The organism is Streptomyces abyssomicinicus, from assembly GCF_008974245.1.
GTDB classification, from domain to species: domain Bacteria; phylum Actinomycetota; class Actinomycetes; order Streptomycetales; family Streptomycetaceae; genus Streptomyces; species Streptomyces abyssomicinicus.
Genome location: NZ_BBZI01000005.1, coordinates 1,160,222 through 1,216,481, shown reverse-complemented (window position 1 = coordinate 1,216,481; position 56,260 = coordinate 1,160,222). Strand labels below are relative to the sequence as shown.

The window sequence follows — 56,260 nt, the reverse complement described above, 5'->3', positions numbered from 1 at the left end:
GTTCGAGGAGGGGAGGGCTCGCCGTGCGTGGCCCGACCGGGGCAGGACGGCCACGCCCGCGTGATCCGCCGCGGGCTCCGGGAGGCGGGACGGTCGCGGCGGAGCGGTGAGGGTGCTCGGCGGGTCGGCGCGGACGAGCGTGCCGTCCTGGGCGAAGGCCAGTCCGAAGGATATGAACTGCTCCACCGTCAGGACCTGCTTGTCCCCGGGGAGCAGGCGCGGGGGCGACGGCCAGGGCGGGCCCGCCTCCTCGCCGCGTCCTGCCGACGGCGCGTACGCGCCGCGAGGGCCCTCGCCGGCCCGGAGGGTGTGCTGGACGTCGGGCGGGACCTCGAGACGGCTGCGCACGCGGAACCGTCCGGCCTTCAGGTCCTCGGTCCGCTGCAACTGCACCTTCAGCGGGCCCACGAACGAATAGCGCTGCTGCTCGGCGTACTCACGCAGCTCCCGGACCAGCTCCTCGCCGAGCATCACCAGGCAAGCGCTCTGCAGTTCATGATCGGCCGGACTCAGTTCGACGATGAAGCCGTTGGGCACGATGATGCAGTCCCGCCCCCAGATCCTGGCATTGACCTCGCACTCACGTTTGAGGGCTCCGATGAATTCGATGGGCTGCACCGCGGATTTGAACACCTTGGCGAAGGCTCCGTTCATCACAGCCTCGAAACTTTGTTCGATCTTGTTCAGTGCCCCCATGTGGCCTCCGGGGTGCCGATCTGCCGTGGCGCGGTCAGATGAACTGAAGAGATTGCGGATAGTGGTGATATAGCCACACATCGTGACCACACGCGGCGTGTCGTCATAATTCACCGGATCGGTGGCTGCGACCGGCCGGGCGCCGGGGACCGGCGAGCTGTCCGGCGCCGCCCACCTCGCGGCCGCGGAGGTCAACAGGCGTTGCGCGAGGCGGTGTTGGCGGGACCCTGCCCCATACGCGGTCGACGCCGCGGGCGCCCCGGTGTCAGGATGCCGGTCGTACGAAGCCCTAGGACAGGAGACGACGTCATGCCCGCCTACGCCATCGCCCACCTGCGGGAAGCGCCCCCGCACCCGGATGTCGCCGAGTACATCGAGCGCATCCCCGGCACCTTCGCACCCTTCGGCGGCCGCTTCCTGGTGCACGCCACGCAGCACGAGGTGAAGGAGGGGAGCTGGCCGGGGCACGTGGTGGTGATCGGCTTCCCCGGGATCGCCGAGGCCCGGGCGTGGTGGGACTCCCCCGCCTACCGGGAGATCGCCCCGCTGCGCTCGCGGCACATCCCCGGCGACATCGTCCTCGTCGAGGGCGTGCCCGAGGGGTACGACCCGTCCGGCACCGCCAGGGCGATGCGGGAGGGGGCGGCAGGCGGCCCCGGGCCCGCCTGACGGGCTCGGGGCCCGGCCACGACGAAAGCGCCGGGCGAAGCGCCGGAGAATGCGCTGGAGCGCCCGCCCGGCGCCGGGTCGGGCCCGCTCCGCCCGGCGCCAGGCGGGCCGTGTCGGCCGCCGGGCGGGCCGTGTCGGCCCTCGGGCTCAGCCCTTCGCCTTGAGGCCCTTCGGGTTCAGGTGGGAGATGTTGCCGCTCTCCGTGCCGTCCGAGGGGTCGATGACACAGTCGATGAGCGCCGGCACGCCGGCCGCCAGCGCCTCACGGAGCGCGGCGGCGACCTCGTCGGGCGTGGTGGCCTGGTAGCCCTTGCCGCCGAAGGCCTCGATCATCAGGTCGTGGCGCGCCTTGAGCGAGGTGGGGGCCGGGTCGGCGGTGGCCGAGGCCTCGTCGCCGCGGTAGACGCCGCTGTTGTTCAGGACGAGGGTGACCACCGGGAGGTTGTAGCGGCAGACCGCCTCGATCTCCATGCCGCTGAACCCGAAGGCGCTGTCGCCCTCGATGGCGACCACCGGCTCGCCGGTCTCCACGGCGGCGGCGATGGCGTAGCCCATGCCGATGCCCATGACGCCCCAGGTGCCGCTGTCCAGACGGTGGCGGGGCACCCGCATCCCGATGGTGTTGCGGGCCAGGTCGAGGGCGTTGGCACCCTCGTTGACCACGTAGACGCGGGGGTTCTCCGCCAGCACGTCGCGCACGGCCTGCAGGGCGCCGAGGAACTTCATCGGATGCGCCGCCCGGGCGGCCTCCAGGCGCCGGGACATCTTCGCCACGTTCTGCGCCGAGCGGGTGGCGAGCTCCTCCCGCCAGGCCGCCGGGGCCGCGATCCGCCCGGGCTTGGCGCGTTCGGCCAGCGCCTCCATCACGGAGCCGATGTCGCCGACCAGTGGGGCGGCGATGGGCCGGTTGCTGTCCATCTCGTCGGCCGCGATGTCGACCTGGACGAAGGTGGCGTCGGGGTTCCACTGGGGCGCGTCGCCGTGGCCGAGCAGCCAGTTGAGCCGCGCGCCGACCAGCATGACGACGTCCGCCCGCTTCAGCGCCAGGGACCGGGCGGTGGCGGCCGACTGGGGGTGGTCGTCGGGCAGCAGGCCCTTCGCCATCGACATGGGGACGTAGGGGATGCCGGTGGACTCCACGAAGGCCCGGACCGACTCGTCCGCCCGCGCGTACGCGGCGCCCTTGCCGAGCACGATCAGCGGCCGCTCGGCCCGCGCCAGCAGGTCGACCGCCCGGTCCACGGCCGCCGGCTGGGGCAGCTGGCGCGGGGCGGGGTCGACCAGCCGCCACAGGGAGGCCGCGCCCTTGCCTGCGTCGACGATCTCGCCGAGGACGGCCGCGGGGATGTCCAGGTAGACGCCGCCGGGGCGGCCGGAGACCGCCGTGCGGATGGCGCGTGCGACACCGCGGCCGATGTCCTCGGCACGCGAGACCCGGAACGCCGCCTTGGCGAACTGCTTGGCGGCGGCGAGCTGGTCCATCTCCTCGTAGTCCCCGCGCTGGAGGTCGACCAGGTGCCGCTCGCTGGAGCCGGAGATCTGCACCATCGGGAAGCAGTTGGTGGTGGCGTTGGCCAGGGCCACCAGCCCGTTGAGGAAGCCCGGCGCGGAGACGGTCAGGCAGATGCCGGGCCGCTGGGTGAGGAAGCCGGCCGCCGCCGCGGCGTGCCCGGCGTCGCTCTCGTGCCGGAAGCCGATGTAGCGGATCCCCGACGCCTGGGCGAGCCTCGCCAGGTCGGTGACGGGGATGCCCACCACCCCGTAGACGGTCTCGACGCCGTTGAGCTTCAGCGCGTCGACGACCAGGTGGATCCCGTCGGTCAGGGCGTCCGGTCCGGCGCCCTCCGTCCCCGTGGCCTGCGCGACAGTGTCCGTCATGGTCCGGTTCCTCCCTGAGAGGGTCGCCGAGTTCCTCGTCCGCGTCCGAACGGACGACTGTATGCAGTATTCCGTGTGAGTGTATGCAGTATCCCGGAAGCGGCGGGACGACGCCATACCCGTGGCCGGAGCGAATCGAAATCACCGCGGCGCGCGGAGGGAGCGACGGGCGTGGGGAACGGGCGTGTCAGCCGAGCGGAACGCGCACCGTCTCCACCCAGGACGGGGGTTCCGGTGCCGCGTCGCCGACGACGGCGGCGATCAGCCGGCAGGCCGCCGGCTCCGCGGGCCAGGGGGTCAGGCCGTCGGTGAGCACGACGACGACGCCGGGACGGTCGGGCCCCGCGAGGGCGGCCTCGACGCCCACCCGCATGTCCGTGCCGCCTCCGCCGGCCAGGGTGATCTGGTCCACCGAGGTCACCCGGGACACGGCGTGCACGTCGGCGTCGCAGGCCAGCACGGCCACCCGGTTGCCGCGCACCCCGACCTCGCGCAGCACACCGGTGATCTCTCCCAGCGCGGCGGCGAGTTCGGCCTCCCCCATCGACCCTGACGTGTCGACGACCACGGCCACCCGGGGCAGCGGGCGGCGCAGGCTGGGCAGCACGACGCCGCGCAGCGCCGGGGTGCGGCGGGAGGGGCGGCGATAGGTGTAGTCGACGGCGCCGCCCGCCCAGGCCGCCGCCTCGCGGACGGCTCCCGCGAGGGCCTGCCGCCAGTCCACCGTGGGCTCCAGCACCTGCTCGGCCCAGCGCCGCCAGCCCTCCGGAAGGGTTCCCCTAGAGCGCTGGTGACTTCGCATCGCCTCGGCCGTGACCCGGCGCAGCGCCTCCGCCTCGACCGCTCCGAGCCGCGCGGGGCCGTCGTTCCCGGGCAGTTCCCAGGGCGCCGCCACGCCGTGGGCGCCCGAACCGCAGTCCGGCGCCTGCTCGACGGAGGCCGGCAGGTGAGGGAGGTACGCCTCGAAGAGGCCACCGGCGGGCAGCCCGAGGAGCCGGGGTTCCAGGCGCCCGGCGGGCAGCGGGAGACCGTCCGCGATCAGATCGTCGTTGATCTCGCAGTCCTGCGCGACGTTGAGCCGCCACGCGTCGCGCCGGTCGCCCGCGGGCAGCCGGTCGGCGCGGCCGTGGTGGTCCCGCAGCAGGTGCGCCACCTCGTGGATCCACACGGCGGCCAGCTCGGTGACCGGCGTCGCCTCGACGAAGGCGGCCGAGACGTAGCAGCGCCAGTGACGGTCGACGCCCATGGTCGGGACCCGCGGGCTCGGCACGACCGTGAGGGCGAACAGGGCCGAGGCCAGGTACGGCCGGTCCGTCGCCGCGCGGTAGCGGGCGGCGAGCAGCTTGGCCGTGTCGAGCCGGTCCCGCCCGCCCTCGCCGGGCGGGGCGGGTGCGCCGGACGGGGCGGGTGCGCGGTGCGGGCGGGCTTCACTGTGCGGGCGGGCTTCACTGTGCGGGCGGGCTTCGCGGTGCGGTGCCATGGGCGGAGTCCTCGTGGGCGGCCCGGTCAGCTGCCGCCGGGCAGCGCGCCGGACAGCCGGAGCAGGTCGAGGAAGGCGTCGATGCCGTCCGGTACGGGCCAGTCGGTGTCGCGCATCGCGGCCAGGTCGACCGCCGCGCTGGCGGCCACGTCGGGCACCCCCTGGTCGACGGCCTTGGCGAGCACCGTCCAGCCGGCCTCCCACCGTTCCCGGGTGGGTTCGCCCTGCACCGCGGCGACCACCGCGATGAGGAACGCCAGCTGCCGGTCGCCCCGTTCGGGGAGGGCGAAGGCCGCCGGGTTGGCGAGGACCCGGTCGGGATCCGGCAGGTCGAGGTGCTCCAGGTACGACAGGAACTCGATCCCGGCGCCGTCCCCGACCGCACCGGTCAGCGCGGCGGCCAGCGCCTCGCGTCCGGCTCCGGTCGCGTAGCCGGTGGCGAGCAGCTTCAGGGCCATCTCCCAGGTGCGTGGCGACGGCCAGGCGCGGCCGCGGTGCTCCGCGTCGGAGGGGAGGTGGTGGACCAGGCCGGGCCGGGCGGTGAGGAAGCCGGAGACCGCGCCCCGGGCCCGTGCGACGGCGCCCTGCGTCCTCGCCGGGTCGACGACCGGCACGGCGGACTCCGGCCAGGTGCCGGTCATGCCGCGGGCGACGGTACGCGGGTCGTGGGTCCAGCGGAGGTGGACGAAGCGGTTGGCGAGCGGCGGGCTGAGGTGCCAGCCGTCGGCCGCGCTGGAGGGCGGGTTGGCCGCGGCGACGATACGGACCGGCTCGGGCAGGACCAGGCTGCCCACCCGGCGTTCCAGGACCACCCGCAGCAGGGCGGCCTGCACGGCGGGCGGTGCGGAGGAGAGCTCGTCGAAGAAGAGCAGGCCGCGTCCGGCGCGGGCGAGCCGGACCGCCCAGTCCGGCGGGGCCATCGGCACGCCGGTGGTGGCCGGGTCGTCGCCGACGATCGGCAGACCGGCGAAGTCGGAGGGCTCGTGGACGCTGGCGACGACGGTCTCCAGCGGGCAGCCGAGCCCTGCCGCGAGCTGTTCCATGCCGGCCGACTTCCCGATGCCGGGCTCGCCCCAGAGCAGTACCGGCTGGTTGGCCGTCACGGCGAGGCCCAGTGCCTCCAGACGGGGGTCGGCCGCGGGTTCGGTGCGGTGGGCACGCAGACGGGCGTTGAGCTCGTCCGCGGCGTCCAGTGGGCTGAGGGTCACGAGTTCCGGTCCTCCGGTGGTGCGTCCATGTCCTCGTCGTCGTCCGGCGGCTCGCGCGGGTACGCGGTCCCGGCCGGCTCGCCCGGGCGCCCGTCCTCCGGCGGCTCCCCCGTGCGTCCGCGCTCGGGCAGTTCTCCCTCGTAGCCGTCCTCGGGCGGCTCCGGGCCGCCGTCGTCGGGCGGCACGTCCAGATGGTCGAAGTAGTGCTGCTCGTCCGGGCGGTCGACGTACTCGTCCCACCACTCGTCCCCGATGCCCGGGTGCTCGGCGTGGACGCGCCGGACGAGGAAGGCGAGGTCGGTCCGCCGGTAGCGCCGGACGGTCTGCGCGAGGGAGAGTTCCGTCTCGTCGTAGGCGTCGATGCGGCAGACGACGTCGATCCGGGCGCCCGCGTCGAGCAGCGCCTCGACCACCGCCGGTGAACCGCCGTCCTCGACCACCGAGTGGAGCGGGGTGCGCCCCTTCCTGTCCCTGCTCTCCAGGTCCAGTCCCGCCTCCAGCAACCGCGGCAGCAGGACCTCGTGGTCGAGCAGGTGCACCACGTGCAGCAGCCCGCGGCCCCGGGCGTCGCGGACGAGGGGATCGTGTCCGGCGTCCAGCAGGGCCACGACACCTGCCGTGTCGCCGTGTTCCACGCGCTGGAACAACTCCTGCCGCTGGGCCCGCAGGGCCTTCGGGAGCCGTCCCTCGCCCGATCTCCACGCCTGCTCGACCGCGAAGCAGCCGGAGACCGGGCCGCCGAACACCCGCATGGCCTGCTCCCGCCGCCGCTCCTCGTCGGTGTGCGGGCCCTCCAGCCGCCCGCCGCGCAGGACGACCTGGTGCCAGGCGCCGTCCTGGCACCGGACGCGGAAGGGTCGCGGCGCCTCGGGTTCCGGAGGGCCGAACGGGCCGTCGGACGGCCGGAGTGCGGGGAAGAGGGAGGCGGCGACCAGGGGGTGGAGGTGCTCGGGCAGCACTCCTCCGGTCCGCAGCAGGTCCAGGTCGGGCAGCCGCCGCCAGACCGCCCGGGCCAGGTGCGGCGCGTCCTCGGCGTCCCTCGGGCTCACGACCCGGGCCGACAGGGCGCCGCCCGGGCCGGCGCTCTGGAGGAGCAGGGAGTCCCGCCAGTCCAGGTCGATCAGGCACCGCTCACCGCCGGCGCCGGCCGTGTGGCGTCGCACCGCGGCGCCGAGCCCGGCCACGTCGAGGGGCAGCCGCCGCAGCAGCGGGACCGGCCGGCGCGTGTACCAGTCGTGCACCTGCGTGGGGGCCGCGTCCAGGCCGATGCCGGCGGCGGCGAACGCCGCCTCCACCTCGCCCTGTTCGTGGAGCAGGGTGATCCATTCGGTACGGGCCGCCACGTCGCCCGGGCCCGGGTCCGCGGAGGGCAGTTCGCCCTCGGTGAGCGGGGTGCCGTCGGGGTGGCTGAACGGGGCCCGGTCCGGACCGCCGCCGCAGTGCTCCCGCAGCTCGTGGGCGTGCCGGGCGTCCCACAGGTGGCGGGCCGCCGACCAGTCCTCCAGCACGGCCCACGTCCCACGGCGCGCCCGGACCGCGGCGCCGGAGCTGCCGAACCGGAGCGTCACCCGCTGCGGGCCCTTGGTCGTCCTGGGCATCATCAGGTACAGGTCCGCGCCGGGGGCGTAACGGGCCAGGACGACCGCCCGGTCCGTCGCCAGCGTCGTCCGTCCGCCCAGGACCCGGGGCAGGTGCCAGTGGATCAGGTCGGGCACCAGATGGCGCAGGTCGTCCAGCAGCCCGGCGGCGGTCGCGGTGCCGTGCGTCCCGGCCACGGAGTCCGGCGTGAAGGCGACGTCCACCAGGCAGGCGGCGCAGGCCGCGGCCCAGTCCCCCTCGGCGCGGTGCCGCGCCGACGCCTCGATCATCCACCGGGGCACGGCATAACGGCGGACGCGCCGCCAGGACGACTCCTCGTCCCGGCCGAAGGGCGCCGGACGCGGGCTCACCGGTAGAGGCTCCCTATCGCGCGCAGGTCGGGGTGGGCCGCGGCGGCGGGACGCAGGCACTGGGCGAAGGACCGCTTCACCCTGCGCGGCAGACCCGGCCCGAGGCCCAGGTACTCCAGTGCGGTATGCGGTCCCGCGGCCGCCAGCAGGGTCTTGGCGCCGCGTCCGGTCAGCCCGGTGTGCCGCAGCTCCAGGCGCCGCAGCGGGCTGCCGGGGAGGGCCGCGGCGAGCGCCCGGGCGCCCTCGTCGCCGGTGCTGTTGGCGGGTGCGCCCAGGCTCCGTTCGGACAGGGGGCGCCCCAGGTCGAGCGCTTCGACGCCGGCCAGGGAGTCCGCGAGGGCGCGTGCTCCGGCCGGGCCGACGCCGTTGCCGCCCAGCCCCAGCCTGACCGGACGCGCCGGGTCCCCGGCGGCCCGGGCCAGCACCGCGGCGCCCTCGTCACCGAGGTGGTTGGCGGGCAGGTACAGCTCACGGACACCCGCCTCGCGGATCAGCGCGGCGAGCAGCGGCGCGACGTCGGCGGTCAGGCCGTTGCCGCCCAGGAACAACCGCTCCAGGGGACGGGTCCGGTCCGTCAGCGCGGCCAGCACCGCGCGCAGGCCGTCGGCGCCGATCCCGGTGTTCACCAGGTCGAGGGTGCGCAGCGTGGAGTTGGCGCGGAGCATCCGGGCCAGGGCGCGGACGCCCTCGTCGCCGACCGGGTTCCGCTTGAGCCACAGGGCGTGGACCGTGTCGTCCCGCGCCAGCGCCTCGGCGAGGGCGGTGGCACCCTCGGGGCCGATCCGGTTGCAGCCGAGGTAGAGGGTGCGCAGCCCGTGTCCGGGGGTGAGCACGCCGGCGACGGTGCGGGCGCCGGCGTCGCCGATGGCGTTGGTCCCCAGCAGCAGGTGGGCGGCGTGCGGCGAGGCGGCGGCAGCGGGGAGCACCCGGGCGGCGCCGGCCGTCCCGAGTCCCTGCTTGCACAGGTCGATCCGCCCGTCCGCGCGCACCGTGCCGAGCGGGAAGACCTCGTCCGCCTCCACGGGACGCGGCGACCCGAGCCGTGCCAGCAGCCCGTCCAGCCCCGCCGGGTCGGCGAGCGGCATGTCCGGGTGCTCGACAACGGGGCAGCGCACGGGTGTCGGCTGCGTCATCACCACTCCACCGGTCCGTCCTGGCCGACGCCCGGTGCGAGGCGGACGGCGGTATCGCGAGGGTGGCAAGGCCGGTCGGATTCGAACCGACGTCCTCCAGCTCGATGCTAGGGCGCGACGACCTCTGCGCTACGGCCTTGCCACGGGTGATCATAGCGACCGTCGCAGACATGTTCGATCATGGCGGCCGGGCCCGGGAGAACGGCGACGGCCTCCGTGACCGGGCAGGTCACGAAGGCCGTCGGCGCGGGTGCGGGTTTTCCCCTGGGCGCCCCTAGGCGCTGGCCAGCGAGAGCTTGGCGGCGAAGCCGAGGAAGAGGGCGCCCGCGGCCGAGGAGGCGCCGGCCGAGAGCCGCCGGCGGCGCCGGAAGGCGGCGGCCAGCCGGGTGCCGCCGAAGATCAGGGCGCTCAGGTACAGGACGCTGCCGATCTGGGCGAAGGCCCCGAGGACCAGGAAGGACAGCGCCGGGTAGGCGTAGGCAGGGTCCACGAACTGCACGAAGAAGGAGATGAAGAAGAGGATCGCCTTGGGGTTGAGCAGGCTCACCACGAAGGCGCGCCGGAAGGGCCGCTCACCCTTCGCCTCCTTGCCGCCGGGCTCGCCGGCCGAGGCGGCGGCCTCCATCGCGCCGTCCGGCCGGTGCCGGGTGCGCCACATCTCCCAGCCGGACCGCAGCATGCCGATCGCCACCCACGCCAGGTAGGCCGCGCCCACGTACTTCACGATCCCGAACAGCATGGCGTTGGTCTGGAACAGCGAGGCCACGCCCGCCGCCGAGAGCGTCATCAGCACGGTGTCCCCGCAGAACACGCCGGCCGCGCCGGCGTATCCGGCGCGTATCCCGCGCCGGGCGGCGACGGAGAGCACGTAGAGGGAGTTGGGGCCGGGAAGCAGGACGATCAGCAGGACGCCGGCCAGGTAGGTCGGAAGATTGACGACACCGAACGACTCGAACATGGCCGGAGTGTCACACGAAATCGCGCTTCTGCCCATCATCCGACCGCTATCCGGACAGGGCCGTCCCGTGAGGGGTCACCTCACGGGACGGCCCTGTCCGCCGGCTCCAGGTCTCACGCGGTGAGCAGCGGCACCTCGAGGCGCTCGGCCAGCTCGTCCACCGTGATGCCGAAGGTCCGGGTGGCCCTCACCCCTTCCGGGGTGATGTCGAGGACGGCGAGGTCGGTGTAGACGCGGTCGACGCAGCCGAGGCCGGTGAGCGGGTAGGTGCACTCGGGCACCAGCTTGGGGGAACCGTCCTTCGCGAAGAGCGTCATCATCACGAAGACCTTCTTGGCGCCGATGGCCAGGTCCATCGCCCCGCCGACGGCCGGGATGGCGTCGGGCGCGCCGGTGTGCCAGTTGGCCAGGTCGCCGCGGCCGGACACCTGGAAGGCGCCGAGGACGCAGATGTCCAGGTGGCCGCCGCGCATCATGGCGAAGGAGTCCGCGTGGTGGAAGTAGGCGGCTCCGGGCAGCTCGGTGACCGGGACCTTGCCCGCGTTGGTGAGGTCGGGGTCGATCTCACCCTCCTTGGCGGCCGGGCCCATGTTGAGCATGCCGTTCTCGGTGTGCAGGACCACCCCGGAGCCGGCGGGCAGGTGGTCGGCGACCAGGGTCGGCTGCCCGATGCCCAGGTTGACGAACGATCCCGCGGGGATGTCCCGGGCCACCAGCGCGGCCATCTCGTGCTTGCCCAGCCTGCCCCGCGGGGCGCCGGTGCCGGTTGCTGTGTTCGTGGCGGTCATGCGCGCTGAGCCTCCTGCACCACACGGTCGACGTAGATGCTCGGGGTGACGACGGCCTCGGGGTCGAGGCTGCCGGTTTCGACGATCTCGCGGACCTGCGCGATCACCGTGGTGGCGGCCGTGGCCATCACCGGGCCGAAGTTGCGGGCGGTCCTGCGGTAGACCAGGTTGCCCATCCGGTCGGAGCGGTGGGCGCCGATCAGGGCGACGTCGCCCTTGATCGGGTACTCCAGGACGTACGTGCGGCCGTCGATCTCGCGGGTCTCCTTGCCCTCGGCGAGGAGGGTGCCGGCGCCGGTGGGGCAGAAGAAGGCGCCGATGCCGGCTCCGGCCGCCCGCATCCGCTCGGCGAGGTTGCCCTGGGGGACCACCTCGAGCTCGATCCTCCCGGACCGGTAGAGGTCGTCGAACACCCAGGAGTCGGCCTGGCGCGGGAAGGAGCAGATCACCTTGCGGACCCGGCCCTTGGCCAGCAGCGCGGCCAGTCCGGTGTCGCCGTTGCCTGCGTTGTTGGACACCACGGTGAGGTCCTTGGCGCCCTGCCGTATCAGGGCGTCGATCAGCTCGACCGGCATGCCGGCCATGCCGAAGCCTCCGACGAGCACGGTCGACCCGTCCTCGATCCCGGCCACCGCCTCGTCGGCCTGCTCGAAGAAACGGGTGCTCATCGGGTTCCTCCGGTGACGTTCTCGAGGACCACGGCGAGTGCCTGGCCCACACCGATGCAGATGGCCGCGACGCCCCAGCGTCCGCCCGACTCCTGGAGGCGGCCGGCAAGGGTGCCGAGGATGCGGCCGCCGGAGGCTCCCAGCGGGTGGCCGAGGGCGATGGCGCCGCCCTTGGCGTTGACGATCTCCGGGTCGATCCCCCAGGCGTCCACACAGGCCAGCGACTGCACGGCGAAGGCCTCGTTGAGCTCGACGGCGGCCACGTCGGACCAGCCGATGCCGGCCCGCTTCAGGGCCCGGTTCGCCGCCTCCACGGGGGCGAACCCGAACTCCTGCGGGTCCAGGGCGAAGACGCCGCGCCCGGCGACGCGGGCGAGAGGGTCGGCACCGATGCGCCCGGCCGCCTCGCCGGAGCCGAGCAGCACCGCCGAGGCGCCGTCGCTCAGCGGCGAGGCGTTGCCGGCGGTGATGGCACCGTCCGGGCGGAAGGAGGGCTTCAGTCCGGCGAGCTTCTCGGCCGTGGAGCCGGGCCGGATGCCCTCGTCACGGGTGAAGGCGGTGCCCTTGCGGTCCACCACGACCGGCACCACCTGGTCGTCGTAGAAGCCCTCGTTCCAGGCGGCGTCGGCGAGGTTGTGGGAGCGGGCGGCGAACTCGTCCTGCCGCTCGCGGGAGATGGTGAAGCGCTCGGCCAGCTGCTCGTTGGCCTCGCCCAGGGAGACGGTCCACTCCTCGGGCATGCGCTCGTTGACCAGTCGCCATCCGAGGGTGGTGGAGACCGCGGTGACGTTGCCGGCGGGGAAGGCGCGGTTCGGCTTGGGCAGCACCCAGGGCGCTCGGGTCATGGACTCGACGCCGCCGGTGAGCACGATGTCCGCGTCACCGGTCTCGATGGCGCGGGAGCCGATCATGGCGGCGTCCAGCGACGAGCCGCACAGCCGGTTGACCGTGGTGGCCGGCACCGAGGTGGGGAGGCCGGCGAGCAGGACGGCCATCCTGCCGACGTTGCGGTTGTCCTCACCGGCGCCGTTGGCGTTGCCCCAGACGACATCGCCGATCTCGGCGGGGTCGAGTCCGGAAGTCCTGGCCAGGACTCCCTTGACGGCCGTCGCGGCCAGGTCGTCGGGCCGGACGTCGGCGAGGGCCCCGGAGAACTTGCCGAAGGGCGTGCGGGCTGCTGCGTACAGATAGCTCTCGGTCACCTACTCACCGTACGAGCCGCCACTTGTTCACGTCCAAGACCTAGTAGGCATCGATTGATAAGCACCGCTTATCTATGTCGCTAGGATGGACGCCATGGAACTCCGCCAGCTCCGCCACTTCCTCACCCTGGCCGAGGAGTGCCACTTCGGGCGCGCGGCGGCCCGCCTGCACGTCGCGCAGCCCGCCCTCTCCCAGCAGGTCAAGCAGCTGGAGCGGGAGCTGGGCGTCTCCCTCTTCAACCGGTCCACCCGGCACGTCGAGCTCACCGAGGCCGGGCAGCACCTGGTCGAGCACGCGCGTGCCCTGGTGGCGGAGGAGGAACGCACCCTGGTGCACATGCGGGAGCTGGCCACCGGCCACGCCGGGCGCGTCTCGGTCGGGTTCATCGGCACCGCCACCTACGACGTGCTGCCCCGGGTCGCCCGGACGGTACGGGCGCGGCTGCCTCGGATCACCCTGGAGCTGCGGGGCGAGACCCTCACCCCGCAGCTGGCGGAGGGCCTGCGCTCCGGCGCCTTCGACCTCGCCGTCCTGCGGGGGGCCCTCGACGCTCAGGACATCCGCACGGTTCCGCTGCGCTCGGAGCCGCTGATGGCCGTGCTGCCCTCCCACCACCGGCTGGCCGGCCGGCCGAGCGTGCCTCTGGCGGATCTGGCCGGGGAGCCGTTCGTCGTCCACCCGTCGCAGGCGCGGTCCTCGATGTACGACCTGGTGCTGGCGGCATGCCGCCGGGCGGGTTTCCGCCCGGCCCAGCTGCTCGAGGTCGGGGAGACGGCCACCCTGGTGGTGCTGGTCGCCGCCGGGCACGGCGTGGCCCTGGTCCCGGCGTCGGTGCGCAGCCTGAGCGTCGAGGGCGTGACCTACATGCCGCTCGCCGAGCCGGAGTCCGTGGACCTGCTGCTGGCCCGCCGCGCCCGCCCCGAGTCCGCCGCCGTCGACCAGGTCGCCTCGGTGATCGTGGACTGCGCGGGCGGCTGACCTCGGGGTTATCGGGTGGAGGAGGGGCCCGGGGCTCTGTTACGGTCGCGCTGCCGGCCGCGGGACTCCGGTGCGACTTCCGGAACCTGCCTTTGACGCAATGATTCGCAGCTCGTGCCCCCATTCCCCGGCCGGCCTTCACGGATCGGGGGGTGGACACTCGGATGGACTCGTACGCGGACCTGGTGGCCGCCGACGACGTGCTGCTCTTCGTCAACGCGGCGATCACGTCCACCGGGCAGCGCGAGTTCCACGGCTCCGCGGGCGCGCAGACCCTGTCGCTGGACTTCCTCCACGACTACATGCTGGGCAACTACCGCGACCTGTACGCCGGAGTGCTCGCCCTCGACATCAACGACCACAACGTGGCGATCATCGCCCGGCGTCTGCTGGAGACGGCCGGCGAGGCCACCGCCGGGCAGCGCCGCGACGAGGGCCGGCTGATCGCGGCGCGGCTGGCGACGCTGCCGCCGCAGCGCGTGTACAAGCTGTTCGACGCGCTGCGGCGGGCCCGGGTGAACAATCGCCGCACCCGGGCGGTCATGCGCGACTGGCTGGCCGCCCGCCCGGACCTGGCGTTCGACGCCGTGAAGTACCGCGGCGCGCTCAAGCGGGCCCTGCGCCATGCCCATCTGCTGCCGCCGGGCACGGAGCTGGGCGACTTCCTGTTCGGGCGGCCGTCCCGCGCGCACTTCGCGACACCGCTCCTGGAGACCTGGCGCCGCGCGCACCACGAGAAGGCGGCCCTGTACGACCTGCCGTTCACGGTGGCCGAGCAGTTCGCGGCCCGGCACGGGGTTCCGCGGGCCGTCTTCCTGGAGCGCATCGCTCCGCGGATGACCCGGCTGGAGACCCTGCGGGTGCAGGCGTCGGCCCGTCGCCACGGCGCCGACGAGGTGCGGGCGGACCTGGCGCGGATGCCGCTGACCCGGCTGGCGTCCTACGTGCTGTCGCTGCCGGTGGAGGACCGCCTGCGCCGGCGTGAGGAGCTGACGGGCGCCCTGGAGTCGGCCGCCGCCCGGGTGGCCGGGCCGCTGCGGGGAAGCTGGGGCAAGGTCACCGCCGTGCTGGACGACAGTTTCTCCGCCCGCGGTTCGGACGAGAAGCGCCGGCGGCCCCTGGCCGTGGCCCTCGCCGCCCATCACCTCCTCGCGGCCCTGGCCGACGACTACACCGGGCTGTGGACCTCCGGCCGCGGTGACGCCCTGCTGGTCCGCCCCTACGGGCCGACGCCGCTCGGCCGGCGGATCCTGGACGCGCTGGAGACCGCCCCGTCGCGGCTGGTGATCGTCTCCGACGGCTGGGACAACGCGCCGCCCGGTCTGGCCGCGGAGGTGCTGCGCGTCTGGCGGACCCGGCTCGACCCGGCGCGGCGCACCGCGGTCGTCCACCTGAACCCCGTCTACGACGCGGGCGGTTACGACGTGCGCAGGCTCGCCCCGTCGGTGCCGACCGCGGGCGTCCGCGACGCGGAGGACCTGCCCGCCCTGGTGGAACTCGCCCAGTTCGCGGAGGGCCGCACCGGCCTGGCCGAGCTCACCGCCTACCTCGACGCCCGCGCGGCCGGGCTCACCGCGGGCGGACCGGCCGGAGGCCGACACGATGACCGCGCTTGACCTGACCGGCCTGCGCACCCGGCCCGCGCAGGTCTGGGGCGCCGTCCGACTGGTGCCGCTCGTACGGGACGAGCCCGTCGGGGACCTCCGTCTGAGCGCCCGGCTGTACGGCGACGCCGCCGGCCTGGTGGACCTCGGGCGGGGCAGCTCCTACTTCTCGTACGTGCCGCACGGTTTCGTGGCCACCTGGACCCGTGACGGCTCTCCGGCCGCCGCCTACGGCACCCGGCTGTCCGCCGGGCACGACTGCGCGCCCGCCGACGTGATGCCCCTGCGCGTCCACCACCGCACGGCCCGCCGGGAGGCCAAGGAGCGCCTGCGGTTCCTGCCCCTGCACCTGGCGCTGGAGGGATATCTGGCGCTGCACTTCGGCGGCCCCACCGTCGCCTGGGAGGAGTGGTCCCGGCAGGCCGTCCGCCGGGGCCTGTCGCCCCGCGTGGAGCAGGCGTACACGGGAGCGCGGGTGTCCGGACTCGCGGACGCGCTGCGCGTCTTCGAGATCCATCCCGGGCAGTGCGGCCTCCTGCTGTACGTCGCCGACACCCTGGCGGCCGCGTTCGCGGTCCCGCACCCCGACGACTACCGCGCGCTGCACCCGACGCTGGTGGAGGACCTGTACGGCGAACTCGTCCACCACTACGCCCTGTTGATGCCGCCGGTGCCCGACTTCCGGGCCCGCGTCCCGGACGCCGGGATCCACGACCTGGCCGGCCTGCGGGCGGCCGCCGCCGAACAGGAGGCGGCCTGGGCCGAGTTCCACGACGTGACGATGGCCGCCGGGCTGCTGGAGGAGACGTACACCTGGCGGACGGTCCACCGGCTGGGGCGCTTCACGCTCTCCCGTTTCCTGCCCGCGTTCCGTCCCCGGCGGGAGAACCACATCGGTGAGGCCGTCACCGACGGGGAGGGCAGGGTCGTCTACCTGAAAACGTTCCGGCTGTCGGAGAGCCAGGTCCGCCGCGGCCACCTCCTCAGCCGCCTCGCCGACCACGACTGGCACCTGGCCCGCACCGCGGCGGCCCTCGGCGTCACGGAGGCCCAGCTGGGACTGCGGCTGGAGAACGCCGGCTTCGGCCACCTGCTCCGCCAGGACGTCCTCGACCGGTACCGGCGGCAGGAACGCGTCGGGGGCGGGTGAGCGCAACCGGCCGGTTCCGGCGGTGTCCGTCGACGGCGTCGGTGCTGTCGGTTCAGCAGGTTCAGCCGGTTCAGCAGGTTCAGTCGGTTCAGTCGGTTCAGTCGAAGACGATCGCCGTCACCCACTCCGCCTCGCGCGCCCGGTAGCCGTACCTGTCCCACAGCCCGGTCACCACGGCCGGGACGTGGGCCGCCCCGTAGACCACGGCGACGCGCAGCGGCTCGTGACGCCGCTCGGTGTGGATCTCCCCGAGCGCCTCCAGCAGCAGCCGGTCCCGCCGGTCGGTCAGGGCGTGGAGCGCGGGGTCGTCGGCCAGCTCCTCGGCCCGTGCCGTCAGGGGCAGGTCGTCGACCTCCAGGTCCCGGTCGAGCAGGACGCGCGGCCCGCGCAGCGCGAACAGCAGGCCCAGGAGCGGTGCCACGGCCGTGAACGCCCAGTACGTCCACCGCGACACGGCCTTCAGGTCCGCGACCACCTCGGCCGAGGTCGCGTCGGGGCGCAGCACCGGGACGCCCTCGGGCAGCACCCGTTCGTCCGTCTGCTCGACCAGGCCGTTGCGCCGCCGCAGCGGAGCGAACCGGTAGGCGAGCGTCAGCGCGTTCAAGGAGGCCGACCCGCCACGGACCCCCTCCAGCACCACCAGGTCGCATGCGGCGAGTCTGCGGCGCACCTGTGCGTAGAAGGCCGGCGACGCCACGTGCAGCATCGGGAAGAAGACGAACGTGAGTGGTGTCTGTGCGTGCCGCATCGTGATCACGGCCGACCGTGCGGCGATGGCGGTGATTTCGACGATCTGCATGGCGCCCCCGTGAACCTGTGGCCGGTTCCTCGCCTCGAACAGGGGGACGAACAGCGGTCGTTCAGCGGTTCCCCGGATCCGCGGGAACCGCGGCTCCCTCGCCCTCCGCGGTGCGGGGGTGGTCCAGGTGACGCAGCAGCACGGCGGCCTCCTCGCGGAGCCGCTCGGCCCGCTCCGCGTGCGCGGGCGAGGTCAGCCTCGCCGCCGCCTCCAGCCGCTCGGCGGCCTCGGCCCGCACGATGTCCACCACGCCCTGCTCGCTCAGTTCACGCCTCACCGCTTCGGTGACGCCGACGCCGGCCGGTGAATCCTCGAGCGCCAGGCCGCGCAGCTCGGCCTCGCCCACGGGCACGGCCTCGGCGTTGTCCAGCGCGGCGAGCGTGGCGCGCAGGGCGCTCACCGCCACCCTGTCGCGGGCTCGCATCGCTTCGGGCAGGGCTTGGCGCAGGCGCAGGCGTACGGACATGCCCGTGACCCTAGGGCGGCGCCCCGGGACGCACAACGCGATATCCGCGCCGCGCCCCGGAGGCCGCCCGGGGTCCGTCACTCGCCGGTGGAACGCGCGAGCGGCGCCCGGCGGGCGAAGAACGTCTTGGCCCGGGCGACGGCCCGCGTGTCGTCGAGCACCTGCCCCGGTCCGGAGCCGTTGCCCAGCAGCACGCCGCCGTAGCGCATCTTCATGTACGCCGCGGTGTTCCCCAGCATGAGGTCCAGCGGCTGGGCGACCCCCTCCGCCCGGTCCCCCATCGCCGCCACGCCCCACAGGGTGCGTCCGGCCATCCGCTCGCGGAAGTCCAGCCCGGGCACGTTCAGCCACTTGGTCCAGTGGTCCAGGTACGCCTTGGTGGAGGAGGACACCGAGTACCAGTACAGCGGTGTGGCCAGCACGATGTCGGTGGCCGCGAGCGTGGCGTCGCGCAGTGCCGCCTCGTTCCCGGCCTCCGGGTCCCGAGGCTCCGGCCATGCCTCGCCGGAGTGCCGTGCGTCGACGAAGTCCGCCAGGGGCAGTCGCGCCAGGTCGAGCCAGCGCTGCTCGGCCCCGGCGGGCAGTTGCTCCGCCGCGGCCCGCGCCAGCGTCTCGGTGTTGCCGCCCTGCCGGGCGCTGCCAAGCAGGAACAGGAACGAGCGGTTCACAGGTGACTCCCAGTCGTCGGCATCAGTCCTGCGATCCCCAACTTCCTTGCACGCGCGGTTATTCCGCGCAGTGAACGACTGAGGACCGCGCGGTTGCCCAGACGTCGGCGGGCGCGGTGCGCAGGACGGTCCGCACCGCCGCGGCAACCTGACGGTCGGTGAGGTCGGCCCGTGCGGTCAGCCGCAGCCGCGAGACGCCGTCGGGGACGGACGGCGGCCGGAAGCAGCCGACCAGCAGTCCGGCCTCGCGGCAGTCCGCGGCCCAGCGCAGCGCGGCGCCGGGGGACGGCGCGCGCACCGAGACGACCGCGGCATCCGGCCGGGCGACGGCCAGACCCGCCGTGGTGAGCGCCTCGTGCAGGGCCGCCGCGATCTCCCTGGCCCGCGCGGCGCGGCCGGGCTCGCGTTCCAGGAGCCGCAGGGCGGCCAGGGCGGCACCGGCGGCGGCCGGGGCGAGACCCGTGTCGAAGATGAAGGTGCGGGCCGTGTTGACCAGGTGCTCCACCACCCGGGCCGGGCCGAGCACGGCTCCGCCCTGGCTGCCCAGCGACTTCGACAGGGTCACCGTCGCCACAGTGTCCGCCGCGCCCGCGAGCCCCGCCGCGTGCGGCGCCCCGCGGCCTCCGTCGCCGAGGACTCCCAGCCCATGGGCGTCGTCGACGAGCAGCGCGGCCCCCGCCTCACGGCACACCCTCGCGAGGGCGGTCAGCGGGGCGGCGTCGCCGTCGACCGAGAAGACGGAGTCGGTGACGACCAGGGACCGCCGGCCCGGATGCGCGGCGAGGGTCTTGCGCACCGCGCCTGGGTCGGCGTGCGGCACCACGGCCGTCTCGGCCCGGCTGAGGCGGCAGCCGTCCACGAGGGAGGCGTGGTTGGCCGCGTCCGAGACCACCAGCCCGTCCCGGTGGGCGGCCAGCGCGGTGACGGCGGCGAGGTTGGCCGCGTAGCCGGAGGAGAACACCAGGGCGGCCTCGAAGCCGCAGAAGCGGGCGAGTTCGCACTCGAGTGCGGTGTGCAGGGCGGTGGTGCCGGTGACCAGACGGGAACCGGTGGCCCCCGCTCCCCACCGGGCCGCCGCGGCGCCCGCCGCCGAGATCACCTCGGGGTGGCGGGTGAGGCCGAGGTAGTCGTTGCCCGCGAGGTCGAGCGGGGCGCCGTCGCCTCCGACGTCCGCCTCACGGGGACGCAACACCCGCACCAGCCCCGCGCGTTCGCGGCGGCGCGCCTCCTCGTCGATCCAGCCGAAGGGATCCTGGCGGGGCTGCTGCATGGCAGTTCCGGTCCTTTTCCTGGTGGTTCACGTGCAACGACCGACCCTAGCCGCAGTCGCCCGGTCACGAACTGTGGTCATCCACACACGCCGGACGGCGTCTTCTTGTCCGTTTCCTTCTTGGCCCGGCCCGGCTCGTGGGCAAGGATCAAGCCATGGACCTCCTCGACGTTCTGGTGGAGAAGGGGCTCCGACGTGAGCCGCCGACCCGTGCAGAAGCCCTCGCCGTGCTGGCGACCTCCGACGACGACCTGCTCGATGTGGTGGCCGCGGCCGGCCGCGTGCGCCGCCACTGGTTCGGCCGCCGGGTGAAGCTCAACTACCTGGTCAACCTCAAGTCCGGCCTCTGCCCCGAGGACTGCTCGTACTGTTCGCAGCGGCTGGGGTCGAAGGCCGACATCCTCAAGTACACCTGGCTCAAGCCGGAGGAGGCCGCCGAGGCGGCCGCCGCCGGGGTGGCCGGCGGCGCCAAGCGGGTCTGCCTGGTGGCGAGCGGCCGCGGGCCCACGGACCGGGACGTCGACCGGGTCTCGCGGACCATCGAGGCGGTGAAGGGCCTCAACGAGGGCGTCGAGGTCTGCGCGTGCCTCGGGCTCCTCGCCGACGGCCAGGCGGAGCGGCTGCGCGACGCGGGCGCCGACGCGTACAACCACAACCTGAACACCTCGGAGAGCACCTACGGCGAGATCACCACGACGCACACCTACGCGGACCGCGTCGACACGGTCGAGAAGGCGCACGGGGCGGGGCTCTCCGCCTGCTCCGGCCTGATCGCCGGCATGGGCGAGTCCGACGAGGACCTGGTCGACGTGGTGTTCGCCCTGCGCGCCCTGGACCCGGACTCGGTGCCGGTCAACTTCCTCATCCCGTTCGAGGGCACCCCGCTGGCCGAGGAGTGGAACCTCACCCCGCAGCGCGCCCTGCGGATCCTGGCGATGGTGCGGTTCGTCTGTCCGGACGTCGAGGTCCGCCTCGCCGGCGGCCGCGAGGTCCACCTGCGCACGCTCCAGCCGCTGGCGCTGCACCTGGCCAACTCCATCTTCCTGGGCGACTACCTGACCAGCGAGGGCCAGGCGGGCCGGGCCGACCTGGAGATGATCGCGGACGCCGGGTTCGAGGTCGAGGGGACGGACACGCCGACCCTGCCACGGCACCGCGCGGAGGCGGGCGGCGCCTGCGGTTCGGCGTGCGGCGACGACGCGCAGGGGCCGTGCGGCCACGACGCGCAGGGCCCGTGCGCCGACGGCGCGCCGGACCGCGGGCACGACCCCGCGGGTGACGGCGCACGCCTCGAGGGCTGTGGCGGTCACGCCCCGGCGGCGGGGCCGTGCGGGAGTGCCGGGGAGCCCGCGGCAACCGGGGAACCCGTGGCGGCCGGGGAGCCCGAGCCGTCCGCGGGGTCCGAGCCCGCCGCAGGGTCCGAGCCGGCCGGGGGGTCGGTGCCCGCCGCCGCGGCAGGGCCGCGGACGGACCTGGTGACGGTGCGCCGACGCGGCGCGGGGACGGATCTCGCGCCCAATGCCTGAACTCGCCCTGGACGCGTCCCCGGCCCCGGACGCGCTGCTGGCCCTGGACCGGGCGCACGTGTGGCATCCGTACGGTCCGATGCCGGGCCGGACGGACCCGCTGCTCGTCGAGTCCGCCTCCGGGGTCCGCCTCCGCCTCGCGCGGGAGGTGCACGGGCAGCGGGAGCTGGTCGACGGGATGGCGTCCTGGTGGTCGGCGGTGCACGGCTACAACCACCCGGTGCTCAACGAGGCGGCGACCGCCCAGCTGGGCCGGATGAGCCACGTGATGTTCGGCGGTCTCACCCACGAGCCGGCCGTTCGGCTGGCGGCCCGGCTGGTGGAGATCACGCCCGAGCCGCTGCGGCACGTCTTCCTCGCCGACTCCGGCTCGGTGTCGGTCGAGGTGGCGTTCAAGATGTGCCTGCAGTACTGGCGTTCACTCGGCCGCCCCGGCAAGCGCCGGCTGCTGACCTGGCGCGGCGGCTACCACGGCGACACCTGGCAGCCCATGTCGGTGTGCGACCCGGAGGGCGGGATGCACGAGCTGTGGCAGGGCGTCCTGCCCCGCCAGGTCTTCGCGGACGTGCCGCCCGAGGAGTGGGACGAGGGGTACGCGCGGCGTCTCGCCGACCTGATCGCCGCGCACGCCGAGGAGACGGCGGCCGTGGTCGTCGAGCCGGTCGTGCAGGGCGCCGGCGGCATGCGCTTCCACTCCCCCGCCTACCTGCGGGTCCTGCGCGAAGCCTGCGACGCGCACGACGTCCTGCTGGTCTTCGACGAGATCGCCACCGGGTTCGGGCGCACCGGTGAACTCTTCGCGGCCGGCCACGCCGGGGTCGCGCCGGACGTGATGTGCCTGGGCAAGGCCCTGACCGGCGGCTATCTGACGATGGCCGCGACCCTGTGCACCACCCGGATCGCGGAGGGCATCTCCCGCGGCGAGGTCCCGGTGCTGGCGCACGGCCCGACGTTCATGGGCAACCCGCTGGCCGCCGCGGTCGCCTGCGCCTCCGTGGACCTGCTGCTCGGTCAGGACTGGCGGCAGGAGGTGAAGCGCCTCGAGACCGGACTGCGGGAGGGCCTGGCGGCGGCGCACGCCCTCCCGGGTGTGGCGGACGTCCGGGTACTGGGCGCCATCGGGGTCGTGCAGCTCGACCACCCGGTCGACATGGCGGCGGCCACCGCCGCGGCGGTGCGCGAGGGGGTCTGGCTGCGTCCCTTCCGCGACCTGGTGTACGTGATGCCGCCGTACGTGACGCAGGACGACGACCTGGCCCGGATCTGTCGCGCGGTGTGCGCGGCGGCCGCGGCGGGATGAACGAGCGACTGGAACACGAGGACCGAGGACCGACATGTCAGTGATCGTCGTATCGGGTACCGGAACCGAGATCGGCAAGACCGTGGTCACCGCGGCGGTGGCCGCGCTGGCGGTGGCCGCGGGCCGCTCGGTGGCGGTGCTGAAGCCGGCCCAGACGGGTCTGGCTCCGGGTGAACCCGGTGACGCGGCGGAGGCGGCACGCCTCGCCGGGGGCGCCGGGGACCCGGGGCGGACGGGTGCGGCGCGGGCGGCCGCGGCGCGGGCGGCCGCGGGGGTCCGTGGGTCCGTCACCGCGGTCGAGCTGGCCCGCTTCCCCGAGCCGTTGGCACCGGCGACCGCCGCGCGCCGGGCCGGTGCGCCCGCGGTCCGCCCGGAGCGCGTCGCCGAGGCGGCCGAGAAGCTGGCCGCCGAGCACGACCTGGTCCTCGTCGAGGGCGCGGGCGGCCTGCTCGTCCGCCTCGACGACCGCGGCGCCACCCTGGCCGACGCCGCGGCGCTGCTGGGCGCACCCGTCCTGGTCGTCGCCCCCGCCGGCCTCGGCACCCTCAACACCACGGCGCTGACCGCCGAGGCTCTCCGGTCGCGGAAGCTCGAACAGCTCGGCGTCGTGGTCGGCAGCTGGCCCCCGGACCCGGACCTCGCCGCCCGCTGCAACCTGACCGACCTCCCCCACGTGGCGGGCGCCCCGCTGCTGGGCGCGATCCCCCAAGGCGCCGGGGTGCTGCCTCCGCGTGCCTTCCGGGAGGCCGCCGCAGATTGGCTGTCACCCCGCCTGGGCGGCCGCTGGGACGCCGCGGCGTTCACCGCCGCCCATGGCGCCGCCGCCGACGCCACGAGTCCCGGACCGGTGAACGGCCCTGAGGGGACAGGCCTGTTCGCCCACTGAACCCCGTGTCGCCGACGGCGTCCACGTGCCATCATCACGTCTCATGACGTCCGTGCCCTTCGTACGCCCCTACCGGTCCTCCGACCGCCCGGCCGTCGGCCGCATCTGTGTGCTCACCGCCCACAACGGGGGTGACGCCACCCCGCACTACGCCGACCCGACGATCCTTCCGACGATCTTCGCCTACCCCTACGTCGACCGGGAGCCCGAGCTGTCCTTCGTCATCGACGACGGGGACGGCGAGGCGGTCGGCTACATCGTCGGCACCGCCGACACCCCGGGCTTCGTCGGCTGGTTCCGCGACCATTGGCTGCCCGCCGTCGTCGACGCGTACCCGCCGCCCACGCCCGACGGCGGCGAGCCGACCCCCGACCGGTCGATGGCCGCGCTGCTGCACAATCCGGAACGCATGGTGCTGCCCCAGCTCCGCGTGTATCCGGCCCACTTGCACATCGACATCCTCCCGCCGTGGCAGGGCAAGGGTCTGGGGCGCGCCCTCATGGACACGTACCTCGCCGCCCTGCACGAGGCCGGCGTCGACGCGGTGCACCTCTGCATGGCGCAGGCCAACACCCCGGCCCGCGCCTTCTACGACCGCGTGGGCTTCCAGGACCTCGAGATCCCCGACGACGGTCCGGTCTGGTACCTCGGCCGTCCCACCGCCCACGTCTGAGCCCGGCCCCACCGCCGGCCCCACCGCCGGGGCCCGCGCCGCCGGCCCCGGCGGTCCGGACCCGGACGGCCCCGCACCCGGCGCCGTGAGCAAACCCGCCCGTCCGCCGGCACCCACCGCACCACCGCGTTGTCAGTGCCCCTCCCTAGGATGAGGACATCAGCTGGACGAACGACAGTCCACGCCGGGATGCGCGGTCCCGGTAGTCGCTGACCGGCAACTGGCCAAGCCCTCATTCAAGAAGCCGTATCCCCGCATGCCCTTTTCCGCGGTCCCGGGGAGACGAACCGAAGGGAACTGACGCGATGAGCACGACGGCAAAGGCCCGACTCAAGAAGCACCTGGTGAACCACGTCGCCCTCGTCATCGACAAGTCCGGCTCGATGCAGGGCCATTCGGAGCAGCTCATCCGCGTCGTCGACGAGTTCGTGAAGGGCCTCGCGGAGGAGTCCGACCGGCTCGGCCACGAGACCCGCATCAGTCTCTACGCCTTCGACCACCTGGTCGAGAACCTGGTCTGGGACATGGACGTCAAGCACCTCCCGTCCATGCGCGGCCTGTACACCGTCGAGAACGGCGCGACCGCGCTGATCCAGGCCTCGGTGAAGGCCCTCGACGACCTCGGCCACATCTGGGAGGAGTACGGCGAGCACAGCTTCCTCCAGGTGGTCGTCACGGACGGCGAGGAGAACGCCTCCGGCGCGGACACGACCGGCCGCCGCCACGACCACCTTCCCAACGGCCGCGCCCTGCTGGACGAGTGGCGGAGCAGGATCGCCGACAAGCTGAACAGCCTGCCGGACCACTGGACGTCGGCCATCATGGTGCCCAACTCGCTGGCCAAGCGCACCGCCCAGCAGTACGGCTTCCCCACCGGCAACATATCGATCTGGGACGCCGACTCGGCCCAGGGCGTCGAGGAGGCGATCGGCACGGTCAAGTCGGCCGCCACCAGGTTCCTCCGGGACCGCGAGCAGGGCGTCCGCGGCACCAGGAACCTCTTCTCCATGGGCCAGGACCTGAGCACGGCCGACGTGAAGACCAACCTCCAGGCCATGGACGCCGGGAAGTACGTGCTGATACCCGTCGACGAGCAGACGGCCATCCGTGACTTCGTCACCAGCGCCGGCCACCCGTACAGGACGGGCTGCGCCTTCTACGAGCTCTCCAAGCGCGAGAAGATCCAGGCGAGGAAGCAGATCGCCGTGGCGGAGAAGGACCCGGCCACGGGCCGGATGACCGGCAAGGTCTTCACCGGCCCGGCCGCCCGTCAGCTCCTCGGCCTGCCGGCGTCGGAGGTCACCGTGACGCCGGGCAGCAACGAGGCCTACACCGTCTTCGTCCAGTCCACCTCGGTCAACAGGAAGCTGATCCCGGGCACCAAGCTGCTGGTCCTGCTCTAGAGGCCGCGTTCCCCGCCACGGATCCCCTCCGCTACCGTGTCGGCCCATGACGGTACTGGTCATCGGGGGAAGCGGCTTCCTGGGCGCGGAGCTGGTCCGCCAGGCGCTCGCGGCAGGGCACGGGACGGCCGCTTCGTACTCCTCCCGGCCCGGTCGCGCCTCGGGTGCCGCCTGGTACCCGCTGGACCTTCGGGACTCCGCGGGTGTCACCCGTGTGATGGCCGAGGTGGCCCCCTCCGTGGTGATCAACGCGTCGAGCGGCGGTGCCGACTGGTCGGTCACCGCGGACGGTGCGGTCCGCGTGGCACTGGCCGCGGCCGACCTGGGCTGCCGCCTGGTCCACGTCTCGAGCGACGCGGTGTTCTCCGGCGCGAGGGACCGCTACGAGGAGACCTGCCTCCCCGATCCGGTCTACCCCTACGGCGCCGCCAAGGCCGCTGCCGAGACAGCGGTGCGGCTGCTGCTGCCGGGTGCCGTCGTGGCCCGCACCTCACTGATCATCGGGCACGGCCGGTCCGAGCACGAGCGCCTCGCGCACGCCCTGGCGGCCGGCACGCGCGAAGGGGTCCTGTTCACCGACGACATCCGCTGCCCGGTGCACGTCGAGGACCTCGCCGCCGCCCTGTGGGAGATCGCGTTCTCCGATGCGGCGGGCATCGTCCACCTGGCCGGCCCGGATGCCATGAGCCGGTTCGAGCTGGGGCTGCTCGTCGCCCGGCGTGACGGGCTCGACGGCGCTCGGCTGCCCGCCGGCCGGCGGGCCGCCTCCGTGCCCGGCCCGCTCGACGTGCGGCTCGACAGCCGGGTCTCCCAGAGCCGGTTGCACACCAGGCTCCGCGGCGCGCACGAGTTCCTCGGGGGCGTCGCCCCTCGGCACGACGGGCGCGGCGGCCGTCGTGGGCCTACCGGTGCCACTCCTGCGCGCCCTGCGGATGCTCCGCGAGGTCCCGCAGGCGCTGGAGGATGCTCTCCGTAGCCCCCTCCCCCGGTGCCGCCGCGGTCGGCGGCGGCCCCACCGGCGCCGGCCTGGTGACCGGCTGGACCGCTCCGGAGACCTGCGGCTGGGCGGCGCGTTCCAGGAAGCGGAGGAGTTCCACCGGGAAGGGCAGGACGAGGGTGGAGTTCTTCTCGGCGGCCACCGCCACCACCGTCTGCAGCAGCCGCAGTTGGAGCGCGGAGGGCGTGTCGGCCATCTGCTGCGCCGCCTCGGCCAGCTTCTTCGACGCCTGGAGTTCCGCGTCGGCGTTGATGACGCGGGCCCGCCGGTCCCGGGCCGCCTCGGCCTGCCGGGCCATGGAGCGCTTCATGCTCTCCGGCAGGGAGACGTCCTTGATCTCGACCCGGTCGATCTGCACGCCCCAGCCGACCGCGGGGCTGTCGATCATCAGCTCCAGGCCCTGGTTCAGCTTCTCCCGGTTGGACAGCAGGTCGTCGAGGTCGCTCTTGCCGATGATGGACCTGAGCGAGGTCTGCGCCATCTGCGAGACGGCGAAGCGGTAGTCCTCGACCCGGACGATCGCGTCCGCCGCGTCGACGACCTTGAAGTAGACGACCGCGTCCACCCGGACGGTCACGTTGTCGCGCGTGATCCCCTCCTGCGCGGGCACCGGCAGGGTCACGATCTGCATGTTGACCTTCCGCAGCCGGTCGACCGCCGGAACGATCAGTGTGAGGCCCGGCTCGCGTGCCGGGGCCCGAAGCCGTCCCAGGCGGAAGACGACGCCCCGCTCGTACTGCTTGACGACCCGCACCGCGGCAGTCAGGTACACCGCGCCCACGGCCGCCAGCGACCCGCCCGCCACCAGCAGTTCCTCGATCATCGTGACCCCCGGGATCCCGAAGGGAGAAAAGGAATGAAAGGAATATTTCTTCCACAGTAAACCCGTCCCGCCGCATCCCGGGCGCCGCCGTGCGACGGCTTGAACCTGACGCTGCGGGAGGTCCTAGCGTTGCCCTCGTGATCGGAGAAGACACCCCCCTCGGCGAAGACCCTGGGCGCCGGTGGAGCATCGGCGAGCTGGCCCAGGCCACCGGCGTGACGGTGCGCGCGTTGCACCACTACGACGAGATCGGCCTGCTGCGGGCCGGCGAGCGGACGGCTTCGGGACACCGCCGCTACACCGCGGCCGACCTGCGGCGGCTGTACCGGGTACGGACGCTGCGCAGCCTCGGCATGCCCTTGGAGGAGATCAAGCGCATGCTCGGCGCGCCCGAGGACCTGGCCGGCACGCGCGCCCTGCTGGCCGCGCAGCTGGAGCAGCTGACCGCGCAGGCCGAGCGGCTCCAGCAGCTCGTCCGGCAGGTCGGCGGTCTGCTGCGGCAGCTGGACACGGGGGCGTTGCCCGATCCGGACCAGTTCATGACGACGTTGGAGATGATCTCGATGCTGGACAGCTATTTCACGGACGAGCAGCGCGAGGAGCTGGCGCGCCGTCGCGACGCGCTCGGCCCCGACGCCGTCGAGGAGGCCCGGAGCCGCTTCGCCGGACTGGTCGAGCAGTTGCTGGGCCACGTGCGGGACGACACCCCGGTGGACGACCCCGGGGTGCAGGACCTTCTGCGGCGTTGGGAGGAACTCGGCTCCGCCTTCCACGCCGAGGGCGCGGGCGGCGAGCGGACCAAGGCCGCGGCCCGGCGGATGTGGCAGGACCAGGGGGCCGGGCTCAGCCGGAATCTGCCCTGGCCGGCCGAGAGCATGGTCGCCCTGACGGCCTACCTTGAGCGGGCCCGGGCCGCCCGGCCCGGCGACTGACGCCGGGGGCGGGCGCGCACGGTCGCCTCACCCCCGGCGCGAGGTCCCGCGACGCACGCGGGCGAGGCCGAACCACCCGGCGCCCAGCGCGATCAGCGCCAGCGGCAGGGCACCGGGTTCGCCCTCGACGACGATCATGAACGCCATCAGCGCGAGCCCGGTCACGGTGATCGTCACCGGTACGGCCGTCCTCATGCGCAACGCCTCCGTGGTCGACGGCGGCCGCGGCCCGATCACGGAACCACGACCTGTGGGAGTCAATCGAATATCGATCGATACCTATTGATTGTCAAGAGGCTGACGGCGTCCATGAGCACTGAAGTCCACCATCGACAGTGCCCTCAGGCGACCTCGTCCAGGAGCTGTGGCCCGTTGCTGCGGGTGCTGTTCACGGCCGTGGAGACCGGGCGGGCGCCGAGGTTCCCGTCGGCGGGCCGGGTGAGCAGGTCCCGCAGGTGGCCGGCGTCGTCGTGGTGGGGGTCGAGCCACGCCTCGTAGTGGTCGGGGGTGAGGGCGAGCGGCATGCGGGGGTGGACGCGGCCGGCCGCGTCGGTGGCCTCGGTGGTGATGATGGTGCAGGTCAGCAGCCAGGCGGCGGGGTCCTCGCGGTCCTCGACCGCCGGGTCGCGCCAGAACTCGTACAGGCCGGCGAGGGCCATCACCTCTCCGTCGGCGGGGTGGATGAAGTACGGCTGCTTGCGGACCTTGCCCGTGGCCTCGTCCTTCACCTGCTGCCACTCGTAGAAGCCGTCCGCCGGGAGCAGGCAGCGGCGTCGTGCGAAGGCCCGGCGGTAGGCCGACTTCTCGTGCACGGTCTCCACCCGGGCGTTGATCATCCGCGAGCCGATCTTCGGATCCTTCGCCCAGGACGGGACCAGGCCCCAGCGCGGTGTCCGCAGCTCCCTGCGCACCGGCGCGTCCTCGGCGGCCCCTCGGCCGGCGCGCTCCAGGACGGCGTAGACCTCGTCGGTGGGGGCGACGTTCCAGCTCTGCTCGAGTGTCTCCTCGGGGTGCCATTCGACCACGTCGAAGATCCGGGTGAGTTCCTGGGGGCTGCGGGTGGAGACGTAACGGCCGCACATGCCTCCACTGTGGCACGGTCCGCGCCGAGGACGGGGGCGGCGTCCCGCCGTGTGCCCGGATGCATGGAGCGCGGTGCGGCGGGAGAATGGAACAGCGCGAGGGATCGTCTGCCCCGCGCCGACATCCGAGCGCGAACGGCCGTCGCGCCACGAGCCCGCTTTCCGTCCAGCCGGTCATCGCGTGCACCTCCGTCCGTCCGCTGCTCAAGGACTCTCGACCGAGGTGTTGCATCATGGGCACGACCGACACCGGCTCCGCCGCCGGCGCCATGGGCGCGGTGGACCGAGCCGTGCTGGACAAGCTGCGCGAGACGATGCGGGGTGAGGTGGTCACCCCGGAGGACGCCGGATACGACGAGGCGCGCAGCGTCTACAACGCGATGATCGACAAGCGCCCCGCCGCGGTCGCACGGTGTGTGGACGTGGGCGATGTGCGAGAGGTGCTTTCACTGGCCCGGAACACCGGAGCGGAACTCACCGTGCGCGGCGGCGGCCACAGCGGGCCGGGCCTGGGGGTGGCCGACGACGCCATCGCGCTCGACCTGTCGCCGATGCGCTGGGTGAGGGTGGACCCGAAGGCGCGCACGGCGCAGGTGGGCGGGGGCAGCCAGCTCGGCGACCTCGACCACGCCGCCCACACCTTCGGCCTCGGCCTGCCGTCAGGGATCAACTCGACCACCGGGGTCAGCGGCCTGACCCTGGGCGGCGGTCACGGCCACCTCACCCGCAAGTTCGGGCTCACGATCGACAGTCTGCTCTCCGCCGACGTGGTGCTGGCCGACGGTTCCTTCGTCACCGCCTCGGAGGACGAACACCCGGATCTCTTCTGGGCGTTGCGGGGCGGCGGCGGCAACTTCGGGGTGGTCACCGAGTTCACCTTCCGGCTGCACCCCGTGGACACGGTGACGGTCGGCCTGACGGCGTGGCCCGTGGACCGCGCCTCGGACGTGCTGCGCTGGTACCGCGAGTTCCTGCCCGCCGCGCCGGAGGAACTCAGCGGCTTCTACGCCGCCATGGTGGTGCCGCCCGGCCCGCCGTTCCCCGAGGAGATGTACGGGCAGACCGTCTCCGCCGTGGTGTGGTGCTGGGCCGGGGAGCAGGAGGGCGGCCGTCTGGACCAGTTGCTCGCCTCTGTGAGCCAACCGGCGCCTCCCGCCTTCCACTTCACCGCGCCCATGCCGCTGCCCGCTCTGCAGAGCATGTTCGACGCCCTGCTCCCCAAGGGCCTTCAGTGGTACTGGAGAGGTGACTTCTTCGACAGCATCCCGGACGACGCCGTGGAGATCCACCAGAGGTTCGGGGAGGACCTGCCCTCGGGCCTGTCCACGATGCACCTGTACCCGATCGACGGCGCGGCCCACCGGGTGGGCGCCGACGACACGGCCTGGGCCTACCGGGACGCCGTCTGGTCCGGCGTGTTCGCCGGCATCGACCCCGACCCGGCCAACGCGGGGGCGCTGCGGCAGTGGTGCACCGACTACTGGGAGGCACTGCACCCGTACTCGATGGGTGGCGGCTACGTGAACTTCATCGGCGAGCACGAGGGGACGGAGCGGGTCCAGGCGACCTACCGGAGCCACTACGACCGGTTGGCCGCGGTGAAGCGCGCCTACGACCCGGAGAACCTCTTCCACCGGAACCAGAACGTCGCGCCCGCGGCGGCGTAGGCAGCGGCCGACGGCCGGCACCGGCACCGGCACCGGCACCGGGAGGGCCGTACCCGCAACGCCCGCGCCGCTCAGCTCGCCTGAAGACGGCGGGCCTCGGTGACCAGGTCCGCGGGAAGGCCCGGTCCGGCGCAGGCGTGGTCGATCAGGAGGTTCCGGTAGCCGGATCCGTCGATGTCCGCTGCCAGGACGATGAGTTCGCGCAAGGCGTCCGGCGAGCCGCCCGACCGGGCGCGGTAGGCCGCGTGGGCGGCGCGCAGAGCGGGCTCGGTGGGCTCGTGTTCCAGGCCGTCGGCCGCATGGGCGACGGCTGCGCCGAAGTCGCCCTGCTCGGCGCGGAGATCGGCCAGGTCGAGGTGGAGCGACCAGTTGGCGGGGTCGAGGGTGAGGGCCCGCTCGAAGGCGGCGGCCGTCCGGTCGAGGTCCCCCAGACGGCGCCAGGTGCCGGCGCGGACCACCTCCGTCAGCATGACCGGCTCGACGAGGTCGGCCTGGTCGCACAGCGCGAGCGAGGCGTCGGTGAGGCCGCAGGCGCGCAGGAAGATCGCCATCCTGGCCATCGCCTCCGGCTGCGGTCGGCGCGCGGTGACGGTGTCGATGGCCCGGAACCAGTTCCGGAGCCCCGTGCGGACGGCCTCGGTGTCGAGGGACCGGCCGTAGTCCGTCGTGCGCATGACGGCTTCGGCGAGGGCGTCGGGGCTCACGGAGTCCAGGAGACGGTCCTCGCCGAACCAGGGGGCCTCGGCCCAGGGGACGTCGGGGCGAGCGCCGGTGACGGAGCCGAGTGCCATGACGGCGCTGTCCATGTCGCCGTCGAGGAAGGCCGCGTACGACTGGGCGAGCACGGCGCTCAGGGAGGTGCCGTCGGTGACGGCGTCGGCGAACTCCGCGGGGTGGTCGCGGCGCAGTTCGGCGAGGGCGGCGTAGGGCTCGGGGGCGGCCGGGTCGGAGGCGACGGCACGCGTCAGCTGCTGGACGGCCGCGGCGGGACTGCCGCCGCAGTGGGCCAGGACCTGGGCGAGGGCTAGGGCGGCGACGGCCGTTCGATCGGACATGCGACGAGATTAGCGAGGGCCCCCGGACCGCTGGTCGGCCGGCCGGTCACTCGGCCAGCGGCTGGATGGCCAGCTTGAACTCGGCGAAGGTGAGGCTCACGGCTGCCCCGGCGTTGTGGGCGACCCGGACGGCGAGGGGGACGCCCGGGTCGCAGACGATGCCCCAGACCTTCGTCCAGTACTCGCCGCCGATGGTGGGGGCGCGGTGCTCGGTCGCCGTGGTGTCCACGGGGCCGAACAGTTCCAGCGGATCGCGGGCGAACTGGTCCCGGTACTCCGTGGCGTCGGTGGGATCGGCGGGGGCGGCGGGGGCGGCGGGGCCAACGGGGTCGGCCCACTGGAGCATGGCGTAGAGGTGGCCCCACCCCCGCACGGCCGGCCAGATCAGACCTGACCGGTCGTCGCCCGCCCAGTCGGTCACGGTGTGGCCGTCGGGCTGCACGGCCTGGTGCATGCGGTGCGGGTCGGTGGATTCGGCCGGGCCGAACGGGAACCTGACGACCTGATAGGTGGGGCCGGGCTGGACGAGCTGCGGAACGGCCACCTTCAGCGAGCACAGGTGGACGCCGGGACTGGGCTGGGCACTGGTGGTCAAGGCTGGCTCCCGTTCTCTGGACGACGGCTCGGTCCGAAGCTTCACCAGGTCAACTGCCGGGCCCCACGGACGTTATGGGCCACCGTCCCCCCGATCCCGGTGCGGTCAGAAGGCGGCGCCGGACCGGAGGAGGACAGGGCCCACGGTGGTGAACCCGGGCGGGGCGGACGGGTGCCCCTGGACCAAGGGGCCGCCGGCCGCCGTCGCCGTCCGCCACGCCTCAGGGCTGTCCCAGTGCGCGACGCCGACCGCCTGGAAGCGGGTGTCCGGGGCGACCGCGCGGTGCAGCCGGGCGTCCTGGAAACCGGGGGCCTCGCTCGTCAGCTCGACGCGGTCCGACCACCACGGAAGGAAGCCGTCGAGCCGCTCCGGGGGCAGCTCGAACGCCTCGACCACGGTGATGCCCGAGCCGTCCCCCTGGGCGCCGAACGCGGCTGCCACGCGGTACCAGCCGCCGCGCACGGTGGCGTAACCGGTCGTGGTGGCCGCCGACGCGGTGAAGCCGGGGCGGGCGAGTGCCTTGTCCCGCGCCTCGACGCTGTCCCAGTGCGCGATGTTGACCAGGCCGAAACGGGCTGCCTCGGGGTCCAGCCCGCGGTGCAGGCAGGCATCCCGGAACCCCGGAGCGGTGTGGATGAGCGCGACCCGCTCCTTCCAGCGGGCGATCGCTTCGTCGATGCGTTCCTCGGGCAGTTCCCAGAGGTCGATGAGGGTGATGCCGTCGTCGGTGGTGAATCGTGCGTCAGTCACCGCGCCATCGTGGAACCTCGAGCACGGTTCAGGTCAAGACCACCGGCTGAGGCATGCCCGGCCGCGCGCCACGGGGCGCCACTCGCACGCCATTCCCCCGGATACTGCCCGATATCGGGCAGGAAGGTGGATGTCCGTCCATCGTCGACCTAGGGTGAGCACTTGTGATCGCCATGGACGCCCTGTGGGCCTTTACTCTGATGGTGGGGCTGCTGACCCTCACCCCTGGGCTGGACACCGCACTCGTCCTGCGCACGGCAGCGGTCGGGCACCGCCGTCGGGCCTTGGGTGTGATCTTCGGGATCCAGACCGGCACGCTGGTCTGGGGCGTGCTCACCTCGCTCGGTGTGACCGCGCTGCTGACCGCGTCCCACCTCACCTACGACGTGCTGCGATGGGCCGGGGCCGCGTACCTGGTGTGGATGGGCTGCCGCATGCTCTGGTCCGCCCGGCGCCGTCCCGGCGGAACGGAAGGCGAGGAGGCCGGGACGGAGGCCGGGACCGGTGCGGGGGCAGGGGAAGCGGCAGCGGCAGGGGCAGGGGCAGGGACGGACGCGGGCGACACGCTGCTCGGCGGCTGGCGCCAAGGACTGGCGACCAATCTGCTCAACCCCAAGGTGGGCGCCTTCTACGTCGCGCTGCTCCCCCAGTTCATCCCACCCGACGCCCCGCACCTCGCGGCGGGCGTCCTGCTCAGCGGGATACACGTCCTCCTGGGCAGTGCCTGGGCCTGCGTGCTGATCGCCCTCGCGCAGATGCTCCGGCACCGGCTGCAGCGGCCTTCGGTGCGCCGCCGCCTCGACCGTGTCACCGGAACGGTGATCGCCGGGTTCGGCGTCCGACTCGCGCTCGAGAAGTAGCGCCGCCGCCGGATGAGTGCCCGTCAGGCGCCCTCGCACCTGGCGCGCAGGAGTTCCACGCCCTCGCCCCGGAGATCGCCGCAGTACACCGCCCGTCCGGTCATCGCCATGGTCAGGGCCAGCGTCGGGCCGGACACCACGGGCCCGGTACCCGCGCTGAACGGGCCGTCGTCGGCGGCCAGCCGTAGCCCTGCGATGCGCCCCTTGGCCAGGACCACGAGGTCGGAGCCGGAGTAGTACTCGGCCACCCTGGTGAGCGTCTCGATCGGATGGTCGTGCCGGACACCCAGCGGGCGCCGGATGTCCTCGCCGTGCACGACGGTTTCGCCCAGCATGGCCACGGCGGGGAGGGGCGGCTTGGTGGTGCTCCGGACGGTCCGCCGGAACCGGTCGAGGGTCGCGGCAGGGGTGGCGCCCATCTGCTCGGCCAGCCGCACGGACACCTGCCGATCGAAGTCGAACCGGCAGCGGACGACTCCCGCCAGCCAGCGCACGGCGTTGAGGCTCGCGCCCGCGGTGAGGTGCGCGAGGACCTCGCGCACCGTCAGCCCGGCGCAGAGCGAAGGGGTGGCCCACCGCTCCTCGGTCAGGTCCGCGAGGTCGGCCGCCAGAGCCGCCCGCTCGGCGTGGATCGCGGGCCATGTGCCGCTGCCGCGGGCGGGGTTCGGCGCGAATTGCGGATCGGTCATGGGACGGGCTCCTGTCACGGTCGTGTTCCACAAGGCCCCCTGCCGGCGCCGCGGCGAGGCGGCCCCGGCAGGGAGTGAATGTCGATCGTGAAGGAGACTCCGGACCCGGGCAAAATGATCGCCCGGGGCGGCCCGCTCAGGAGGGGTACGGCAGGAGACCGGAGTTCGTGGCCTCCCAGGCGGCCTTCAACTCCGCGAGCAGTTCGGGGCGTTGTGCCGCGAGGTCCGCCTGCTCGCGCTGGTCGGCGGCCAGGTTGTACAGGTGGTCCTTGCCGGCCGAGTCGCGGTAGTACTTCCAGTCACCGCGCCGCAGTGCCCGGTTGCCCCGGACGCGCCAGAACAGGTCGTGCCGGGGCGCCCGTTCGCCCCGCAGCAAGTAGCCGGCGAAGCTGTGGCCGTCGAGAGGGTAGGCCGGGTCGGGCCGGGCGCCGCCCAGTTCGAGCAGTGTCGCCGTCCAGTCGGGGGAGTACACCGGCTCGCGGCTGACCTGACGGGCACGGATCCGGTCCGGCCAGCGGAGGATGGTCGGCACCCTGATGCCGCCCTCGAGGAGCTGGGCCTTGGCGCCGCTGAGCGGCCACTGGTAGGAGAAGCGCTCTCCGCCGTTGTCGCTGGCGAAGATGACGATCGTGTTGTCCTCCTGACCGGATCGCCGCAGCGCCTCGAGCACCTTCCCGACGGAGGCGTCGAGGTCCTCCACCATCTCCTTGTACTTCTCCACCGATCCGCCGTCGTCGTGCTTGAGTCCGCCCAGGACGTCGCCGGAACGGATCCGGTCGGCGATGTCGGCGGCGGCCTCCTCGTCGTTCTCTCCGATCCAGGGCCAGTGCGGGGTGGTGAAGTTGAGGTTCAGGAGCCAGGGCCGGTCGTGCTTGCGTCCGACGTAGTCGACCGCGCGTTCGGTGAGGACGGTGGTGTAGTAGCGGAGGTCCTTGTAGGTGGCGTCGCCTTCGTAGAGGTCGTAGTCGCCGAGCTGACCCAGCTTGGAGAAGTACTCGAGCGCGCCGCCGAAGTTGCCGAAGAACTCGTCCCATCCCGACTTGGTGGGGCTGTAGTCCGGCAGCCAGCCGCAGTGCCACTTGCCGATCAGGGCGGTGGCGTAGCCGGCCTTCTTCAGCAGGGAGGCCAGGGTCGGGTGGTTCGGGTCCAGGCCCTGCGTCCGGTTGCCGATGGGCTCGGCGAGGCCGCCCTGCGTGCGGCCGGGGAAGCGGCCGGTGTAGAGGCTGAAGCGCGTCGGGGAGCAGGTGGCCGAACCGGAGTAGGCGTCGGTGAACCGCACTCCCTGGGCGGCCAGGCGGTCCAGGTTGGGCGTTCTGATGTGCGGGGCTCCGTACGAGGACAGGTCGGCCCAGCCGAGGTCGTCACCCAGGATGAACAGGACGTTGGGCCGCTTCCCGGAGCCGGAGCCGTGACGGGCCTGGAACGGCCGCTCGCCGGGGGAACCCGCTGCTGCGGGGGCGGTGGCGGCGGTGCCTGCGACGGCGCCGGCGGCACCCGCACCGACCAGGCCGGCGAAGGCACGACGGGATATCTCGGACATGCGGAATCCTCCGTACGGGTGCCCACGTTGGTGAGCACGTCAGGGTTGACCGGGGTGAAGTTGGCCGGGTGAAGTCGGCCGGCCGGGGTGAAACCGGGATGAAGGGGATGCCCGGGTGCGGCGGCGCGCGCCACGCCGGTGCCGGCTGCCACCGCGCCGTGACGCGACCGCAGCCGCGACCACGACCACGACCACGACCACGACCACGACCACGACCACGGAACGACGCACGCCTCGGGCCTGGTGCGGAACCGCCTCAGCTACGCGCGCTCCGGACACACGGACGGCGGTGCGGCGGCCGGACGCCCGTGAACGCGGCGCGCGGCACTACGGCGGGAAAACGGGAGAGGGACCCGGAAGTCAGCGACAGATGGCGCTGGACTGGCGGCACAGGTCGACGTGCCGCCGCGCGACGAGCGCGACGAGCGCCTGCGGATGATCAGCGACGGGCCTCATGAGCAGGGACGATGCCAGGGGGTGGACGACCGGGTCAACCGGGTGTCCAACCGCTGGGACACACGGGCGACTTCAACCGCGATCAGCGCCGGGCCCGCGCTGCGACTGCGTTGCCGCCCGCACCGGTCGTGAAACCGGGCAGCAGCGCCGACCCGCCGACCCGCCGACAGCGAGTCTGCGTCTGCGTCTGCGTGCGAGGATGAGGGCGTTCTCCGGACACCGGCCGTACCGGACAGGGGTGTTCGTCGGCGACAGGAGTGAACGGTGTCCACAGAGCACGGAGGGCCCTCGTCGGCGGGAGGGCGCGAGCGGCCTTCCGTGACCGGTGGACGAGGGCGCCCGCGCCGGACGGACCGGCGGCGGGGCGCCACCGGCGGCGAGGGCCGCGCCGTGCCGCAGGGCGGGCAGGGACGGCAGACCGGACAACCTCGGCCGGACACCGCCGCGCGCGGGGAGCACGGGACACGCACGAAACGCGGGGCGCGCCCGGAAGGCGCCGGCGGCGAGCCCCGCGAGGAGCTCCGGGCGGACTGCTCGAGCTGCTTCGGCCTCTGCTGCGTGGCGCTCCCCTTCGCCCGGTCCACCGACTTCGCCGCCGACAAGCCTGCCGGGCAGCCGTGCTCCAACCTCCGGCAGGACTTCCGCTGCGGCATCCACGTCCGGCTGCGGGACGAGGGTTACCAGGGCTGCACCGTCTTCGACTGCTTCGGCGCCGGGCAGAAGGTCTCGCAGGTCACCTTCGGCGGCACCGACTGGCGTGCGTCGCCGAGCACGGCGCGCGCCATGTTCGCGGTCTTCCCGGTCATGCGGCAGCTGCACGAACTGCTCCGGTACGTCACCGAGGCGCTCGCCCTGCCCTCCGCCCGCCCCGTCCACAAGGAGTTGCGGCGGGCACGGGCGCACATCGACGACCTGTCCCGCGGCACACCCGAGTCGATCACCGCTCTGGACGTCGACGCGCTGCGCGGGGAGGTCAACGCGTCGCTGCTGCGGGCGAGCGAACTGGCGCGCGCCCACGTCCCGGGCAGGCGGAGGAACCACCGGTCCGCCGACCTGATGGGCGCCCGGCTGGCCGGCGCCGACCTGCGGGGCGCGAGTCTCCGCGGCGCCCTCCTGGTCGCCGCCGACCTCGGCGGGGCCGACCTGCGGGAGGCGGACCTGATCGGAGCGGACCTGCGCGACGCCGACCTGAGCGGTGCCGACCTGACCGGCGCCCTGTTCCTCACCCAGTCGCAGCTCGACGCCGCCCGGGGCGACGCGGCCACCAAGGTGCCTGCGGCGCTGCGTCGGCCCGCCCACTGGTAGGAGCCGCCCACGCCCGGCGTACGTGCGCGACCACCGCCTCCGCGTCGCGCCGGGTGGACGCGTCGACGACCGACAGCCGGCTTCCGCCCGGACCGGCGCGGTCACACCGCGGGACCCCCGCGGCAGGGCGCGGGCGTGAGGTGACCTGCCCGACGGACGCCCTCGCGCCCATCGAGGTCAGGTGGCGACCGCCGCCCGGCGCCGCGCGAGCAGGACGGCGAGCCCGAGCGCGGGCAGGAGCAGGGCGGCGCCCGCCAGGTTGACCCCGCGGAAGCCGCCCACGGCGAGGACCGGGCCGGCGAGCGCGGCGACGGCGGCCCCCGCGTAGTTCATGCCGGCGTCGGCGGCACCCTGCAGGGGCACCCGCACCCGGTCGTCGTCGACGGCTGCCAGCAGCGTGGAGGCGGCGAGTGTCGACAGGGACCAGCCGAGACCCAGCACCGCGAGGGCCGCCGCGGTGAGCGCCTCCCCGCCGCCCGAGGCGGCCGCGTAGCCGAGCGTGACGGCGGCCCACAGAACGGCGATGCCGAGGAAGGCGGTGCGCAGCGGGCCCCAGCGGTCGGCCAGGCGGCCGAAGACCGGGCTGAGTCCGTACATGGCGGCGATGTGCACGCTGATGACCACGCCGACGATCCGCAGGGACATGCCGTGGTGCTGCATGTGCAGCGGCGTCATCACCATGACCATGATCATGGTCGCGTGCGCGGTGGCCAGGAGGACGACGGCGAACAGGGCGGAGGGGTGACCCGCCGTCCAGCGGAGGGCGGCCAGCGCCCCCATGGCGGCCGGTCCGGCCCCCGCGGCCTTGCCGGGCGGACCGGGCTTCTCCTGCCTGCCGCGGTAGAGCGCCACGACCAGCGCGCACGCCCCCGCGAACGCCGCACCGGAGAGCAGGTAGGGCCCCGCCAGTCCGAGGACCCCGGCGGACTCGCCGACCGCCTGGCCGAAGGCGGTGAGGTTGGGCCCGGCGACGGAGCCGACGGTCGTCGCCCACACCACCACGGCCATGGTGCGGGCCCTCACCTCGGGCGCGACGCCGTCCGCGGCGGCGTACCGGGTCTGCAGGTTGCACGCCTGGGCCACGCCGAAGAGGCACAGGCCCGCCATGACGAGGGCCAGTTGTCCGGCCGTCGCGGCGGCGACGATCAGCGAGGCGCCCAGCACCGCGATCGCGTAGCCGACGCCCAGCGACCACCGGCGCCCGCGCCGGGCCGCCAGCCGGGCAAGCGGCACCGCCGCCACCGCGGCGCCCAGCACCCCGACCGCCTGACCGAGCCCGGCCAGTTCGGTGGCTCCGAGCCGTTCCACGAGCAGGGTGGTCATGGTGATGCCGGAGGCCACGCCGACGCCGCCGAGGAGGTTCCCCAGCACCAGGACCCCGATGCGCCGCCGCTCCCCCGTGCCGCCACCGGCCGTCCGCCCGGTCGTCGTCATGACATCGCCCCTCCCTCGGCCGCCCCCGGCCGGGACGTCGCTGCGGGCAGGATGCCACGCGTGGCCGCCGACCGGATCACCTGGTGAGGGACGAGCCACGGTGCTCGCGCAGCCGGCCGGCGCATCGACGCGATCAGCTAAACCGGTTACCGAACAGCGCCGAACGCTCTCCACTCCGCGATCACCCCACGACGGTGACAGCATGCTCCAGCATGCCTATACCGGTTTACATAAATCGTGGCTACGGTACCGACCGTGGATCTACTGCGACCAATCATCAAGCCCTATGCCTGGGGCTCCCGGCACGCGCTGGCCAGGCTCCAGGGACGGGAAGAGCCCTCGGACGGGCCCGAGGCGGAGCTGTGGATGGGGGCCCATCCGGCAGGTCCGGCCGGGCTCACCCGCGACGGGCGCACGACCACGCTCCAGCGGGTGGTCGCCGACGCCCCGGAACGGGAGCTCGGGGCGGCGTGCGCCGGCCGGTTCGGTGGCCGGCTGCCCTTCCTGCTGAAGGTGCTGGCCGCCGAACAGCCGCTGTCCATCCAGGTGCACCCGGACCGGGAGCAGGCACGCGCGGGGTTCGGCGCCCGGCGGAGAGGCGGGGCGGACCACGGGCCGTACGCCGACGACTGGCCCAAACCCGAACTGCTCTACGCGCTCACCTCCTTCGAGGTGCTCGCCGGTTTCCGCTCCCGCGACGAGGCGGTGGCCGTGCTGGAGGGCCTCGGCATCACGCGTCTGCGCCGGGTCACGCACATCCTGCGTGACAACGGCAGCGGCAGCAACGGCGACGGCGCCGCGCTCAGCGACGCCCTGCGGACCGTGCTCGAGTGGCCGCGCGACGACCGTGCGGCGCTGGTGCACGCCGTCGTGGAGGCGAGCCGGCGGCTGGCGGCGCTCCCCGGGCCCCACGCGGCGGCCTACGACGCGGTGGCGCGCATGGCGGAGCATCACCCGGGGGATCTCGGTCTGGTCGCCTCCCTGCTGCTGCGGCACCAGGTCCTGGAGCCGGGCACCGCGTTGTTCGTGCCGGCCGGAGGACTGCACTCCTACATCCGCGGAGTGGGCGTGGAGCTGATGGCCGGCTCCGACAACGTGCTGCGCGCGGGCCTCACCACCAAGGAGGTGGACATACCGGAGCTGCTGCGGATCACCGACCCCGCGGTGCCGGTCCCCGTGGTGCGGCCCGAGGGCGTCGCGGGGTCGGAGCGTACGCGGGTGTACCGGTGCCCGGTGGAGGAGTTCGCGCTGTACCGGGTCCGGCTCGGCGGAGGGCCGGAGCCCGTGACCCCGCCGCGAGGGCCCAGGATCGCCCTCTGCGCGGAGGGCACCGCGCTGCTGCGCGGGCCCGGCGGCCAGAAGTTGCCGCTGGGGCCGGGCGGCTCGTGCTTCCTCCCCGACTCGGACCGGGACATCACGGCGGAGGGTGACGGAACGTTGTTCGTCGCGGCCACGGGCCTCTCCCCCGGACACCGGTAGCGAAGGAGAGAGGCGGCGACCGACCTCGTGGCGCGCGCTACGGCCGAGGGGGCGCGGTGGACCCTCGCGGCACCAGTGAGGGCGTCGCCACCGGCCGCGACGGAACGTCCTGGCCCGCGAGCAGGTCGAACAGCACCCGTGCGACCTCGGCGCCGAAGCCGTGAACGTCGTGGCTCATCGCCGACAGGGTCGGATGGGTCAGGCGGCACAGCTGCGAGTCGTCCCACGCGAGCAGGGACAGGTCGTCCGGCACGGCGACGCCCATCTCGGCGGCCACACCCAGCCCCGCGACGGCCATGATGTCGTTGTCGTAGACGATCGCCGTGGGGCGGTCGGAGGCCAGGAGCAGCATCCGGGTCGCCCGGGCGCCCTCCTCCCCCGAGAAGCCCGTCTCGACGTGGCGGCCGCCGTCCAGGCCTAGTGCCTCCATGGTCCGCTCGAACGCCTGGGCGCGGATGGCGCTGTGGCCCAGGCCGGCCGGACCGCCCACGCGGGCGATCCGCCGGTGACCGAGCGCCGCCAGGTAGCGCACGGCCTCGGCGACGGCGGTGGCGTCGTCGGTCCACACCGACGGGAAGCCGCCGGTGAGGTCCGGGTGGCCCACGCCCACCGCGGGCAGGCCGAGTTCCCGCAGGGGTGCGATCCGCGGATCGTCCTGGTGGAAGTCGACCAGGATAGAGCCGTCCACCTGCCGCTCCCGCCACCAGCGCTCCTGCAGCTGGACCTCCTCCTCCAGGGAGCCGACCAGGCGCAGCAGCAAGGAGCAGTCGTGTTCGGCGAGCACGCTCTCGATGCCGGAGATGAACTCCATGTAGAAGGGTTCCAGCCCCAGCAGCCGCGCGGGCCGGCACAGGGCCAGCCCGACGGTGTCGACGGACTGCCGCGAGAGGCTGCGCGCGGCGGAGTTCGGCGCCCAGCCGAGTTGCCGGGCCGCCGCGAAGATGCGCTCCCGGGTGGCCCCGGACACCCCCGGCTTGTTGTTGAAGGCGAGCGACACGGCGCCCTTGGAGACGCCGGCGGCCGCGGCGACGTCCTTGATGGTGACGCGGCCCGGCGGTGCGCTCACGCGGGTTCCACGCAGAACAGGGCCCCGCGCACGGCGTCGCTGCCGGTCTCCGCGGCGTTGCCGACCCGGAGGCGGACGCGCTCGCCGGGGAGCAGGGTCCGCAGACCGGAGTCGCAGACCGCGTCCGGTCCCAGCCGGTCGGCCTGCAGGAGAAGGTCTCGTACCAGAGTGTGTGCAGTCACCACGACCTCGACATTACCCCCGCCGTCACCGTCTCCCTCACCGGTCGGGACCACCTCGACGTCGTAGCGCGGGGTGGGGTAGGCGAAGTCCTTGTCGGCGACCGGGAAGTGCAGGGCGCGCAGGCCGTCCGCCCCGTCCTCCGCGTCGGCGACCAGGAACTCCTCGGCCGAGGCGGCGTCCGGGGCCAGGTGCCGGGGCACGGTCTGGCGGTGGACCTGGCGCGCGCCCACGGTCAGTTCGAGGACCTGTTCCGCCACCGTGGAGCCGTCCGCCCGCACGCGCCGCAGGGTGACCGAGGTCTGCCAGGGCCGGGCGGACTGGTTGACCACGGCGAGCACCGGGCCGTCGCCGTCACCGTCGCCGTCTTGCGGCTGGAGGGTCAGCAGGCGGTCGGCGTAGACCCGGCGCAGTTCGTGGTAGAGCGGCTTCAGGCGGCCGTCACCGTCCACGGCGGCCCAGGAGCTCACCGGCCAGCAGTCGTTGAGCTGCCAGACGACGGTGCCGGCGCACACCGGCCAGTGCGACCGCCAGTGCTCGATCCCGGTGGCCACCGCGCGGGCCTGGACGACCTGGGTGAGATAGTGCCAGCGGTCGAAGTCGCCCTTCGGCGGGGTGAAGTGGCGCGCCAGGCCCCGGTCGAGCTTGCCGTTGCCGTCCTCGGCCTTCTGATGGTGGAGCATGCCGGGCGAGTCGGGCGCGAGGCTCTCCCCGGGCAGCGCGCGGCGCAGGGTCGCGATGGCGGGCGGGGCCTGCCAGCCGAACTCCGCGACGAAGCGCGGCACCGAGTCGCGGTACTCGGCGTAGTCCCGGCGGTTCCACACCTCCCAGGAGTGGTGGGTGCCGTGCGCGGGGTCGTTGGGGTGGTGGTCCCACGAGCCGGACCAGGGGCTGCCGGCCGTGTAGGCGCGGGTCGGGTCCAGTTCGGCGACGACGCGGGGCAGCAGGTCGAGGTAGTAACCGCCGCCCCAGGAGTCGCCGTCGAGCTCGGGTTCCCAGTTCCAGTCGCGGAAGCCCCACAGGTTCTCGTTGTTGCCGTTCCACAGCACCAGGCTGGGATGGGGCATCAGCCGGACCACGTTGTCGCGTGCCTCGGCCTCCACCTCGCCGCGCAGCGGCTGCTCCTCCGGGTAGGCGGCGCAGGCGAAGAGGAAGTCCTGCCAGACCATCAGGCCCAGTTCGTCGCAGACGTCGTAGAAGGCGTCGTCCTCGTAGACGCCTCCGCCCCAGATTCGCACGAGGTCGATGCCGGCCCCTGCCGCCTGTTCCAGTCTGGTGCGGTAGCGCTCGGGGGTGACGCGGGAGGGGAAGGCGTCGTCGGGGATCCAGTTCACGCCGCGGACGAAGACGGGGACGCCGTTGACCAGGAAGGTGAAGCCGGTGCCGTGCGCGTCGGGGGCGCGGTCCAGCACGACGTCGCGGAACCCGATGCGTCGCGTCCAGTGGTCGAGCCGCCGGCCGCCGGGCCCGGCGGCCCCGGTGGCGCCCTCGGCTGCCCCGGCGGCGCCCTCGTCCGTGCCCTGCTCGACGAGGGTGACGTCCAGGTCGTACAGGGGCTGCTCGCCGTATCCGCGGGGCCACCAGAGCTCGGGGTCCGGCAGTTCGAGGGTCACCACCACCCCGTCCGCCCCGTCGGCCCCGTCGGCCCCGACGGTGGCACGGGCGTGGACGCCGCCGACCTGGGCGCGCACCTCGAGGCTCCGGCCCGCGCCCCGCGCGGTCCGTTCGACGTCGACGCGCAGTTCCACCCTCCCGACCCCCTCCCGCACCGTCACCAGGGGACGCACCCGTGCCAGGCGGGCCGTCGACCACCGCTCCAGCCGGACCGGCCGCCACATCCCGGCGGTCACCAGCGTCGGCCCCCAGTCCCAGCCGAAGCCGCACGCCATCTTCCGGATGTACTGGAACGGCTCCGGGTAGACGTTCGGCCGCTCCCCCGTCGACGCCCGGACCGCGTCGGCCTCGTCGTAGGCCGACGCGAACTCGACCCGCAGTGCGCCGTGGCGGCCGGTGACGTCGAACCGGTACTGCCGGTGCATGTTGCGGGTCCGGCCCAGCTCCTGGCCGTCGAGGGTGATCAGCGCGGCGGTGTCCAGGCCGTCGAAGACCAGGTCGGTGCGCTCGTGGAGCTCTTCCGCGGCCGTCCCGGCCGGCTCCAGGGTGCGGGAGTAGGTCCACGCCCGGCGGCCCACCCACGCCACCTCGTTCTCGTTGAGGCCGAGGTAGGGGTCGGGGATCCGGCCGGCCGCGAGCAGATCGGTGTGCACGCAGCCGGGGACCTGGGCGGGCAGCGTGGTGCCGTCGTGGTCGAGGCTCCAGCCCTCGGCGAGCTGGACGACTTCCTTCATCTGCGGACTCCTTCGGCAGGACGTGGGTGCGTGCGCGGGCCTCGCTCTTTCCGGTGCAGCGCGCTCAACCTAGTGCCCGTGAGTGAACCGGTCTAGAGCGAGCGACCCCCGCCGTACCGTCGCGCCGACTCCTCACCTGAACAGGCAGGGCACCGGAATTGCCGCACACGGCCCCACGCCCCGGACCTGCGGCCGTCGGCCGGCCGGAGGCATGGGCTTTACCGGTTCATCAACGTAGGGGCCGGAGGGCGAACGTGCCCCGCCGCGGGCGACGCGGCCGCTCGGCGGGCTCGCGGATCCGGGCATCCCGCGGGGCGGCGCGCACAAGGGCGACGGCGCGATATCGGCGGTCGCCACGACGCGTCGGCGACCGTGCGGCCTCCTCCGGCCCGTCGGTCGCACCCCGTTAATCGGACGCCCCCCGCCCTGCCGCCGGGACGGCCCGCACGCCTCCGCGCTCCCGGCAGGCGGGGCGGAGGGGCCGGGGACCAGCCGGAACGCGCGCGTCCAAGCGCTCCACCCGCCCCGGCAACCGACCCCGCCGGGGTACGCCTGCGTACGTCACCTCCCCCTGTTTCCCCACTCACCCTGGACGCCGCGCACCACTCGGCATCGCCGCGGGACGGGCCACCCGCATACCGAAGGAATGCCGCCAGGAATGGCGGGCGGGGGACGTGGGCGCGGCTGTTTCGAATGGCTATTCTGCGTTCGAGGCTTGAATGAACGATCAGATCAAGATCGACCAAACGTAAACTTCTCCAAATCCCCCCACGAGGAGCAGTCATGACTGTGCCGTCGAACGAACGCCCGGAGCTGTTACGCACGGCGACCCCTGTGGTGCATGCCGCCTTCCGTCTGGTGACGGGCTTCCTATTCGCCTGCCACGGCGCCGCCTCGCTCTTCGGCGTCCTCGGAGGCGCCCACGGCGGAGGCACCGTGCCCACTCTGCAGTGGCCCGGCTGGTGGGCCGCGGTCATCCAGCTGGTGGGCGGCGGCCTGGTGGCCCTGGGTCTCTTCACCCGGGTGTCGGCCGCCGTCTGCTCCGGGTCGATGGCATATGCATACTTCAGCGTCCACCAGTCGAACGGACTGTTCCCCATTGTGAACGGCGGTGAACTGTCCGTCATGTTCTGCTGGACGTTCCTGCTGATCGCCTTCCTCGGCCCGGGCGCCTATGCCGTCGAGACGGCGCTGCGTCGGAGGCCCGCCGTCCGGGCGGACGACAGCGCGACTCCGGTGAGGGCCTCCTAGCCCCCCGCGCCAGAGCTTCACGGACACAGGTGCCCGTTCCTGCGGGGCACCGGGTGCCGGTCAGTTTCCGCAACGGGCTCCTTCACCGCCCGCAGAGCCCGTTGCGGGACCGCTCCCGAAGGCCCGGCCGACGGCTCGCCGCCGGTCAGGCCTTCGGGAGGATGTTGGGATTGTGACGGAAGAGGTTCCCCGGGTCGTAGGCCGCCTTGACCGCCGCCAGGCGCTCGTAGTTGGCGCCGAAACTCTCCCGGACGAGTTGCTCGCCCTCCTCCAGGAAGCCCGGGAAGTTGAGATAGATGCCGCCGTCGGAGAAGGTGCGCAGTGCGGCGAAGGTGTCGCGGACCCAGGCGATGTTGCGTTCGGAGTCGGCCGCGTCCGACCAGTTGCCCTCGATGCCGATGAGGTAGGGGGCGTGCCGGCCGGTGAAGGCGGTCTCCTGTTCAGGGCCTCGCGCCATCGCACCGCCCTGGAACCAGACGTCGACCGTCGAGGCGGGGGACGGCGCCCGGGCGGCGTGGTCCGCGAGGCGGCCGATCATCTCGTCGCCGAGGCCGGGCAGGCTGACGGACTTCCAGTAGTAGCGGTCGCCGTCGGGGTAGTCCTCGTCGAGGAGCGACTGGGCCGCCAGGTAGGTGGTGACGCCGCTGAGGTCGAAGAGGGGCTCCGTGATCTCCCTCAGTGGGCGCAGTGCGGACTCCCCCTCGGCGGGGTCGCCCGGGTGGAGGGCCAGCAGCGCGACGAACGGCTCTCCGTGCAGGCCGGCCGGCAGTTCGTCGTCCGCCGGGACACGCCCGAACACGCCGAGCGGCGCGAGGCCGCCGTCCGGCGTCGCGGCCAGGTGGCTCTCGCAGGCGCGGAGCACCTCGCGTGCGTGCCGGGCGGGGTAGTACACGTTGCAGAGGTAGACCTCCGGGCCGACCGGGAACAGCCGGTACGCGAAGGACGTGACGACACCGAAGTTCCCGCCGCCCCCGCGGATCGCCCAGAAGAGGTCCGGGTGGTGGTCGGCGTCGACGGTGCGGACCTCGCCGTCGGCGGTGACCACGGTCGCGGAGAGGAGGGCGTCGCAGCTCAGGCCGTGCGCACGGCGGAGCCAGCCCATGCCTCCCGAGAGGGTCAGGCCGGCGATGCCGGTCTCCGACACCACGCCGAGCGGCGCGGCCAGTCCGTGCGGCTGGGTCGCCCGGTCGACGTGCCCCAGCGTGCAGCCGCCCTGGGCCCGGGCGGTGCGCGCACCGGCGTCGACCTCCACCGCGGTCATCCTCGACAGGTCGACGACCAGGCCGCCGTCGCAGAGCGCGAGACCCGCCACGCCGTGTCCGCCGCCGCGTACGGAGAGCGGGAGTCCGTGGTCCCTGGCGAAGCGCACGGCGGCGGCGACGTCGTCGTCGCTCTCGCACCGTGCCACCAGTGCCGGCCTCCGGTCGATCATGCCGTTCCAGAGCTGCCGGGCCGAGGCGTACTCCGCGTCGCCCGGCAGGAGCAGCGCACCCCGCAGGGTGCTCCTGAGCGCCTCCACGGCGGAGGCGGGGACCTCGGCCGGGTTGCTGTCTTCCGTGCCCACGGGCATCACCTCCTGCTCCCAGCGTCACCCGGGGCGGCACGGGGCGCGACCCGCGGGTGGCCGAGCCGGTCGCCGGCGCGGGACGGCCGGCGCCCCGGTCGCCGTCCCGGTCCCACGGCCGGCTGCCGTGGGACCGGTGCGCGTTCAGCGGCGGGTCAGCTGCCGGTGCGTGCGCAGGCGGTCTCGTTGAGGCGGAAGCGGCCCGGCGTGGCGGCGTCTCCCGTGTGGGTGACCAGGTAGCCCAGGGTGACCGAGCCGCCGGGCGGGATCGACGCGTTGTGGTCGGCGTCGGGGGCGGTGTAGATGTCGCCCAGGTTGGTCATGTCGGTGTTCCAGTCGGAGGTGACGGTCTGCCCGTAGGGCAGCGCGAACTGCAGCGACCAGCCGTCGATCGGGGTGGTCCCCGTGTTGGTGACCGTGAGGTCGACGGTCATGCCGTTGCCCCAGGCGGTCTTCTTGACGTCGACCTTGCAGATCGGCTTGGTGCGCTCGAACGACACCTTGTGCAGGCCGCCGGGCAGGTCGTTGACGACGTAGAACTCGCCCTCCGGGGTGGTGCCGACCGCAGTCACCTGGGTGGGCATGTCACCGATGTCGGCCTGGCGGAACCCGCCGTTGCCGTCGGGGCGCAGCGCCCAGACCTGGGACGAGCAGTAGTCCGTGGCGATGTAGGTGCCGCCGACGAGGTCGGCGTACTGGCGGCCGCGGTAGACGTGTCCGCCGATGACCGCGCAGTTGCCGTTGTAGGGCGAGTAGTAGAAGTCCTGCGGGGTGTAGCGCGCGCCGGACGCGCACTGGGCCTCGTCGAAGACCTGGGGTCCCTCGTAGCAGGACCAGCCGAGGTTGGCTCCGGCCTGCTCGCCGCGCGCCAGGTGGGTGATCTCCTCCCACCGGCCCTGGCCGACGTCGGCCACCCACATCGATCCGTCCGCGTGGTCGAAGGAGAAGCGCCAGGGGTTGCGGGTGCCCCAGAGCCAGATCTCGCCGCGTGCGCCGTCGACGCCGACGAAGGGGTTGTCCGGCGGGATGCAGTACGCCAGCGCGCCGCAGCTGCGGCTCACGTCGAGGCGGAGGATCTTGCCGAGCAGGGTGTCCTTCCGCTGGCCCGTGTCGAACGGGTCGCCGGATCCGCCGCCGTCGCCGATCGCCCAGTAGAGCTTGCCGTCGGGGCCGAAGGCGAGCTGGCCGCCGTTGTGGTTGCTGTATTCGGCGTGCGGCTGCTGCAGCAGGACCTCGAGGCGGGAGTCGGTGAGGTGGTAGCGGGCCAGGGTGACCGCGGCGTCGGGCAGGGCGGTGTAGGCCAGGTAGAGCTGCTTGCTCCGGGCGAAGTCGGGGGCCAGCGCGATGCCGAGCAGGCCGCGCTCGTTGCCGGACTCGTCGACCTTGTCGACGATGTCGAGGAGGGGCGTGGAGGAGAGGCCGGTGTCGGGGTGGTAGACGCGGACCCGTCCGGACTTCTCGGTGATGAACAGCCGCCCGGTGCCGTCGTCGGGGGCGACCAGGGCCGTCGGGCGTCTGAGGCCGTAGGCCACCTGGGTGGTGGTGGCGGCGACCTCCTCGAGGGCCGGCAGCGCCGCGGCGCCGGCCTGTAACTCCTTGGCGGTCTGTAACTCCTTGGCGGGCGGGGCCTCCGCGGACGAGGCCGGGAGGGACAGCGGTCCCGCCACGGCCAGCGGCAGTGCGAGCAGCAGGCCGATCCAGCGGTGGCGACGTAAGCGTCGTAAGGACATGTACGGCTCCAGTGGGGTGGGGCGTGTGCGGACAGCGGAGCTGGGCAGCGCGGGGCGGCGCGGTCGTGACTGCGCGACCGCGCTGCGCCGGTGGTACACGTGTGTACCTCGCCGGACGCTAGTGCCTCTCCCGCCCCGATACCAGGCCGCGTTCGCACCGGAACCGACGGGCTTCCCCTTCACCCGGCGCCCCGCGCGCCCGAAGCCCTCGGCGGTGGGCACGCCGTCTCTCCGCGGCACCGCGGCACCGCGCCTGTCGGCTTCCGGAACGACGGCACCCCGCTCACTGCGTTCCTGGAGCAGGACATCAGCCGGTCCGGTCCGGCACCCACCGCAGGCTCCGCCCCGGCCCCGGCCAAGGTCACCGGCGGGCGGGCCCCGCCGCATCCGGGGTCGGGCGCCGCTTCTCGCCGCGCTCATGCCACCGGTCGCGCGAAGCCGGCCTCGTAGGCCCGGATCACCGCCTGGGTGCGGTCGCGCGTGCCGGTCTTGGCGAGCACCGACGCCACGTGCGTCTTCACCGTGGCCGGTCCCACGCGCATGCGCCCGGCGATCTCGGTGCCCGCGCGACGAGCTGCAGCGGGTACCCGGCCATGATCGGCGCCAGCAGCCCCGTGGCGCCCCACGCCGGGAGCGCCGGCGCCCACGCGGGCACCCGCCGGCCCCAGGGCCGGGTCAGCACCAGCGCCAGCACGATCACGCCGCTGTCCAGCAGCATGGACAGCCCGTTGGCGAGGGCCATGGCCACCCGGTGGTCCAGCAGTGCGCTGCCGTCGGGGATGCCGACCCGGCTCCCGGCGATCCAGGCGGCCTTGAGGCCGAGACAGGGCAGGCAGGCGACGACGGCGGTGGCGCGCAGCAGCCGGCGGGCGGGAGTGGGGCCGACGGCAACGGCCGGAGCGGTCACAGGAGTTCGCCTCATGGCTCCACACTCCCGCCCGAGCGCCCCGCCCACGTCCTGCCCACCGGCGATCCCCCTCCCCCGTGCGGCGGAGGCAGCCGCCCCGCGAGGCGGAGACCGGTCGGTCAGCGCCTCGCGGGGTGGTTGTCTCCGGGCAGCTCCCCAGGCGCGCTGCTCCAGCAGCTCCGGATCCCTCAGGGACAGGACCGTCGAAGACCGGCCGCCACGGCGGACGGGAACGGGAAGTTCAGTCGCGCAGGTCATCCGTGGTCCTCCCACGTATCCTCTGGATCTGTCCAAAGGGGAGTGAGGGAGGTCGACTTATGCCCAGCGGGCCTTGGACGGGGGACGACCCTGGACACAACGACGGGGTGCACGAGCGATGGCTGCGCGGGCTGAACAGGCCGACCGGAGCGCGCGACTACCGGGAGGAGTGGTATGACGAGCAGTGTGGTGGGTGCCGCTTCTGGATCGGCCTGAGAGGGCAGTTGGGGCGGGACTGGGGCGCCTGCACTCACGCCGGGTCGAGGTTCGACGGACAGGTGCGCTTCGAGCATGACGGCTGCACTTCCTTCATGATCCGTACCGACACCTCGTTCGGCTGACGGCAGCCGCTGGACGGCCGAGCGGGCACCACCAGGTCAGACGCCGTCGGGAAGGCCCTGGCCAAAGGCTGAGCGAGTGCGAGTAGCTACAGCAGCGATGCCGGATTTCCGCAGCGCGCGAGCCAAATGCTCCACCTCGGGAAGCGTTCCTGAGTAGTCACCATCCAGCACACGGCGCAGCGCAGCCCGGGCGTCCGTCAGGCCGATGCCGAGCTCGGTCCGCAGCACGCGCATGATGACGACGCTCTTCGACGGCGGGGCGCTCACCCGCAGCCAGACGGGTCCATGGTGGGAGAGCATCTGCTCCCGCCGTTCCGCCGGCATCGCACCACCGCACACGGCCACCGCGAACCCGCAGGTGGAACAGGTCGACTCGACGTCCCAGCGCAACCGGCCATCCACCAGGGCCTGGACTCCCCGGCACTCCAGCTCCGCACCGCAGTCCTGGCACACAGCGGCGTACCTGACGGACTCGAAGACTCCCTGTTCCATTCCCACTCCCGGGCCGTCGTGAAGGAGACCGCCGGCGGCACCGTCCTCGCCGCCCGGCGGGTCAAGTCGTCGGGTAGCCGATGGCCGCGAGGTCCTCCCCGAGGTCGGCGAACGCGATCTCGGGGTTGAGCGCGGCGACGATTTCCGGCGTCAGCGGGCGCAGCTCCAGCACGGCACGGACGGCGTCCACGTCGACGGGCATCTCGAAGTAGTCGGACGCCCATGCCGCGTATGCCTCCGGCGAGCGGTCGACCAGGAGCGCGAAGAGGTGGTCGGCGCCGTCCGGGTCGTCGTCGCCGCCCTCGGGGTGGTCGACGGCGCCGGTCCGCCAGGCGGAGTCGCCGGTCCTGCGCCACAGGCAGCAGGTGACGGTGGGGACACCGCGCTCGTCGCAGAAAGCGGGCTCGGTGACGTACGCGCGGAAGACGTCCGGTATCTCGTCGAGCACCCCGGGCCACACCGCGGGGACGTCCGGCCGCGCGTACGGACTCATCAGCGACCGGTGGTCGAAGCCCCTGGCGTAGGCGCCGGCCGCCGAGAACACGATCGCGTACTCGCTGCCCATGCCGTCCCGCATCGACGCCAGTTGTCCGCCCGCTCCCCAGGAGACGTCGAAGGAGTGGTACCGCCAGGCCCACTCCGGGCAGAGCACGGCGTCCAGCGTCGCGAGGCCACGGCAGTGGTCGCGCAGGTTCTCGATGCCCGGCAGCGCCCGGGCCACATCGTGTGCGGTCACACGTCCATTGCACCCCACCCCACCGACAGCCGGGCCGGCGGACGGCACCGTCAGGTGCCGGACAGCCGCGTCAGGTGCCGGACGGTGCCGTCCTCGCCCGGGCGGGCGGGGCCGAGGTCCGGGATCCCAGCAGACGCGCCATGCTCTCGGCGGCCCGTACCGCCGCGTCCCCGCAGCAGTTGTTGAACAGGACGTGCACCCGCCCCACCCGCTCGGCGAGGGCGCGCAACCGCGGCAGCCACGCCACGAGTTCCGCTTCGCCGTAGCCGTGCCGGAACCGGTCCTCCTTGCTGCCGGTGCCCCAGGCGGCGCTGCGTCCGTGGAAGCGCACGACGGCCAGGCGCGGGGAGGTCACGGGGGTGACCGGCGGGATGGACGAGGGCAGCTCCTGCGTCATGTCCACCGCCACCGCCGCCATGCCGTACCGCGCGAGCAGGGCTCGGGTGGCCCCCGCCCGCTCCTCCCGCCACCATGCCGGGTGCCGGAACTCCACGGCCAGGGGCCAGCCTTCGGTGCGCCGGGCGGTGTCCTCGAGGAACGCCTCCGCCCGCGCGCCGGGCCGGAACCACGGCGGGAACTGGAAGAGCACACCGCCCAGCCGCCCGGCCTGCCGCAGCGGGGCGACCCCTCGCGTGAAGAGCGCCCACACCTCGTCGAGCACGCCGGGGTCGCGGGCGTCGGCCGGCAAGCCGTGCGGCATCACCGCGGCACGGGTGGGGTGCCCGGTCAGCAGGGAGAACGCCTTCACGTCGAAGACGAACCCGTCCGGCGTCCGCTCCGCCCAGAGCCGGCTGTTCCGCTCGCCGGGGAGGGCGTAGTACGAGGAGTCCACCTCCACGACCGGGAACCGCTCGGCGTAGTACCGCAGCCGCCCCTCGGCGTCCCGCCGCCCCACCGGGTACCAGCCGCTGCCGACCAAAGCCTTGTCGGTCCACGAACACGTGCCCACGAGGATGTCGCCCATGACGCTGCGCCTACCCGGCGTCCCTCCGGACAGACCGGGCGCGGCGGATCACCACTCGGCTGATCACCGCCCGAGGGATCGCCCCCGGCTGGTCACCGCTCGGCCGGCCACCGGCCGGCGGGACCACGCGACCAGCCCCCACCCGCCCAGCGCGCCGACCGTGTACCAGAGGAGATCCTGCGGGCCGAAGGTGGAACCGAGCACCAGGCGAGCCGCCACGCTGTGCCGGGACAGTTCCGCCGGTACGCCGCTGAGTTGCAGGAACTCGACGCCCCAGCTCAAGGCCAGCGCGACCGCGGCGGCCTTCCGCGCCGTCACCGAGGGAGCCACCAGGACGACCAGCGCGACGATCAACAAGGTATATAGGGCGTCCCCGCCGTACTTGGCGACGTCTCCCGTCATCGCGGCCCTGAGGCCCAGCCCCGCGCCGACGGTCACCGCCGCGGCCACGGCCGCGGCGAGGCGCCTGCGGCTCCGGATCCGGCTCGTCCCGCCACCTGCGCACGCACCGCTTTCCGGAGAGGCCATGCGGGTCATCGTACGATCGGCGCCGCCCCGCCCGTGCCCCGGTTCCGCCTGGGCACGGGCGGAACCGGGGCAGGGGCGGAACCGGGCAGGGGCGGAACCGGGCAGGGGCGGCGGAGCGAGGTGCCTCAGACCTCCGCCAGCACCCCGTCCGTGGAGGCGCCGGAGGCGATGCCGTAGCCCGGCTCGGGGACGGACTGCGGCTCGATCAGCACCGAGCGGCGGCCGTCCACGCCCACCGGCACGTCACCGTCGACCGTGACCCTGCGGAGGGTCCGTTCGTGGTCGTCGGAGTCGTCCACGCCGTAGTGCTGGGTGGCCCGGTTGTCCCAGATGGCGACGTCGCCGGCGCGCCACTGCCAGCGCACGGTGTTCTCCGGCCGTTCGACGTGCGACTGGAGGATGCCGTAGAGGGCACGCGAGTCACGGCCGTCGAGGCCGGCGAACCTCTGCAGGAAGTTGCCGAGGATCAGCGTGCGTTCACCGGTCTCCGGGTGCACCCGCACCACCGGGTGCTCGGTGCGGAACGTGATCGACGTGAACACCCGTCGGTGCTCCAGCAGTCGGGCCGGGACGGTGCCCGGGCGGACGGCGGCGTAGTCGTAGTCGTTGGTGTGCACCCCGCGCAGGCCGTCGGCCAGCGTCCGCAGCGGCTCGGGGAGTTCGGCGTAGGCCGCCGCGGTGTTGGCCCACAGGGTGTTGCCTCCGTAGGGCGGGGTCACCTCGGCGCGGAGGATGGAGAAGGCCGGGTAGGCGGGGACGAAGGTCACGTCGGTGTGCCACTGGTTGGCGCGCCCGCCGTGCTCGTTGTCGATGCCAAGGGCGTAACGGCCGTCCACCGACGGCACGGTGGGGTGGGCGACCAGCTCGCCCAGGAGCCTCCCGAACGCCTCGTGGCCCGCGGCGTCGAGGTGGTGCTGGCCGCGGAGGAAGACGACCTTGTGCTCGAGGACGGCGGCCCGGACCGCGGCCACGGTCCGCTCGTCCAGGCCGCCGCCGAGGCGGACGCCGGAGATCACGGCGCCGATACGGCCGCCGACCTTCTCGACGACGACCTGTGCGGTGCCGGGTGCGGAGGCGGGAACGGGAGCGGGAGCGGAGACAGACGCGGAGGCGGACGCGGAGGCGGAGGCGGAGGCGGACGCGGGTGTGGATGCGGTGGACGTCATGGCATTCCTTTCACCGGGTGCGGCCCCGCCCGCGCCGCGGGATGCACGAGCAGGGGCACGGGGCACGGGGAGCGGGCGTCCCGGGGCGCGGAACGGACCGGCGCCGGGACGGAAGGAAGGGGACGGGGCGATCGCGCGCAGCGGCGCGCGGCCCGCGGGATGCGCGAGCGTCAGCGCACTCGACACGCCGCCGAGGCGAGGCGCCCCAGGTCGACGTGGAGCCGCGTCACGAGAAAGGTCGTCGCGGTCATGGCCACGAGCATGGTGACCCGGAGCGGGCCGGTCAAGGATGCCCCGTCCGGCTTCACGAGCCCGCAACGAGCTGGACGTGGTTGCCCCGCCCGCCCGCGCCCGGGCCGTCCGGAGACCCCGCGACGCCCGCCGCCCGGTCCGTGCCGGTGGCCAGGTGCAGGTCCGCACTGCGGATGCGCCAGGTCGCGACGGCACTGACCACCGACGTGAGGACGAGGTATCCGCACGCGATCCAGGGTGTGCCGTTCCCCACCGCCAGGAAGGTCGTCAGCAGCAGCGGTGTGATGCCGGAGGCGAAGACGCCGGACATCTGATAGACGAACGACATGCCGGTGTACCGGACCTCGGCCGGGAACAGCGAGGCGAACAACGTGCCCTGGGCGCCGTAGAAGTAGGCGTGGACCACGCCCAGCGTGAGGACCATCGCCGCGCCGAACGCCCAGGTACCGCCCGCCTCGAACAGCAGGAAGGCGGGGAACACGCTGACCCCGAACAGCACCATGCCCACCAGGTACGTCCGGCGTGCCCCCTGCCGGTCGACCAGCACCCCGGAGAGCGGTATCAGCGCGGCCATCACCATGGCGGCCACGGTGACGCCGAGCAGCACCGGTGTGCGGGGCAGGCCGAGTTCCGTGGTGGCGTAGGCGATGGCGAAGACGCCCCAGGTGTTGAACGCGGCGCCCTCACCCCACCGTGCGAGCATCCCGAGGAGGGTGTGCCGCCTGCTCCTCGCGTCCTTGAAGAGGGTGACGACCGGGACCCGGGGCGTCGTGCGGCGCCGCTCGACCTCCCGGAACGCGGGCGTCTCGTCCACCTTCAGGCGCACGGCGATCCCGACGGCGACCAGGAGGAGACTGACCAGGAAGGCCGCCCGCCATCCGTGGTCGAAGAAGGCCGCGTCACTGAGCCAGACGCTCAGCAGGGCGAACAGGCCGGTGCCGAGGGCCAGCCCGAGCGCGAGTCCGACCTGCGGGAAGCTGCCGAAGCGCCCCTTGTGGCCGTCCGGGCCGTGCTCGATGGACAGCAGCACCGCGCCCGCCCACTCGCCGCCCAGCGCCACGCCTTGGACGATCCGCAGCAGCAGCAGGAGCACCGGCGCCCACAACCCCGCCTGCTCATAGGTCGGCAGGACGCCGATGAGCGCGGTGGCGCCGCCCATCAGGCCCATGGTGACGGCCAGGGTCCGGCGCCTGCCGATCCGGTCGCCGATGTGGCCGAACAGGAGACCGCCGATCGGGCGGGCCAGGAAGCCGGCGGCGAAGGTGGCGAAGGAGAGCATGGTGCCGACGGTGGCGTCGCCGGTCGGGAAGAACAGCTTGTTGAACACCAGTCCCGCGGCGGTGCTGTAGAGGAAGAAGTCGTACCACTCCATCGTGGTGCCCAGCAGGCTGGCGGCCACCACCGTGCGCAGTCGGCGCCGTTCACCGGCATCGGCGGTTCCCCGGGGCTCGGGGGTGGAC

General features: G+C 73.6%; 52 protein-coding genes, 1 tRNA gene and 1 pseudogene (1 of these 54 only partly in view). 17 read left to right on the top strand and 37 right to left on the bottom strand.

Translation table 11 applies throughout. From position 1 onward, the window contains the following. Positions 1-696 carry the 5' end (the start) of an FhaA domain-containing protein gene (locus GBN72_RS04980; RefSeq protein WP_151770360.1) on the bottom strand. The gene continues 1,617 nt to the left of window position 1, outside the view, so 696 of the gene's 2,313 nt are visible here — the first part of the coding sequence; its start codon is at positions 694-696; its stop codon lies beyond the left edge, outside the window. 309 nt (positions 697-1,005) lie between these two features. Between GBN72_RS04980 and GBN72_RS04975 the strand changes: the two genes are divergently transcribed. After that, positions 1,006-1,365, top strand: a complete 360-nt coding sequence (locus tag GBN72_RS04975; RefSeq protein ID WP_151770359.1) for a DUF1330 domain-containing protein — start codon at positions 1,006-1,008, stop codon at positions 1,363-1,365. Between the two features lie 147 nt (positions 1,366-1,512). Here the strand turns inward: GBN72_RS04975 and oxc are convergent, their stop codons facing one another. The 10 genes from oxc to GBN72_RS04925 all read right to left on the bottom strand — a co-directional run bounded on the left by oxc (position 1,513) and on the right by GBN72_RS04925 (position 12,629). Further along, complete coding sequence (gene oxc / locus GBN72_RS04970; protein ID WP_151770358.1) at positions 1,513-3,243, bottom strand: oxalyl-CoA decarboxylase; 1,731 nt, start codon at positions 3,241-3,243, stop codon at positions 1,513-1,515. A 187-nt stretch (positions 3,244-3,430) separates the two neighbouring features. Next, a complete protein-coding gene (locus GBN72_RS04965; RefSeq protein WP_151770357.1) occupies positions 3,431-4,723 on the bottom strand; it encodes a vWA domain-containing protein in 1,293 nt (430 codons plus the stop codon). A 26-nt stretch (positions 4,724-4,749) separates the two neighbouring features. After that, on the bottom strand, positions 4,750-5,931 hold the full coding sequence (locus GBN72_RS04960; protein WP_151770356.1) for an AAA family ATPase: 1,182 nt from the start codon (positions 5,929-5,931) through the stop codon (positions 4,750-4,752). Next, positions 5,928-7,880, bottom strand: coding sequence for an ankyrin repeat domain-containing protein (locus GBN72_RS04955; protein ID WP_174887065.1), 1,953 nt, complete (start codon positions 7,878-7,880; stop codon positions 5,928-5,930). Before GBN72_RS04955 ends, GBN72_RS04960 begins: the two co-directional genes overlap by 4 nt. Further along, a complete protein-coding gene (locus GBN72_RS04950) occupies positions 7,877-9,013 on the bottom strand; it encodes a leucine-rich repeat domain-containing protein (RefSeq protein WP_151770355.1) in 1,137 nt (378 codons plus the stop codon). The genes GBN72_RS04955 and GBN72_RS04950 overlap by 4 nt, the downstream gene beginning before the upstream one ends. 63 nt (positions 9,014-9,076) lie before the next feature. Continuing rightward, positions 9,077-9,152, bottom strand: a tRNA-Arg gene (locus GBN72_RS04945). 135 nt (positions 9,153-9,287) lie between these two features. Continuing rightward, entirely contained in the window at positions 9,288-9,971 is a 684-nt protein-coding gene (leuE, locus tag GBN72_RS04940) for a leucine efflux protein LeuE (RefSeq protein ID WP_151770354.1), read from the bottom strand. 113 nt (positions 9,972-10,084) lie between these two features. Next, a complete protein-coding gene (locus GBN72_RS04935) occupies positions 10,085-10,759 on the bottom strand; it encodes a 3-oxoacid CoA-transferase subunit B (RefSeq protein WP_151770353.1) in 675 nt (224 codons plus the stop codon). Then, positions 10,756-11,427: a 3-oxoacid CoA-transferase subunit A gene (locus GBN72_RS04930; protein WP_151770352.1), complete on the bottom strand. Its 672-nt coding sequence runs from the start codon at positions 11,425-11,427 to the stop codon at positions 10,756-10,758. Before GBN72_RS04930 ends, GBN72_RS04935 begins: the two co-directional genes overlap by 4 nt. Further along, complete coding sequence (locus GBN72_RS04925) at positions 11,424-12,629, bottom strand: thiolase family protein (protein ID WP_151770351.1); 1,206 nt, start codon at positions 12,627-12,629, stop codon at positions 11,424-11,426. The genes GBN72_RS04930 and GBN72_RS04925 overlap by 4 nt, the downstream gene beginning before the upstream one ends. Before the next feature lie 94 nt (positions 12,630-12,723). Here GBN72_RS04925 and GBN72_RS04920 point away from each other — a divergent pair, with 94 nt between their 5' ends. The 3 genes from GBN72_RS04920 (at position 12,724) to GBN72_RS04910 (ending at position 16,362) form a co-directional block, all read left to right on the top strand. After that, complete coding sequence (locus tag GBN72_RS04920) at positions 12,724-13,608, top strand: LysR family transcriptional regulator (protein ID WP_151770350.1); 885 nt, start codon at positions 12,724-12,726, stop codon at positions 13,606-13,608. Positions 13,609-13,772: 164 nt separating this feature from the next. After that, a complete protein-coding gene (locus tag GBN72_RS04915) occupies positions 13,773-15,224 on the top strand; it encodes a hypothetical protein (protein WP_151770953.1) in 1,452 nt (483 codons plus the stop codon). Then, positions 15,211-16,362 carry an ARPP-2 domain-containing protein gene (locus GBN72_RS04910; RefSeq protein WP_151770349.1) on the top strand — a complete coding sequence of 384 codons (1,152 nt, stop codon included), beginning with the start codon at positions 15,211-15,213 and terminating at the stop codon, positions 16,360-16,362. Before GBN72_RS04915 ends, GBN72_RS04910 begins: the two co-directional genes overlap by 14 nt. 97 nt (positions 16,363-16,459) lie before the next feature. Here the strand turns inward: GBN72_RS04910 and GBN72_RS04905 are convergent, their stop codons facing one another. The 4 genes from GBN72_RS04905 to GBN72_RS04890 form a co-directional block, all read right to left on the bottom strand. After that, positions 16,460-17,161: a hypothetical protein gene (locus GBN72_RS04905; RefSeq protein ID WP_151770348.1), complete on the bottom strand. Its 702-nt coding sequence runs from the start codon at positions 17,159-17,161 to the stop codon at positions 16,460-16,462. A gap of 61 nt (positions 17,162-17,222) precedes the next feature. Further along, entirely contained in the window at positions 17,223-17,585 is a 363-nt protein-coding gene (locus tag GBN72_RS04900; protein WP_151770952.1) for a hypothetical protein, read from the bottom strand. 119 nt (positions 17,586-17,704) lie between these two features. Continuing rightward, positions 17,705-18,295: a flavodoxin family protein gene (locus tag GBN72_RS04895; RefSeq protein WP_151770347.1), complete on the bottom strand. Its 591-nt coding sequence runs from the start codon at positions 18,293-18,295 to the stop codon at positions 17,705-17,707. A gap of 58 nt (positions 18,296-18,353) precedes the next feature. Beyond that, on the bottom strand, positions 18,354-19,565 hold the full coding sequence (locus GBN72_RS04890; protein ID WP_151770346.1) for an 8-amino-7-oxononanoate synthase: 1,212 nt from the start codon (positions 19,563-19,565) through the stop codon (positions 18,354-18,356). Between the two features lie 155 nt (positions 19,566-19,720). Between GBN72_RS04890 and bioB the strand changes: the two genes are divergently transcribed. The 6 genes from bioB to GBN72_RS04860 all read left to right on the top strand — a co-directional run bounded on the left by bioB (position 19,721) and on the right by GBN72_RS04860 (position 26,329). Further along, on the top strand, positions 19,721-21,091 hold the full coding sequence (gene bioB / locus GBN72_RS04885) for a biotin synthase BioB (protein ID WP_151770345.1): 1,371 nt from the start codon (positions 19,721-19,723) through the stop codon (positions 21,089-21,091). After that, a complete protein-coding gene (locus GBN72_RS04880; RefSeq protein WP_151770344.1) occupies positions 21,084-22,391 on the top strand; it encodes an adenosylmethionine--8-amino-7-oxononanoate transaminase in 1,308 nt (435 codons plus the stop codon). The genes bioB and GBN72_RS04880 overlap by 8 nt, the downstream gene beginning before the upstream one ends. 34 nt (positions 22,392-22,425) lie before the next feature. Then, positions 22,426-23,277 (top strand): dethiobiotin synthase, encoded by an 852-nt coding sequence (gene bioD / locus GBN72_RS04875; RefSeq protein ID WP_151770343.1) that lies wholly within the window; start codon positions 22,426-22,428, stop codon positions 23,275-23,277. Positions 23,278-23,320: 43 nt separating this feature from the next. Next, positions 23,321-23,950, top strand: coding sequence for a GNAT family N-acetyltransferase (locus GBN72_RS04870; RefSeq protein ID WP_151770342.1), 630 nt, complete (start codon positions 23,321-23,323; stop codon positions 23,948-23,950). 305 nt (positions 23,951-24,255) lie between these two features. Beyond that, positions 24,256-25,353 carry a vWA domain-containing protein gene (locus GBN72_RS04865; protein ID WP_151770341.1) on the top strand — a complete coding sequence of 366 codons (1,098 nt, stop codon included), beginning with the start codon at positions 24,256-24,258 and terminating at the stop codon, positions 25,351-25,353. A gap of 46 nt (positions 25,354-25,399) precedes the next feature. Further along, a complete protein-coding gene (locus tag GBN72_RS04860; RefSeq protein WP_151770340.1) occupies positions 25,400-26,329 on the top strand; it encodes an SDR family oxidoreductase in 930 nt (309 codons plus the stop codon). On the opposite strand, the gene GBN72_RS04855 is transcribed toward GBN72_RS04860, so the two are convergent. Continuing rightward, positions 26,256-27,173, bottom strand: coding sequence for a slipin family protein (locus GBN72_RS04855; RefSeq protein ID WP_151770339.1), 918 nt, complete (start codon positions 27,171-27,173; stop codon positions 26,256-26,258). The genes GBN72_RS04860 and GBN72_RS04855 overlap by 74 nt on opposite strands. 140 nt (positions 27,174-27,313) lie before the next feature. Here GBN72_RS04855 and GBN72_RS04850 point away from each other — a divergent pair, with 140 nt between their 5' ends. Continuing rightward, complete coding sequence (locus tag GBN72_RS04850) at positions 27,314-28,105, top strand: MerR family transcriptional regulator (RefSeq protein ID WP_151770951.1); 792 nt, start codon at positions 27,314-27,316, stop codon at positions 28,103-28,105. 27 nt (positions 28,106-28,132) lie between these two features. Here GBN72_RS04850 and GBN72_RS33985 read toward each other — a convergent pair whose 3' ends face one another. Next, a complete protein-coding gene (locus GBN72_RS33985) occupies positions 28,133-28,300 on the bottom strand; it encodes a hypothetical protein (protein WP_164540385.1) in 168 nt (55 codons plus the stop codon). A gap of 146 nt (positions 28,301-28,446) precedes the next feature. Continuing rightward, positions 28,447-29,187, bottom strand: coding sequence for an SOS response-associated peptidase (locus GBN72_RS04845; RefSeq protein WP_151770338.1), 741 nt, complete (start codon positions 29,185-29,187; stop codon positions 28,447-28,449). A gap of 269 nt (positions 29,188-29,456) precedes the next feature. On the opposite strand from GBN72_RS04845, the gene GBN72_RS04840 reads away from it, so the two are divergent. Continuing rightward, entirely contained in the window at positions 29,457-30,854 is a 1,398-nt protein-coding gene (locus GBN72_RS04840) for an FAD-binding oxidoreductase (RefSeq protein WP_174887087.1), read from the top strand. A gap of 71 nt (positions 30,855-30,925) precedes the next feature. Here GBN72_RS04840 and GBN72_RS04835 read toward each other — a convergent pair whose 3' ends face one another. The 3 genes from GBN72_RS04835 to GBN72_RS04825 all read right to left on the bottom strand — a co-directional run bounded on the left by GBN72_RS04835 (position 30,926) and on the right by GBN72_RS04825 (position 33,254). After that, positions 30,926-31,909 (bottom strand): tetratricopeptide repeat protein, encoded by a 984-nt coding sequence (locus tag GBN72_RS04835; protein WP_151770337.1) that lies wholly within the window; start codon positions 31,907-31,909, stop codon positions 30,926-30,928. A 46-nt stretch (positions 31,910-31,955) separates the two neighbouring features. Beyond that, entirely contained in the window at positions 31,956-32,504 is a 549-nt protein-coding gene (locus GBN72_RS04830) for a hypothetical protein (RefSeq protein ID WP_151770336.1), read from the bottom strand. Between the two features lie 105 nt (positions 32,505-32,609). Continuing rightward, entirely contained in the window at positions 32,610-33,254 is a 645-nt protein-coding gene (locus GBN72_RS04825) for an antibiotic biosynthesis monooxygenase family protein (RefSeq protein ID WP_151770335.1), read from the bottom strand. Positions 33,255-33,427: 173 nt separating this feature from the next. Between GBN72_RS04825 and GBN72_RS04820 the strand changes: the two genes are divergently transcribed. Next, a complete protein-coding gene (locus GBN72_RS04820) occupies positions 33,428-34,114 on the top strand; it encodes a LysE family translocator (protein ID WP_151770949.1) in 687 nt (228 codons plus the stop codon). 23 nt (positions 34,115-34,137) lie between these two features. On the opposite strand, the gene GBN72_RS04815 is transcribed toward GBN72_RS04820, so the two are convergent. From GBN72_RS04815 to GBN72_RS36010, 3 genes are all read right to left on the bottom strand, one after another. Beyond that, a complete protein-coding gene (locus GBN72_RS04815) occupies positions 34,138-34,803 on the bottom strand; it encodes a maleylpyruvate isomerase family mycothiol-dependent enzyme (RefSeq protein ID WP_151770334.1) in 666 nt (221 codons plus the stop codon). Between the two features lie 136 nt (positions 34,804-34,939). After that, positions 34,940-36,343 carry a sulfatase family protein gene (locus tag GBN72_RS04810; RefSeq protein WP_151770333.1) on the bottom strand — a complete coding sequence of 468 codons (1,404 nt, stop codon included), beginning with the start codon at positions 36,341-36,343 and terminating at the stop codon, positions 34,940-34,942. Between the two features lie 360 nt (positions 36,344-36,703). Beyond that, positions 36,704-36,799: a putative leader peptide gene (locus GBN72_RS36010; RefSeq protein WP_359270157.1), complete on the bottom strand. Its 96-nt coding sequence runs from the start codon at positions 36,797-36,799 to the stop codon at positions 36,704-36,706. A gap of 390 nt (positions 36,800-37,189) precedes the next feature. On the opposite strand from GBN72_RS36010, the gene GBN72_RS04805 reads away from it, so the two are divergent. Then, positions 37,190-38,104: a pentapeptide repeat-containing protein gene (locus tag GBN72_RS04805; protein WP_151770948.1), complete on the top strand. Its 915-nt coding sequence runs from the start codon at positions 37,190-37,192 to the stop codon at positions 38,102-38,104. A 177-nt stretch (positions 38,105-38,281) separates the two neighbouring features. On the opposite strand, the gene GBN72_RS04800 is transcribed toward GBN72_RS04805, so the two are convergent. Then, positions 38,282-39,538 carry an MFS transporter gene (locus tag GBN72_RS04800; protein ID WP_151770332.1) on the bottom strand — a complete coding sequence of 419 codons (1,257 nt, stop codon included), beginning with the start codon at positions 39,536-39,538 and terminating at the stop codon, positions 38,282-38,284. Positions 39,539-39,793: 255 nt separating this feature from the next. On the opposite strand from GBN72_RS04800, the gene manA reads away from it, so the two are divergent. Continuing rightward, the gene (manA, locus tag GBN72_RS04795) at positions 39,794-41,017 is read left to right on the top strand and encodes a mannose-6-phosphate isomerase, class I (protein WP_151770331.1); all 1,224 of its coding nucleotides are present in this window, start codon (positions 39,794-39,796) and stop codon (positions 41,015-41,017) included. Positions 41,018-41,054: 37 nt separating this feature from the next. On the opposite strand, the gene GBN72_RS04790 is transcribed toward manA, so the two are convergent. Both GBN72_RS04790 and GBN72_RS04785 read right to left on the bottom strand, forming a co-directional pair. Then, positions 41,055-42,083: a LacI family DNA-binding transcriptional regulator gene (locus GBN72_RS04790; protein WP_151770330.1), complete on the bottom strand. Its 1,029-nt coding sequence runs from the start codon at positions 42,081-42,083 to the stop codon at positions 41,055-41,057. Beyond that, the gene (locus tag GBN72_RS04785; RefSeq protein ID WP_151770329.1) at positions 42,080-44,611 is read right to left on the bottom strand and encodes a glycoside hydrolase family 2 protein; all 2,532 of its coding nucleotides are present in this window, start codon (positions 44,609-44,611) and stop codon (positions 42,080-42,082) included. The genes GBN72_RS04790 and GBN72_RS04785 overlap by 4 nt, the downstream gene beginning before the upstream one ends. Before the next feature lie 783 nt (positions 44,612-45,394). Between GBN72_RS04785 and GBN72_RS04780 the strand changes: the two genes are divergently transcribed. Further along, a complete protein-coding gene (locus tag GBN72_RS04780) occupies positions 45,395-45,862 on the top strand; it encodes a DoxX family protein (protein ID WP_151770328.1) in 468 nt (155 codons plus the stop codon). 145 nt (positions 45,863-46,007) lie between these two features. On the opposite strand, the gene GBN72_RS04775 is transcribed toward GBN72_RS04780, so the two are convergent. The 4 genes and pseudogenes from GBN72_RS04775 to GBN72_RS04760 all read right to left on the bottom strand — a co-directional run. Next, complete coding sequence (locus GBN72_RS04775; RefSeq protein WP_246212254.1) at positions 46,008-47,426, bottom strand: FAD-binding oxidoreductase; 1,419 nt, start codon at positions 47,424-47,426, stop codon at positions 46,008-46,010. A gap of 155 nt (positions 47,427-47,581) precedes the next feature. Then, the gene (locus tag GBN72_RS04770) at positions 47,582-49,156 is read right to left on the bottom strand and encodes a PQQ-dependent sugar dehydrogenase (RefSeq protein ID WP_151770327.1); all 1,575 of its coding nucleotides are present in this window, start codon (positions 49,154-49,156) and stop codon (positions 47,582-47,584) included. Between the two features lie 416 nt (positions 49,157-49,572). Next, positions 49,573-49,677 (bottom strand): hypothetical protein, encoded by a 105-nt coding sequence (locus GBN72_RS04765; protein ID WP_439959730.1) that lies wholly within the window; start codon positions 49,675-49,677, stop codon positions 49,573-49,575. Positions 49,678-49,715: 38 nt separating this feature from the next. After that, positions 49,716-50,078: pseudogene (locus GBN72_RS04760) on the bottom strand (hypothetical protein); the annotation flags it as partial. Between the two features lie 350 nt (positions 50,079-50,428). Between GBN72_RS04760 and GBN72_RS04755 the strand changes: the two are divergent. After that, complete coding sequence (locus GBN72_RS04755; RefSeq protein ID WP_246212253.1) at positions 50,429-50,662, top strand: DUF3027 domain-containing protein; 234 nt, start codon at positions 50,429-50,431, stop codon at positions 50,660-50,662. Between the two features lie 36 nt (positions 50,663-50,698). Here the strand turns inward: GBN72_RS04755 and GBN72_RS04750 are convergent, their stop codons facing one another. The 6 genes from GBN72_RS04750 to GBN72_RS04725 all read right to left on the bottom strand — a co-directional run. Continuing rightward, complete coding sequence (locus GBN72_RS04750; protein ID WP_151770325.1) at positions 50,699-51,154, bottom strand: hypothetical protein; 456 nt, start codon at positions 51,152-51,154, stop codon at positions 50,699-50,701. A gap of 61 nt (positions 51,155-51,215) precedes the next feature. Next, complete coding sequence (locus tag GBN72_RS04745; RefSeq protein WP_246212252.1) at positions 51,216-51,890, bottom strand: hypothetical protein; 675 nt, start codon at positions 51,888-51,890, stop codon at positions 51,216-51,218. A gap of 70 nt (positions 51,891-51,960) precedes the next feature. Beyond that, positions 51,961-52,854, bottom strand: coding sequence for a DUF72 domain-containing protein (locus GBN72_RS04740; RefSeq protein WP_151770323.1), 894 nt, complete (start codon positions 52,852-52,854; stop codon positions 51,961-51,963). Between the two features lie 63 nt (positions 52,855-52,917). Next, complete coding sequence (locus GBN72_RS04735; protein WP_151770322.1) at positions 52,918-53,382, bottom strand: ribosomal maturation YjgA family protein; 465 nt, start codon at positions 53,380-53,382, stop codon at positions 52,918-52,920. 125 nt (positions 53,383-53,507) lie between these two features. Further along, on the bottom strand, positions 53,508-54,548 hold the full coding sequence (locus tag GBN72_RS04730) for a TauD/TfdA dioxygenase family protein (protein WP_151770321.1): 1,041 nt from the start codon (positions 54,546-54,548) through the stop codon (positions 53,508-53,510). 304 nt (positions 54,549-54,852) lie between these two features. Beyond that, the coding region (locus GBN72_RS04725; protein WP_246212251.1) for an MFS transporter at positions 54,853-56,260 on the bottom strand (1,408 nt) is incomplete at its 5' end.

Bases quoted from the DNA above. Each gene is read 5' to 3' on its own strand.
- GBN72_RS04975 (WP_151770359.1), top strand. From the start codon at position 1,006: ATGCCCGCCTACGCCATCGCCCACCTGCGGGAAGCGCCCCCGCACCCG.
- oxc (WP_151770358.1), bottom strand. From the start codon at position 3,243: ATGACGGACACTGTCGCGCAGGCCACGGGGACGGAGGGCGCCGGACCG.
- GBN72_RS04965 (WP_151770357.1), bottom strand. From the start codon at position 4,723: ATGGCACCGCACCGCGAAGCCCGCCCGCACAGTGAAGCCCGCCCGCAC.
- GBN72_RS04950 (WP_151770355.1), bottom strand. From the start codon at position 9,013: ATGACGCAGCCGACACCCGTGCGCTGCCCCGTTGTCGAGCACCCGGAC.
- leuE (WP_151770354.1), bottom strand. From the start codon at position 9,971: ATGTTCGAGTCGTTCGGTGTCGTCAATCTTCCGACCTACCTGGCCGGC.
- GBN72_RS04935 (WP_151770353.1), bottom strand. From the start codon at position 10,759: ATGACCGCCACGAACACAGCAACCGGCACCGGCGCCCCGCGGGGCAGG.
- GBN72_RS04930 (WP_151770352.1), bottom strand. From the start codon at position 11,427: ATGAGCACCCGTTTCTTCGAGCAGGCCGACGAGGCGGTGGCCGGGATC.
- GBN72_RS04920 (WP_151770350.1), top strand. From the start codon at position 12,724: ATGGAACTCCGCCAGCTCCGCCACTTCCTCACCCTGGCCGAGGAGTGC.
- GBN72_RS04915 (WP_151770953.1), top strand. From the start codon at position 13,773: ATGGACTCGTACGCGGACCTGGTGGCCGCCGACGACGTGCTGCTCTTC.
- GBN72_RS04910 (WP_151770349.1), top strand. From the start codon at position 15,211: ATGACCGCGCTTGACCTGACCGGCCTGCGCACCCGGCCCGCGCAGGTC.
- GBN72_RS04905 (WP_151770348.1), bottom strand. From the start codon at position 17,161: ATGCAGATCGTCGAAATCACCGCCATCGCCGCACGGTCGGCCGTGATC.
- GBN72_RS04900 (WP_151770952.1), bottom strand. From the start codon at position 17,585: ATGCGAGCCCGCGACAGGGTGGCGGTGAGCGCCCTGCGCGCCACGCTC.
- GBN72_RS04890 (WP_151770346.1), bottom strand. From the start codon at position 19,565: ATGCAGCAGCCCCGCCAGGATCCCTTCGGCTGGATCGACGAGGAGGCG.
- bioB (WP_151770345.1), top strand. From the start codon at position 19,721: ATGGACCTCCTCGACGTTCTGGTGGAGAAGGGGCTCCGACGTGAGCCG.
- GBN72_RS04880 (WP_151770344.1), top strand. From the start codon at position 21,084: ATGCCTGAACTCGCCCTGGACGCGTCCCCGGCCCCGGACGCGCTGCTG.
- bioD (WP_151770343.1), top strand. From the start codon at position 22,426: ATGTCAGTGATCGTCGTATCGGGTACCGGAACCGAGATCGGCAAGACC.
- GBN72_RS04870 (WP_151770342.1), top strand. From the start codon at position 23,321: ATGACGTCCGTGCCCTTCGTACGCCCCTACCGGTCCTCCGACCGCCCG.
- GBN72_RS04865 (WP_151770341.1), top strand. From the start codon at position 24,256: ATGAGCACGACGGCAAAGGCCCGACTCAAGAAGCACCTGGTGAACCAC.
- GBN72_RS04860 (WP_151770340.1), top strand. From the start codon at position 25,400: ATGACGGTACTGGTCATCGGGGGAAGCGGCTTCCTGGGCGCGGAGCTG.
- GBN72_RS04855 (WP_151770339.1), bottom strand. From the start codon at position 27,173: ATGATCGAGGAACTGCTGGTGGCGGGCGGGTCGCTGGCGGCCGTGGGC.
- GBN72_RS33985 (WP_164540385.1), bottom strand. From the start codon at position 28,300: ATGAGGACGGCCGTACCGGTGACGATCACCGTGACCGGGCTCGCGCTG.
- GBN72_RS04845 (WP_151770338.1), bottom strand. From the start codon at position 29,187: ATGTGCGGCCGTTACGTCTCCACCCGCAGCCCCCAGGAACTCACCCGG.
- GBN72_RS04840 (WP_174887087.1), top strand. From the start codon at position 29,457: ATGGGCGCGGTGGACCGAGCCGTGCTGGACAAGCTGCGCGAGACGATG.
- GBN72_RS04835 (WP_151770337.1), bottom strand. From the start codon at position 31,909: ATGTCCGATCGAACGGCCGTCGCCGCCCTAGCCCTCGCCCAGGTCCTG.
- GBN72_RS04820 (WP_151770949.1), top strand. From the start codon at position 33,428: ATGGACGCCCTGTGGGCCTTTACTCTGATGGTGGGGCTGCTGACCCTC.
- GBN72_RS04815 (WP_151770334.1), bottom strand. From the start codon at position 34,803: ATGACCGATCCGCAATTCGCGCCGAACCCCGCCCGCGGCAGCGGCACA.
- GBN72_RS04810 (WP_151770333.1), bottom strand. From the start codon at position 36,343: ATGTCCGAGATATCCCGTCGTGCCTTCGCCGGCCTGGTCGGTGCGGGT.
- GBN72_RS36010 (WP_359270157.1), bottom strand. From the start codon at position 36,799: ATGAGGCCCGTCGCTGATCATCCGCAGGCGCTCGTCGCGCTCGTCGCG.
- GBN72_RS04800 (WP_151770332.1), bottom strand. From the start codon at position 39,538: ATGACGACGACCGGGCGGACGGCCGGTGGCGGCACGGGGGAGCGGCGG.
- GBN72_RS04785 (WP_151770329.1), bottom strand. From the start codon at position 44,611: ATGAAGGAAGTCGTCCAGCTCGCCGAGGGCTGGAGCCTCGACCACGAC.
- GBN72_RS04780 (WP_151770328.1), top strand. From the start codon at position 45,395: ATGACTGTGCCGTCGAACGAACGCCCGGAGCTGTTACGCACGGCGACC.
- GBN72_RS04770 (WP_151770327.1), bottom strand. From the start codon at position 49,156: ATGTCCTTACGACGCTTACGTCGCCACCGCTGGATCGGCCTGCTGCTC.
- GBN72_RS04750 (WP_151770325.1), bottom strand. From the start codon at position 51,154: ATGGAACAGGGAGTCTTCGAGTCCGTCAGGTACGCCGCTGTGTGCCAG.
- GBN72_RS04740 (WP_151770323.1), bottom strand. From the start codon at position 52,854: ATGGGCGACATCCTCGTGGGCACGTGTTCGTGGACCGACAAGGCTTTG.
- GBN72_RS04735 (WP_151770322.1), bottom strand. From the start codon at position 53,382: ATGGCCTCTCCGGAAAGCGGTGCGTGCGCAGGTGGCGGGACGAGCCGG.
- GBN72_RS04730 (WP_151770321.1), bottom strand. From the start codon at position 54,548: ATGACGTCCACCGCATCCACACCCGCGTCCGCCTCCGCCTCCGCCTCC.